Below are 56,291 nucleotides of genomic sequence, written 5' to 3' on the forward strand. Positions count from 1 at the left end.
AGGCAAAAGCTTAAGAAAATTGGAGGCCCGGGTGGGTCAGTTTTACTCCGGCCGAAAAGCCGGAAAGTGGGTCAGTTTTAAACCGGCGTTGACACTTACGCCAGCCTGTACCGCTCACTCTCATGCCCGGCCTTGCGCGCCTGAATGCAATCCGCGATGCGCTTGCAGCGGAATTCCCGTGGGCGCATGACGCGCTGAGGGTGATCATGAGCGGCCTCGTGGCTCGACAGCGGCACGGCGTCAGGCGTCTGGGCATGCAGCCCATATTGTTGGCCGGCAACCCGGGAAGCGGTAAAACACGATTTGCGCAGCGCCTGTCCGACTTGCTCGGCACGCCCAATGCGCTGATCAATTTAGCGGGAATGTCCGATGTCAAAGTGCTCAAAGGCGTCACTCGCGGCTGGGCGAGCAACCGGCCGTCACGTTTGATTGAGTTCATTGGACAAGTCAAAGTGGCCAATCCGCTTTTTGTCCTGGATGAGATCGATAAGGCCCAGACCTATGATCACGGCAATGGCGGGCGCCCGCACGATGCGTTGCTCGATCTCTTGGAGCCAGGCAATGCTCGGCGTTACAACGATATTTACCTGTTAACGGAATGCGATCTCTCCCACTGCTTGTACATCGCCACGGCCAATTCGTTATTGACGTTGCCAGAACCTCTGCTCTCGCGCTTGCAACCGGTGCTCTTTCCGATGCCAGGACCCGAGCATACTGAGGTTATTGCTAGAGGTATCGTCACGGATCTCGAGCGCGAGTGGAACGTACCAAACGGAGCGTTGACCGTGTCAGCGCGCGATATCGAACGGCTGCGCGGCCTGGGCCCACGTGAAATGCGCCGAGCGCTGTTGGGACTGTTCGGCGACGAAGTACATTCTGCGATCTACACATTGCATTAACTGAAACAGCCTGAACGCTATCAATTGGGACAGGCTACGCGTCAAGCTGAAGGAAATTATCATGACCACGTATCGCCAATGGCTTCCCGCTAATGACACCGGGCGTGACTTCATCGTCGGGGACTTGCACGGCTGTCTGGATCTATTACAGGCCGAGTTAACACGCGCCGATTTCGATCGCAATAGGGATCGACTGTTCTCGGTCGGAGATTTAATTGATCGCGGCCCCGATTCTATGGGATGCCTGAGGTTACTCCGCGAACCGTGGTTTTACGCCGTTGTAGGCAACCACGAAGATATGCTGCTCAGCTATTACAAGAAGCGGAATCCAAACTATCACAGCGCGCCGGATTTCATTCGCAATGGTGGAGGCTGGGTGCATCGGTTAGATGAGCATGAAAAATCGGAGCTAGAGGACGATCTTTTGCCTCGGGTGCTGGCGCTACCGTACGTGATCACCGTGGGCCAGGATCCCGATATGTTTCATGTGACGCACGCCGAGCTCATGACAGGCGCGCCTGATGAGAACTATTGGTCAGCTATCGCTGGGTTGCCCATCGACCAATCTCCTAAGCAAGTATTAACCGATGCGATGCTGACCGACAGGGTACTGTCTGAAATGACGGGTGCTCTCACCTGGGGTCGACGCCTGATTCTTAACGCCAGCGCCCAGGAAGCCACGGAAATCGAGACACGAGCGGGAAAAATATTGATGAGCCAGAAGCCTTGGCACGCGGGATTGTCATTAACGTATGTTGGCCATACGCCATTAACCCAGATGGTGCTATATGAATCGCACCTTTTCATTGATCGCGGAGCGTTCAAAAGAGGGGCCAACACATGTTTGTTGGTGCTTAACCAGGACAATGTTCGCGGATGGCTCGGGTGTAACAGTAATGACCCATCCCGATCAGGTGATAGTTAAGGACGCTCAGAGATAACTAACAGCGCTCGCAGCTCAGCAATGCTTATCCCACAGCGGGACTCACCTTTTTGCTGCTAATAGCTGAGGACCTGCGTCTTGCTTGAAGCATAAAGCCCGTACGCTGATCGCTGCCTATTAAAAGGCCATTCCCCGCGTGCAGACGCTTCGGAAATAAACTTCGTATATCCAAGCTGATGACCCTGACGGCGACATGTTGCTAAAATATAAAAACACTTGAAAAGTAACTACCGTTACTTTATAGTCGTACCATGAAAATTATGAGCTGGCTATTACTGACCTACAAGGTCCCTCCCGAACCACCAAAAAGACGCGTGGCGTTATGGCGCAAGCTAAAAGGAATGGGCGGGATTTACCTGCAGAACGGCGTATGTCTACTGCCCAAGACCGATGATCATGTTCGCCAACTCAAGATGTTGGAAAACGAGATCTTTGAAATGAAAGGCGATTCCGTGATCCTCGAAACCGTCGCCTTAGATCCTTCCCAAGAAGAGAAAGTCATCGCGCGCTTTAAAGCCGACCGGGATGAGGAGTACGAGGAATTTCTAGACAAGTGCAAGGATTTCGAAGGCGAAATTGCCAAGGAAGTCGCTGCAAACCATTTCACCTACGCCGAGTTGGAAGAAAACGATGTCGATCTTAAAAAGCTGCAAAACTGGCTGGAAAAAATCCGCAAGCTAGATTTTTATGGCGCCACGCTTGCCTCTGACGCGCAGAAGCGGTTGAGTGACTGCGAAACGCTGCTAGATGTCTATGCGCATCAGGTTTTCGATGCGCAATCCGAGAACCGCTAAGGCAACTGCCCTCATGAAATCATCAGAGCCTCAACAAACGAGTACCGCGCGGCCTTCAATGTCAATATATTCAGATATGGGCTTACGCCGTGTAGTGATCATCGTCGCGTTGGCAAATCTCGCATACTTTTTCGTTGAGTTCGCGATGGCACGGCGCATCGGATCGGTTTCGCTGTTCGCCGACAGCATCGATTTCCTGGAAGATGCCTCAGTCAATCTATTAATCGCGCTAGCGATTGGCTGGTCGCCACGCAATCGCGCCCGCGTTGGCATGTTGTTGGCCGCTATCCTTATGGCCCCTGTCCTAGCGTTACTGTGGACCGCATGGCAGAAGTTTAATGTTCCGACTCCGCCTGAGCCGTGGCTGCTGTCATTGACCGGTTTAGGGGCAATGGTTGTAAATTTTGGGTGTGCTCTCTTGTTGGCACGATTCCGACACCACGGCGGCACGCTTACCCGAGCCGCTTTCCTTTCGGCGCGCAACGATGTACTGGCCAACATCGGCATTATCTTAGCGGGTGTGATCACGCTTCAATGGTCTTCGGGGTGGCCGGATCTGATTGTCGGTCTTGCCATTGCGGCGGTCAATGTGGACGCGGCCAAATCAGTGTGGAGCGCTGCCCGGAAAGAACACTTGCTGCCCTCAGCATGAAAGAAGCCGCGAAGCGTGATGAGGTCGATTCGAGTATGCCATTGACCTCTTGAGATTCCCAAATCCATGATTGCAATTGATATCCTACGTGAAAGTCTTCATTTTTCCGAGACCGCTATTCCCGGAAATGTTTCTCTATTACTAGCCGTTGTCGATCATTTCCGAGGGCTTTCCGTCTACGTACTGAAAGCGACCTTTGCGCTTTTCGAGCCCAGGCTGTTCATCGTCCAGGCCTTGTTATGCGCAGGATGGAGGTGGCATCAACGGCATCAGCCAGGGACGACCATCACTTGGGTATCTTTTAGGCGCGAAGCCGCTTTTTGTCTAATTTGTTTTATCGCCTGCGTTGGCGCCGTGGGTCTTCTTAAGATTACGCTTCAGATTCCTCGACCCGAGTATGCCTTGCAGCACTTTATTCCAAGACTGTCGGCGGGCGATCCCTTCGGTTTCCCGAGTGGCCATGCGGCAATAGCCGCAGCGGTGGCCTTTGTATTGTGGCGGCGAGCATCCACTTTCGGTCGTGCAGTTCTGGCGGCCATGGTTGCTTGGGTGATGACGGCCCGCTGCATCGCAGGGCTGCATTTTCCATTCGATGTGCTATCGGGGGCTGTCATCGCTTTGGTAACCGCTGCATGCATATCTTTAATATATCGTCTCTGGCGATGCAATATGCGGAGCTCTGAGCATCATGTTGTCTGAGTCACTTGATTGGCATAGCCGTTGTAATAAACAGGAATACTCAGTCGATTGTCTTTATTTACTCGTAGGGGATTAGCATGATGCTCTGGACCCATGCCGGACCTTCGGTTCTGGCGGCATTTCTGGCTTCGCTGGTGGAGTTTGTCGAGGCACTGACTATCGTGCTTGCCGTGGGCACTGTCAGGGGCTGGCGATCCGCACTAACAGGGGTGGCCGGTGGCGTGGTTCTGCTCGCTGTCATGATTATTGCGTTTGGACCGCTGCTGGGACAAATACCCATCAAATTGCTGCAAATATTCGTCGGCATGCTTTTGCTGCTTTTTGGCATGCGCTGGCTGCGTAAAGCCATACTGCGGTCCGCAGGGGCCATCGGACTGCACGATGAACAAGCGGCCTTTGATGCCGAAACGGCCCAGTTGCGCGCGACCAGTGTAAAGGCGGCAACCACGCTCGATCCCTTGGCCGTGGCCACCGCCTTCAAGGCAGTATTGCTTGAGGGCATCGAAGTCGTGTTCATCGTTATTGCTGTAGGCGCCACTGCCAATATGCTTGTCCCCGCCAGCGTGGGCGCCGCTCTAGCAGGTGTGCTTGTTATTGCGCTGGGCATAGTGCTGCAAAAGCCTCTGGCTCGCATTCCAGAAAACACGCTCAAATTCGCGGTTGGCGTATTGATTTCGGCTTTCGGTATTTTCTGGGTCGGGGAAGGATTCGGCCTAGTCTGGCCAGGCGAAGATCTGGCAATTCTGGCGCTGGCGGTCGCGTTGCTTATTGTGGCGCTGGCTTCGGTCAAGCTTGCTCGCCATCGACTTCAATCTATGGAGGTTGCGTCATGACCGGGCTGATCGAATTTTTGCAAAAACTAGGGCGCTTGTTCGTGGATGATGGAAGTCTGGCGATTGCACTGATTGGATGGTGCGTAGCGGCCGGTCTGCTCTTGCCGACTTTTGCCCCGCAAAACGTGTGGAGCGCGCCCTTATTTTCCTTAGGATGCCTGCTTATTTTGATTGGCAATGTCGCCCGTAGCGCCGAGCGACACAAAAAGCGATAGCGATGATGTGTTGTTCATGGCGCATTTCATTTACTTATGGATACGGCGACTGACCCATATGAATAACGGTATGGCTGCAAGTTGCGCCACAACACAAAACACAATCGTCGCCCATACAGAACGGTCGTAAAGCATGCCTATTGCCGCACTACCGGCAAACCAGAATACGCCATAGCCGGCCGTAAACAAACCAAACGCTGAAGCTCGACGCTCGGAAGAGACCATCGGCGCAACAGCGGCCGGGATAATGGATTCATGCACGCCCATACCAAGACCCCAAATAGCGGCTCCGACTAGGGCCACCCAAAAATTCCCCAGGAAAACCAGCGGCGCAAAGAGCGCTGATAGCAATGTCAGGCCTATGAGCACACGAAACCCATAACGATCAAAGAGGCGTCCGAAGAGCAGCGAACCGCTGCCGCTGACCGCCATCGCAACAGCATAAAACGCGGCGATCCATTCGTTTGGAACGGTATGAGCGCGACTGAAGTGATAGGCAATCAAGGGGTAGTCGGCAAAACCCGCTGCAATCAAGCCCGCCCCAAGCAAATAGATCCAAAAGACACGCGGCAAGCCATTACTTGCTTCAGAGGGGGATTGCACAACCAAATCCTGCGGGCGTGGATAGCGCCAACGCGCAAGCCCGACAAAACAGAGATTGATCAGAGCGGGCAAAGCCAGCACGGCAAACGATTCCCGATAGCTGCCGTGTTGGGCAAGTATCAAGGCAACGACCAAGGGGCCGAATAGCGCGCCCAATTGATCGAGCGATTCGTGTATGCCAAAGACCCAGCCGTATCTGCCTACCTGTTGCGCAGCATAAGAGAGCATCACGTCGCGCGGGGGATTACGGATGGCTTTGCCAACCCGTTCCAGAATGATCAGAACGGCGGCTGCCTGCCAGCTATGTGTTAAAGCCAGGGCGGGCACTGCCGCCATTTGCAACACATAGCCACTGATGGTGATAGGCCAAAATTGTTGTGTAGTATCGGCCAAACGACCCGAAACCAGCCTTAGCCCATAGCCTGCCAGTTCGCCAAAGCCGGTAACTACGCCAACAATCGTCGCCGTCGCCTGCAAGCTGGCCAGGTACGGCCCAAGAATGCTGCGCGCCCCTTCGTAGGTAAAATCCGCAAAAAAACTTAGTACACCGATTAGCAATACAAACTGATAGGCGCGGCGGCTTGGATCCGCGGCGGGCTTTGAGTCGTGTGTCAACATGTCCGTTTCCTGTGCTTGGGCTCAATAGTGAGCACATGAGGCAAGCCTGGAAGCGGAAAACGGGAAACAAAAAATGCCTACAACTCCCGATCCAGGAAGGTGTAGGCATCATCAGTCGCTGATAGCGACGGTTAGCGGAGGAATGCCATCTCCGTCGGTGCAAAAACCAAGGTGGCGTTACACGCAACCCTCAATTAGTCGGTAGTTCTTCTAAATGTGCGGTGTCATTGATACAACGTATTGTGATCTTCCCATCATGGATGTCAATATGATTGATGCAGCAGGGACTTTGCGCCACGCGCCAATAGGCAGAAAGCGGCTGATCTAACAACTGGAGCAACAGGGCACGGTTTACGCTGTCATGCCCGATGAGCAAGACCACATCCGATTTGTTCGGGTGGCGTTCTAACACGGTACGTAAACCATCGGCCGTGCGCGCTACGAGATCTTGCAATGACTCCCCATCGGGAAAGCGCATCAGATGCGGGCTGTTGTACCAGGCCTGATAAAGCGTTGGCCAACGTTCGCTTACCGCTTCGTGCGTTAATCCCTGCCATTGGCCATAATCGAGGTCATGCAAGCCATTAAGCACTTTGGATGAAAGATTCAGTGCTTGTGCAATGGGCGCGCCGGTGGCGATGCTTCGGCCCATGGGGCTGGTATACAGCGCCACAGGCGAAAAACGTGCAGCCACCCGCTGCGCTAACACGTGCGCTTGGCGCTCCCCAAGCGGGCTTAACGGGAGTTCGGCACGACCTCGAAATCGTTCGGGATTAATGCCCTCGACATGGCCGTGGCGCATAAGAATCAGTGTAGTCATTGATTTTCCCTTATCCAAAATAAAATAATTGAAGCGGACCCAATTCGTAAGGACAACCCCCTGCATCGGCGGGCATCAATCGGGGTCGCCTATCAGTCCAAATTCCACGCGTGTCTTGGAGTAAAACAAATGAAGCGCCGGTTCGGCGGCTAAACGCGTCATGAGTTCTTCACTTTCTGCGTCGGTCACCACCACCGTAATTTCTATGGGTTGATCCGCCAGGTCAAAGAAACGCGCCGAATGAAGGCGGTGATGTCCGCCGAGTCCTTCTTGGGCGGCCGTCATCGTAGCGCCCCGAATCCCCATCGACTGAATAAGCGCCATCAACCATTGATGCAGAGGGTGATGGCCATGGCGGCGGTCTTGTTGTGTAAAGAACGTCAGTTGATAGCCTGTCATGATCGTGACTCCGTTAATTAACTACCGGATAAAGACTGCGCGATGGCAATGCCAAGTATTGTTAAAGCGATTGAGCCTATGACATGCAAGCCAATTTCTAGCGCGGCGCTGGCTAGTTCCCGGCTCTGGATCATGGTGCCAACTTCCAGCGAAAACGTGGAAAAAGTCGTCAAACCACCCATAAAACCGGTAATCACAGCCAGACGCCATTCTGGCGCCAGCCCACTGTGATTGGCGAAGAATACGCTGGCAACACCTATGAGCAGGCCACCGATCAAATTAGCGGCCAACGTGCCCAGCGGTAGTGTCGGCCAAAGCGAGTTCAAACCCATGCCCAGTACCCAACGCAACAAGGCACCGAGGGCAGCACCGATAGAAATTGCAAAAATTGCACTTAGCATGGCAGCCGCCATGTAATGGAGCGAGATGATTGTGGCCGGACTTGCGGCCGAACCCAACCCATGGCCGAGCATGGAGAATGAAAAACGAAGGAAGAAAGAGGCATCTTAATCATGGAACCGGATCTTTGCGTACGCGTTATCCTGGACCACAAATCGCTGATGCATACCGCCTACAGCCCTTGTGCCAGGGACCTGTAGGCATCATCAATCGGCTTGCGCCGATGGTTAAAGGAGGAATGCCATCTCCGTAAAGAGTGTAACAAGCCCAACGATGGCACGCAATACGTATAGGGCATAAGGCCAGGATTGCCGAAACGCACACACCGATGTAGACTGTGTTACAGGAGATGGCATTCCTCCTTATAACCGCCCAAACCGGCTGATGATGCCTACCAAACTACTCCTGTTACGCAGGAAAGGGATTGGTGGCGCCGGTGAAAAAAACCGTTATAACCCTACCCATAGCGCCTCACTGTAACGCTTGTTACTTTTGCGCGGCAGCGAATTTCCCTGTGCGCGCGGCTCTGCAATTTAGTCGCGAGCCCTGAGGAGCAAGCATGGTACGGGACATCCTGCTCCAGATTGCCCAAGTTGCCACGGTGCTTCTTTTGTCACCCTTATTGCAAGGCCTCATCCTGCAATGGGAAGAACGCGTTCAACGCGCGCAAGGGCCGGGTATCTTCCAGCCCTACCGTGATCTATGGAAGCTGTTTCACAAGCAGCAGGTCGTACCTGAGACCGCTAGTTTTATCTATTGGTTAGCACCCATCGTTGCCTTTACGTGCATGCTAACGGTGCCGATTCTTATTCCCGTGCTGACCAATTACCCGTTGCCGGCATCGGACATGGGCGATATTTTGGGCGGAGGCTTAATCCTCACGCTGGGCGCTTTCATGATCACGCTGGCCGGATTGGATTCGGGCAGTGCCTACGGGGGCATAGGCGCCTCACGATCCGCCATGTTGGTTATCTTGGCCGAACCTGCGCTTATTTTGGTATTTGTCGGCATTACGCTGCTGGCCAAATCCATGCTGCCTTTTGTCGTGAACCATTTGCTGGTGCGCCAGCCCGAGCTCTATTGGAGCCCCGCTCATCTGTTTCTGGTGGCGGCCTTCTTTATTCTTCTGCTGGTCGAGACCGACCGGTTGCCCATTCATTCCAGCACGCATATTGAAGTCTACATGATTGAAGAGGCTCGGGTTCTGGAGTATTCGGGTCCGTTACTCGCCTTGTTGAAGTGGGCTTCCATGATGAAGCAGGCCATCTTCTACATCCTGTTCTGTAACGTGTTGGTGCTGCCGTGGGGCCTTTCCTATCGGGGCGAAGCCCTGGGAGTCTTGGGTGCCCTCATTGCACTTTTATTGAAATTCATGCTCGTTGCCGCGGCGGTCGTTTTTGTCGAAACCGCACAAGCGCGCTTGCGCTATTACCGCTATCAGGAACCCTTGGCTGCGTCTTTTCTTTTAGCCATCCTGGCCATTGTCGCCAACCAATTGAGGTAAAAACCATGCTCGCTGCGCACTTACCACCCTTGGCCGCTTCACTTTTTAGCTTATTGGCCATAGGCAGCTTGCTATTGGCGTTTGTCATGCTGGGTTCGCGCTGGCTCAAAGACTATTTGCTGGCCTTTGCCGCGCAATCCTGGCTGATCGCGATTTTGTCGGCGGCCATTGGCTATTACGGGCACTTTACCGAGCTGTACTTGATTGCGGTCCTGACGGCGGTGTTTCGCGGCATGATCCTGCCGTGGATGATATTGCGGGTTGTCGACCGGCTGGATGTCGATCGCGAGTTGCAGGAGCGCTTGTCGGCGAGCACGAGCCTGGTACTAGGCGGGCTCCTGACGCTGTTCGCCTTTGTGGTCTCTACGCACCTGGCGCAGTCGCTAGACCTGGCCGGCACGGTCGCCGTACTGGCACTGACGGTCATGCTATCGATGAAATTAATTGGCTTTCTGATGTTGGCGGTGCGTGGCGAAGCCGTGAGCCAAGTGCTTGGGCTGTTGGTCCTGGAGAACGGTATTTTTCTGGGTAGCCAGATTCTGATACCCGGCATGCCCTTGCTGATCGAGCTGGTCATTCTTTTTGATTTGTTGGTCGTGGTGGCATGCTTTGGCGTTCTGGTGCGCTATTTGGCCGTGCATGCCGGTGCCACCAACGCGCGCGCCTTACGCAGATTGGTGGGCTGATGACCATACGACTAATCCTAATCATTTTGCTCGCGCCGTTGGCAGCTGTTCTAGGCTGCTTAGCAGTACGCCGGCCGCGACCCGCCGAATTCTTGAACTTAGCGGCGGCCGTTGCCGTATTTCTGGCCACGTTACGGCTATTGCCCGAAACCTTGAATGGTCCATTCTACTTTTGGAATGACTATTTGATCGTGGATGCGTTGGGTACCTGGGCGCTGCTGTGCGTATCGAGTGTGTATCTGCTGGGATCGATTTACGCCATAGGCTACATGCGTATTCTCAATGTAGAGGTGCGTTTGCACCGCTTCTATGCGCTCTATGCCGGGTTTGGCCTGACCACGCTAACGAGTCCGCTCATGAATAACGCCGGGGTGTACTGGATCGCCATTGAGCTGACCACCTTGGTTTCCACGTTTCTGGTGTGTTTTGAGCTGAGCCGTGAAAGCATCGAAGCCGCCTGGAAATACATTGTGATTGTGTCGGCCGGCATCAGTTTGGCGCTTCTGGGCACCATACTGTATTACTGGGGCGCAAGCCTCGTGCTAGGCCCAACCTACGATATGACGTGGAAAGCGCTCAGAACCGCTGCGCCGCACATGAATCCGGCTATCAGCACAATCGCTTTCTTTCTTGTTATTGTCGGGTTCGGCACCAAAGTCGGACTCGCGCCCATGCATACCTGGCTGCCCGATGCACATAGCGAAGGACCGACACCTGTGTCGGTCATGCTCTCCGGGGCGCTGCTGAATACGGCCATGGTCGGCATTGCACGCTATTTGCAAATTAGCGACGCGGCGCAGATCGGGCTGCTGCCACGCGCGTTGGTTGTTGTGCTGGGCACGGCGTCGTTGGCGGTGGCGGCCTTGTTCATCGTTCGCCAAACCAATATCAAGCGGCTGATGGCCTATTCCAGTATTGAACACATGGGTATTTTGGCACTCGGCTTTGGATTCGGTGGCCCCCTGGGCGTGGCCGGCGCGCTTTATCACATGCTGAATCATTCGTTATGTAAGTCGCTCATGTTCTTCGGCGCCGGCAACGTCATGCGGGTATGGGGCACCAAGAGAATCAAAGCGATACGCGACGTGCCCCGCCGGCTTCCCGTTTCGGGCTGGTTGTGGCTTGCCGGCGCCGTGGCAATCACCGGAGCCCCGCCTTTTGGCCTGTTCTTAAGCGAAATCGTCATCTTACGCGCCGGTCTGACCACGGCCTTTGTCTGGGCGGCGTTTCTGATGGCGCTGCTGCTGATCGTCGTCTTTATCGGGTTTCTGAATCATTTTCGTGCCCTGTACTTTAGCCCCATTCCAGATAGCCATCGTGATACATCGACCTCGAATAAGAAAACAAAGGCGCCAGCCGACTTTCCCTCGGTCTGGTGTACCTTGCCGATGTGGTTGGCCTTGATCCCGTTACTCGTTCTGGGTTTGTGGTGGCCCGATTTCTTTATGCGTTTCTTTGCCGCTGTAGCCGCCGGACTGGGCGCAGGAGGCACACCATGAACGATCCGCGTATTGAAGATCTGGATATTGATCAACTACCCATGCGCTGCCAGCAGTTAGTAACGCAGGGCGGTCGTCTGGACTTTGCCTACGCCTGGTTTCCCAACCAGGATACCGATCCCGAGCTTCGATATATTGTCCATCCCGCACCGAGTCAGCCATTACACATCTGGCGTTGCCGCCCTGGCCAAGCGTCCATTCCTAGCCTTGCCGACATCGCTCCCCTGGCGTCATGGTATGAACGCGAGATGAGTGATCTGTGCGGGCTGCACTTTCGGGGTCAAGCCCATACCCAGCCGCTTGTCTTCTTGCCGGGTGCGACTGTAACAGCACCTCCGCTGAGTTTGGCCAGCGCCGAACCGCTGCTTCGCTATAAGCCGGTGGCCTATGAGCTACCGCACATCGGGGGTCCGGATCGGGAAGATATTCAGGTGTTGCCCTTTGGACCAGTACGCGCCGATGTCGTGGAGTCCGCACAGTTTGTGTTTTTCTATATTGGCGAAGCAATCCTGCACTACCATGCGCAGCTTTTTTTCAAGCATCGCGGCATGGAAAAACGCTTCGAAGGCCGACCATCGGATTTAGGCGTGGTATTGGCCGAACGGGTCTCAGGCGTGGGTAGCGCCGCTCATGCTCTGGCGTACAGCCAGGCGATCGAAGCCGCGGCGGGCTGCGTGGTGCCACCAAGGGCGCAAGCACTACGCGTCATTCTGGCTGAGCTGGAGCGTCTATACAACCATTTGCATTATCTCGGTCATTTGTGCCATACGACGACCTTGAAAGTGGGTGAGGCGCAGGGCAAGTATCTGGAGGAGCTTGCCAAGCAAATCAATGCCCGAGTGGCCGGCGATCGCTTACTGCGTAACCTGCTCTGTCCTGGCGGACTGCGTCGCAATTTGCAGTTGGAAGGACTCACGTTTGATTTGCAAAAGTTACAGGATCGGTTCGCGCCTTATGCACGCATGCTCGAAACCAGTACGCCGCACCTGGACCGCCTGATAACCACCGGTCTGTTAACGCGGCAAGCCGCGATCGATCAAGGCGCCACGGGCCCCATTGAACGGGCTTCGGGAATCAATCGAGATCTGCGCCGCGATCATCCGTATGCCGGCTATGCGTCGCTATTAGTGGGTGCCACGGTGAAAGAAGCCGGTGATGCGCATGCACGCCAACAGGTCCGCATTACTGAAATCGAAAATAGCTTTGGCTTGATTGAGCAGGTCATGAATACGCTGCCATCCGGACCGACCCACGTTCCATGTACGCCCTTGCCGGGCAGTGAGGGGTTGGGCTGGGCGGAGTCGCCCCGGGGCTCGCTCTATTACGCGGTACATATCGGCGGCGACGGCCGTTTGGCGCGGGTCAAAATCAAGTCGCCCAGCTTTTCCAATTGGCGCGTTTTTCCGTTCACGGTGCATGACAGCAACATGATGGACTATGCGATCAACGAGGCCAGTTTTGGCCTGACCACGGCCGGTTGCGACCGCTAGGAGATAAGTGATGCCATTGTGGACGCTGTACGGTTTAACAAAAGGAAAGGCCAGCACGGCGTGGCCGGAATCAGGTGATGATGGGCAAACCGGGGTGCGAGGCATGCCGCGTTTTGACCCGGCCAAATGCCTGGACGGATGCCAGCGCTGCGCGGATTCTTGCCTGCCCGAGGCGATTACCGTGATCGATGCCGGCCAAGCCCGCATCGCGGTCGATTACGGACGTTGCGTTACCTGCCAGGCGTGCGTAGAAGCCTGTCCGACCGGAGCATTTACCTCGTCCTCAGACTGGGCCTTTGGTGTTCGCCGGCGCGAGGATCTGGTTTGGGCCCAAGCCATAAAAACGCCCCAGGCAGAACAGCTAAAAGGGAATATCCATCGGATTTTTGGGCGTAGTCTACATATCCGCCACGTCGATGCAGGTTCCTGCAACGGATGCGAATCCGAACTGCAGGCGCTGAATAATCCGTTCTATAACTTGCATCGATTAGGCATCTTTTTTACAGCCTCGCCGCGCTTTGCCGATTTACTACTGGTCACAGGACCGGTGACCTACGCCATGCGAGGCCCGCTTCTGGAAACCTATGAGGCAATGCCTGAACCTCGGTTTGTCATGGCTATGGGCACCTGCGCGGTATCGGGCGGCACGAACGGCGGTGGTTATGCCTGCGGACAGGGCTTAGATGGCGTATTGCCCGTTGATGTCTACCTGCCCGGTTGCGCGCCCAATCCGGCAGCCATCATCCATACGCTGTTGTTACTGCTTGAGCGCATGCCTCAGCGGGTGCATGGGGGGCAACAAGAGCACGAGGATAACCATGCCTGAAGGCCTAATCGTCGCGTTTTTGCTGATCATCGCCGGCTTGTTGATGGCGCTGCTGCGCTGGAGCATGCCCGCTCGGTGGCTAATTAGCGCAGGGGCTGCGGCCGGCGTTGTGACGGCAGCAACCACACTGCCACACGGTAGCGCGGCGCTGATCTTGCCTTTTACGCTGGCCGGCCAGACGGTGACGCTCAGTTACGCCACTGAGGCGCTTTGGTTGATGGGGTTTGGACTAATGCCTGCTGTGTTGGCGATAGGGCTGTGTAGCCCGATAGTGCTCGCGCGACCCGGTTGGTTGGTTGGGGCCGCCATGTCGCTACTGGGCGCGTTGGGCATCTATGGCGTGCAGGACGCCTATTCCTTTTTGATTTCCTGGGAACTCATGAGCTTAGGCGGGGCCATCATGCTGTTGGCCGAACGGCTCTCCAAAGACTATGGCAAGGCCGTCTTATTCATGTTGGCGCTATTGGAGTTCGGTACGGTAGCGATCCTAGTCGCCTTTTTGCTGCTGGGCCATGCGAGCGGGAACAGCATGGACTTTGCTGGATTTCCCGCAGGCGCGCATGCCTTGTCTAGTGATGGTCGCATTCTGGTCGGCGCCTTGTTGGTCGTCGGTTTTGGCGCGAAGCTGGGGCTCTTGCCGTTCTACGAGTGGTTTCCTGGCGCCTATGCCTGCGGTAGCGGGGCATCGGGCGCGATCTTGTCTGGCGTAGTGTTAAACGCCGCTTTCTTTGCGCTGTCGCGCGGCTTGGTGCAATGGTTGCCAAGCGAGGGCGAGTGGCTATTCGCCCTGGGCACAGGCATTACCGTTATCGGGGTTTTCTCGGCCATTCTTGCGGCGTTTCACGCCTTCCAGCAAGACGATTGGCGGCGCTTACTTTCGTTCTCGACCGCTGAAAACGCGTCCATTGCCGTCACCGTATTGGGTGCTTGTCTGATTTTTCGGGAGAATGCTCAATTCGATTTGGCTGCTCTGGCCTGGACCGTTGCACTTTTGCATTTGGCAGGCCATGCGCTGGCCAAGGGCGGCCTTTTTCTCTGCGCCGATGGTATTTATAGGGCCGCAGCGGGGTATGGCATCGTGCAGGGTGGATGGCTGCGCAAGGCGGGCGTCGCCTTCGGCGTGGGGGCCTTGTTTTGCACTATGAGTCTGGCGGCCGTTCCGCCACAAATGGGTTTTGTCAGCGAATGGTTCGTTTTTCAAACGCTGTTTCAGGGGTTTCATCTTGGCAACTTGGGTGGCAAGCTTCTGCTCGCCCTGGCTGGGGCGGGCTTGGCACTTACCGCCGCTGTCGCGTTGGCGACCTCTATTAAGTTATTCGGCGTTGGACTGCTGGGCGCTCCCAGGCAGATAGATCAAGCCGGTATTAGCCGCCGTTACTGTTGGTGTGTTCTGTTGCTCGGGGTGGCTGTTCTGGCGTCTGCCACCGGCCTGCCGATATGGCTAGGCGCCCTGGACGATGTGGAATTCACCCGGTTTGGTGCGCATGGCGCCCTGGCAATGATGAATGGATGGGTGTTGGTGCCGTTAACCGATACCTTTGCCTTTATCTCGCCTTCCATGCTGATGATCGCGATGCCACTGTTGGCCATTTTGCCATTGCTTTTGCTGCTCAACATTCGCCGTCACCGAATTCGCCGCGCACGGGTCTGGTATGGAGGCATGATCGAAGATCCTCAGTGCGCGGCCACTACCTCGCTGAGTTTTTCCAATGCCATGCGCACGGTATATCGCCTCATCTATCGGCCCACACAGGATACAACGCGCGAGCACCGGACCAATGCTTACTTCGTGCAAAAAGTCGATTTTCACCACGATGTGGCCAAGATGTTTGACCCTTGGTTGTTCAAGCCAATTCAACAGGTTGTCTGGAAACTGGCGGGGCGGCTGCGAGCTTTGCAGTCCGGCGATCTGAATTTTTACCTGGCGCTCATCGGAGCTTTGCTAATCGTAATTCTATTCTTGACCTTGTTGCAATGAGGAAGTGGCCATGACGTTTAGCAGCATACTTTTTCCTCGGATCGAAGACAGTATGACAAAGGAAAGCGCGGACGCTCCGGAATTCTTTGTCGATTTAAACCTCGACCAGATAGTCGCTGCTATCACCGCAGGCGCGGACGAGTACAACTTACCGCCATTTTTTCATGTTTCTTTGGGCGATATGGAAACCATCACGTATCGAAATGAGGTAATGCAGGATCTCGAAGACCCCACGGCGATGGCGTGTGTAAACGCCTTTGCGCAAAGCATGCGCACCATGCGCGAACATATTAAGCAATCCGGAAAGCTCTCTTATAAGTATCAGAAGGAATGGTGGTTTCTGGATGCGGTGCAAATCTACTGCGAGGCCGTGAGTACGCTTGCGCGGGATTTATCACATTGCAATTTGGCGTCTGCTGGCGGCTTGGGGTTATGTGACTATTTGGCAAGCTATACAGGGTCCGAACCATTTACGTCACTGCTGCAAGAGACCACGCAACTTAAAGCAGATTTGTCTGCCGTTCAATACTGCATGCGTATAAAGGGCGCCACCATCGAGGTTCAAAAATACGGATCCCAAGCGGACTATAGTGCGAGCGTCGAAAAAACGTTCGAAAAGTTCAAGCGGGGAGCGGTGAAGGACTACAAGGCCAAGTTTATCGAGTGGCCCGATATGAATCATGTTGAGGCTCAGGTGCTTGAGTTCGTCGCGCAGCTGAATCCGGAACTCTTTGAGCGCCTGGACGATTATTGTGTGACGCATGGCGACTATTTGGATCCGACGATTGCCGTTTTCGATCGCGAAGTACAGTTTTATGTCGCTTATCTTGGCTACGTCGCCGTGCTCAAGCAGGCCGGATTGACGTTTTGCTACGCAAAGGTTTCGGATCAAACGAAAGCAGTGCTTGCTGATGAGTGCTTTGACCTGGCCTTGGCCCACAAACTCATTCACGATAAGTCCGCCGTTGTATGCAACGACTTCTACTTGAGCGGCCCGGAGCGTATCTTCGTTGTGTCAGGACCCAACAATGGCGGCAAAACGACGTTCGCACGCACTTTCGGACAATTGCACTACATGGCAAGTCTGGGATGTCCCGTGGCCGGCAGACAGGCGCAGCTCTTTCACTTTGACCGATTGTTTGCACATTTCGAAAGAGAAGAGAATATCAAAAACTTGAGGGGTAAATTGCAGGATGACCTGGTCCGAATTCATAGCATTCTGGAAAAGGCGTCACCAAACAGCATCGTCATCATGAACGAAATATTTACCTCCACCACGTCGCAAGACGCCCTGTTTTTGAGCAAATATGTGTTGGAAGAAATCATAAAGCGGGATTTGCTCTGCGTGTGCGTGACGTTCCTGGATGAGTTGTCTTCCATGAGCGAAAAAACCGTGAGCGTAGTCAGCACCATCGTCCCTAAAAACCCAACGCTGCGGACTTACAAACTGGTAAGAAAGCCCTCCGATGGACTGGCTTATGCGCTATCCCTGGCTGAAAAATACCGGCTTACCTACGCCTTATTACAGGAGCGGCTGAAATCATGAAGGCTCTTCTCATGTATAAAGATCGCGATTTTGATTTACACCAGACTTTGCCCATGAATGAGCAGGCCCTCACACAGGATCTTGAACTGACCACCTTGTTTACTGCGATGGCGCTTGAGGACAAATTCTTGTTCGATGTGACACGGCAAGCGATCCTGTCGAGTGTGGGTAACGATGTGGACACTATCCTGTATCGCCAAAGCGTGCTTAAAGATTGCCTGAAACATCCTGAGCTTATAAAGCGTATCTATGCTATTACGCTACGCTCGATGGAACTGGAAAAGAAAGCGTATTACGGATTTTTTAGCAAGTATCCGGCCGCCATACTCAGTAGATCAATTGAAGTGCTTCAGGGTTTCGTTGGAACCTTGAAGGAGCTCAGGAGCATCGCCGAGCTCCAGGCGGATAAATTCGAGTCCGACGGTTTCGTTACTTTTTTTGCGATGCTGCGCACCGAGCTTAGCGATGACTATTTTGCCGAGATCCAGGAGCATTTGAAAACGTTGAAGTTTCGTGATGGCGTTTTGATCAGTGCGCAGCTAGACGATGGTAACAAGGGCGCCCATTACATACTTCGAGAGCTGCCACGCAGTACCGAGTGGTGGATAACAAGGCTTTTAAAGCAGATTTTTATCCGAAAAAAATCGGCCTACTCCTTTACCCTCGCGGATCGCGATGAAAACGGAGCCAGGGCATTATCAGAGCTCAGAGACCGAGGCATCAATCTCGTCGCCAATGCGCTGGCGCAGTCGACCGATCATATCCTGAGTTTCTTTTGTCTGCTGCAGACTGAACTGGCCTTCTATATTGCCTGCTCGAACTTACATGCGAACCTGACTCAACAGCAGGAGCCAATATGCTTTCCCGTGCCCAAGGACAAACAGGAACGGAAACACGCTTTCACGGAACTCTATGATGTCTGTCTTGCGTTGCAGATGGGACACAGGATCGTCGGTAACGACCTGAATGCAGAAAATAAAAATTTGGTGATCATTACTGGCGCTAACCAAGGGGGGAAATCGACTTTCCTACGTAGCCTAGGGTTGTCCCAGTTGATGATGCAATGCGGCATGTTCGTTGCAGCCGAATCGTTCAGCGCCAATGTTTGCGACGGCCTTTTTACACATTACAAGCGCGAAGAAGACGCAACAATGAAAAGCGGCAAGCTTGATGAAGAGCTCGCCAGAATGAGTGATATCGTCGATCAGGCAGCGCCGCACACCGCGGATAGCTTGATGTTGTTCAACGAATCGTTTGCCGCTACGAACGAACGAGAAGGTTCGCAGATTGCCACACAGATCATGAACGCCCTGTTGGAACGTGGCGTCACGATCGTTTTTGTGACCCATATGTACGAACTTTCCCATGCTTTCTATGAAAGAAAAATGCCAAACGCCGTGTTTCTGCGAGCTGAACGCCAGAGCGGTGGCACGCGAACCTTTAAGCTAATTGAAGGCGAGCCTTTAAAAACAGGCTATGGTGAAGATCTCTATAAAGAAATCTTCAAAGACAAAGAAGCGCTTGGCGGATAACCCCATCAGTAGGAACTCATTGGCGCTACCCAAGCAGCATGGGTTGCAACGCTCTGATGGCACCCATGCGTTATATGTCCATACCGCTTGGGCAGTCTGTTTTCAACTATGTGCCCAACGCCATTTCCGCACGCATGAAAATGACTCGCGCCTGAGCAAGGTGGTGCTCGTGACGACGCAAAAAATCGCGCAGCTTTTCCTCTATATCAATGAGCTCTATGCAATGCGGATGAGAGGGATGAATCGTCTCCACGTGTCGGGCCGACATGCGCTGACCTTTTAGATAGCCTGCATGTACTTGGTGAAAAATGACCTGCTCGATGCCTTCGCGCGCGGCATGGCGTAGCAGATGCGAAGCCAGCGACGGACGAAAGAAGCGGTGTAGCTTGCGCGACGGCAGCGCTTTCTCGGCAGACTGGAAGTAAAACCGTAGAGCAACGATATTGCTCATGAAGAGCTCCTTTCTTCATTGTTAGCCGTGGTGGGTACGACAGGGGTAGCGCTCTTGCGAAATTCGGCCAAATCGGATAAACGCAGCCCTTCAGGAAAGAGGGCATGTTTGCCCAAACCCAGGCGTTGAGATCGATAGATCCCGGTGTGGCCGGAAAACAAATAACTAACGACACACGCCAATGCAGCAAATACGCCGATCTGCGGCCCGAATAATTCAATGGCCATAATGGTGGATGCGATGGGTGTGTTGGCAGCGCCCGCGAATACCGCGACAAAACCAAGTCCCGCTAGTACGGGAAAAGGCAGGGGGAGCACATACGCCAGGGCATTACCCAGCGTGGCGCCTATATAAAACAAGGGTGTTACTTCACCCCCCTTGAACCCGGCCCCCAGCGTGAGCGCCGTAAAGCCCAATTTACCCAGAAAATCGTAGCCTGGCAGTGGCTGCTGGAAGGCTTGAACGATGGTGGGAATACCCAGACCCAAATACTTGTCAGCACCCAGGAAGATAGTTGCGAGTAATGCGACCACGGCACCGCCCAGCATCGGACGTAACGGCGGGAACTTGATATGCCGCTTGAACCAACGGCCCACGGCGTGCGTGATGTCGGCAAACAGCATTCCAACAAGACCAAATGCGACACCAGCCGCAAGAGTCGCGAGTAGTGTTATTGGCGAGACGGCCGGCACAAAAGGCACCGTGTAGAGCGTGTGATGAACACCCAGCAGTCCGGGTATCTGGTCACCAATGATCGCGGCGACTAGGCAGGGAAAGATAGCGTCGTAGCGTAAGCGGCCAATGGCCAGTACTTCCAGTCCGAAAATCGCGCCAGCAAGCGGCGTGCCAAATACCGACGAAAAACCGGCGCTGATGCCCGCCATCAATAAAATACGCCGGTCTTCCTTGTTTAGGCCAAACAAGTGGGTCAGCCGGTCCGCCAAGGCTCCGCCCATTTGCACAGCGGTTCCTTCGCGCCCCGCAGAACCCCCGAATAAATGCGTCGCGACTGTGCCGAGCAAGATAAGGGGGGTCATGCGCTTGGGGACAATGCGCTTAGGGTCATGAATTTCATCGATGAGAAGGTTGTTTCCTCCCTCGACCGATTGGCCAAGCCAGTGATAGACCCAACCGATCGCAAGCCCTGCAATGGGCAAAAGCCACAGGAGCCACGGATGCGCCAGGCGTGTGTCTGTCGCCCAATCAAGCGAAACAAGCAGGACAGCGGACGCCAAGCCTGCCAAGGCGCCGGCCAGTGAGGAAAGAGCCAGCCAACGTACAACAATTGAGAGCATCGCTAACTGCTCAGGAGGTTTTTTCTTCTTCATGAGAACCAGGAATGTGAAAATTGACACACAAAACCTGGACAGCGGACACGGCAATAAAAAATGCCTACAACTTCCCTGTCCAGGAACTTGTAGGCATCATCAGCCGCAGAGCGCGGCGGTTAGCGGAGGAATGCCATCTCCGTTGGGTGCGAATTATATAGTGTTTTTTCGTAACCTGCCAAAGGATCTTGAAGCCGATACTCGATAATCAGCACTAACATGTGAGTACTCAAGGAAATGAATAACGCAGCAGTTTCGCAAGGACATTGCTATGAAAACTACCACCTCAACTTGCCCATTCTGCAGTGCCAACGACGACGTATTACTAAAAAACAGTCATGCCTATGTCCGACGCGATATCAATCCGGTGACACCGGGCCATCTGCTCGTCATTCCGTTCCGTCATGTCGCTAGTTATTTCGATACCACCGACCAAGAGCGTATGGCATTGCTGCAATTGCTCACCGCCTCCAAAGCCTGGCTGGTGCAGAATCATGCGCCGGCAGGTTACAACATTGGTATCAATGTGGGTGAAGTCGCCGGCCAGACCATTCCCCATGTACATATTCATCTGATCCCGCGTTACGTCGGCGACGTGGACAATCCACGCGGCGGCGTGCGCGGCGTGATACCAGCGAAACAATCCTACTAAGGGTGCGAGAGCAGATCACGTTACCGTCGCCATTTTTCGTAATCGGTGCTAGGATTCAGATACGGAGATGGCATACCTCCTATCCCAACCGCTGGATTCCCAGCTGATGATGCCTACGAATTTCTTACTCAGGAGATCGTAGTGCGCTGTCCATTACTTCCCCACAACTTCGTTGCGCATCCCGCTCATTTTTCCGGGCGCTCTCTCTTGTATTCGACGCAATGCAATACGGTTACGCACCGTCCGCGCCTAATTAAGGCGGGACTGGTTGCACGCTGGCTACCCGTTAAATCGGTTTCATCGAGAGGCGATCATGACTAACGCCAGGCGAATCTCGGTTGTCACCGCGCAAGAGATACTCGACTCACGCGGCTATCCAACGCTTGAGGTGTCCATCGGACTTGGCGATGGGACGGTCGCCACAGTTGCTGTCCCCGCCGGTGCGTCCACCGGCAAGCACGAAGCGAGGGAAAGCCGCGATGGCGATCCTAACCGATATGAAGGTAAAGGTGTCCTTCATGCCATTGAGAATGTCACAGGCATCATTGCTCCTGCTTTGACCGGCATGCCGGCGGACGATCAGTCCGTCATTGACGCAACGCTGTTGGCGTTGGATGGCACTGAGTTCAAGGAGCGTTTGGGCGCTAATGCGATCCTGGGAGCCTCGCTGGCATGCGCGCGGGCTGCAGCCGCATCCCACGGCGTCGATCTATACCGATACCTGGGTGGGATTGAAGCCCACGTGCTTCCCGTACCCATGCTCAACGTACTTAACGGCGGCAAGCACGCGCCGGATGGATCGGATATCCAGGAGTTCAAGCTCATTCCGGTTGGTGCGCCGACCTTTCGCGAAGCTTTACGTTTCGGCGCCGAAACCTACCATGCATTGCGCGACGTGCTACACGACGCAGGCGCGCCGACCACCGTTGGGGACGAAGGCGGCTTCGCCCCGGCCCTGACATCGAATGCCGCCTACCTGGACGTTATCATGCAGGCGATCGAGCGCGCAGGCTATCGGCCCGGCGAACAAATCGCCATTGGCTTGGATCCTGCCGCCACGACTTTCTGTGAACAGCGCTTCTATCATTTACAGCGGGATGCGCGAACGTTATCTACAGGCGAAATGATCGACTACTGGGCCGACTGGACGCGCCGCTACCCAATCATTTCGCTCGAAGATCCTTTGGCCGAAGATGATTGGGATGGATTTCAGCGCATCACGTCTCGACTAGGCAAGCAAGTGCAGATTATTGGGGACGATCTTTTTGTCACGAACCGAAAATTCCTGCAGCGAGGAATCGACACGGGATGTTGCACGGGCATACTGATCAAGCCCAACCAGATCGGAACTATCAGTGAAACGCTGGAAACCGCACGCATGGCACAGCGCGCGGGATATGCCTGCCTCGTGTCACATCGATCTGGAGAAACCCAAGACACCAGCATTGCCGACTTGGCCGTGGCACTCAATTGCGGTCAGATCAAGGCAGGCGCTCCGGCACGAGGAGAAAGAGTGGCCAAGTACAACCGTTTATTACACATCGAACGCGCCTTGGGCGAAAACGCTGTATTTGCGGGAAAGACAGCGTTTCCACAGCTACGGCAGTCTCTCGCTGGAGGTATACATCATGAAAGGTTATCAAGTGACATTTTTCACGGTGCAAGATCGCCGTCACGGCCATAAGCAAATGGGTGATTGGCTACTTGAGCTTGCTAAATCCATGCAGTTGCACGGTGCGACATTAATTGGAGCACAAACAGGGATCGGGGCACGCCACCGATTCCATTCGGTCCACTTTCTTGAACTAACTGACCAACCCTTGGAAATCACGATGATCGTGTCCGAAGACGAATCAGCCCGGTTATTCGAACGACTCAACGCCGAGCCGAATTTGGAACTGTTTTATGCAAAAACGCCGGTTGAATTTGGAGCTATTGGACGCGTGGACCAGTAGTGCCACGGTACCGTGCTAAACATCGACTGGAGCCGTGGCAGACCAATTGAACTTGGTTACTCACCACGCCCCATAGCGCTTAGCCTTCCACGCAACAATCCTGTTTGATAAATGGACTGGTTATTGACTGCCTGTAGGCGCTAGATAGTCGCAATTATCCAAATTAGAGATAATTTAGTCAGATTGACTTTCTATCATATTAAATTATCCCTAATATTAGGCAATCAAAGGGATCGAAATCGGATATCCCCGCCCCTATTCCACCGTCACACTCTTGGCCAGATTCCGCGGCTTGTCCACGTCCGTTCCCCTGGCGCAAGCGGTGTGATACGCCAGCAACTGCAGCGGTATGGTGTGCAGAATGGGCGACAGCTTTCCGTAATGTTCGGGCATGCGAATCACATGGATGCCTTCGCTGCTGCCGATTTTGGTATCGGCGTCGGCGAACACGTATAGCTCGCCGCCGCGCGCATGGACTTCCTGCATATTGGACTTGAGCTTTTCCAGCAGTTCGTCGCGCGGCGCGATGGTCACCACGGGCATGGCTTCCGTCACCAGGGCCAGCGGGCCGTGCTTGAGTTCGCCGGCGGGATAGGCCTCGGCATGGATGTAGCTGATTTCCTTGAGCTTCAAAGCGCCTTCCAGGGCGATCGGATAATGCATGCCGCGCCCCAGGAAAAGGGCGTTTTCCTTGCTCGCAAAGCGGTCCGCCCACGCCATGATCTGCGGCTCCAGGGCCAGCACCGCGCCGATGGCGACCGGCAGGTGGCGCAAGGCTTTCAGCGATTCCGCTTCTTTTTCCTCGCTGAGCTGTTTTTTGGTCTGGGCCAGGGCCAGCGTCAGCAGGAACAAGGCGGTCAGCTGAGTGGTAAAGGCCTTGGTCGACGCCACGCCGATCTCCACCCCGGCGCGGGTGATGTAGGCCAGTTTGCATTCGCGCACCATGGCGCTGGTGGCCACGTTGCAGATGGTGAGGGTGTGCTCCATGCCCAGGCCGCGCGCATGCTTGAGGGCCGCCAGGGTGTCGGCGGTTTCGCCCGACTGCGAAATGGTCACGACCAGGCTGCGCGGATTCGGCACGCTGTCGCGGTAGCGGTATTCGCTGGCGATTTCCACGTTCACCGGTATCTTGGCGATGGATTCTATCCAGTAGCGGGCGGTCAAGCCGGCGTAATAGCTGGTGCCGCAAGCCAGGATCAATACATTGTCGATGTCCTTGAACACCTTGTATGCCTGGTCGCCGAACAGTTCGGGGGTGATGCTTTCGATGTCCTGCAGGGTGTCGGCCACGGCGCGCGGCTGTTCGAAGATTTCCTTCTGCATGTAATGGCGGTAGGGCCCCAGCTCGGCGGCGCCGGTATGCACTTGGACGGTGTGGACTTCGCGGTCCACGGCGCGGCCATCGTGGTCGGTGATCCACACGCGGGCCAATTGCAGGTCGACCACATCGCCGTCTTCAAGATAAATGATCTGATCGGTGGTGCCGGCCAGCGCCAGGGCGTCCGATGCGAGGAAGTTTTCATTGACGCCGCGGCCTACGACTAGCGGCGAACCCTGGCGCGCGCCCACGACGCGATGCGGCTCGTCGCGGCAGAACACCGCGATGGCGTAGGCGCCGGCCAGGCGCCGCGTGGCCTGCTGCACCGCCTCAAGCAAGTCGCCTGCGTACAAATGGTCGATCAGGTGCGCGATCACTTCGGTATCCGTCTGGCTTTCGAAAACGTAGCCCGCCGCCTGGAGTTCGCTGCGCAGTTCATCGTGGTTTTCGATAATGCCGTTATGCACCAGCGCGATGCGCGCCGCGCCTTTGCCCTGGCCGGAAAAATGCGGATGGGCATTGTGCGTCGCAGGCGCGCCATGGGTCGCCCAGCGGGTGTGGGCTATGCCCGTGAAACCGGCCACGCTTTCTTTGGCGACTTGCGCCACGAGCTCCGCCACCCGGTCGGTGCTGCGCGCGCGGCGCAGCTCGCCATCGGCGTACACCGCTACGCCGCAGGAATCATAACCGCGATATTCCAGGCGCTTGAGCCCTTCAAGAAGGATAGGGGTGATGTCGCGTTGCGCCACGGCGCCAACAATTCCGCACATAGATAAACTCCAGCCGATGTAAAAGATAGGTCATTGTGCGCAACTTACCGGGAAATTAGATTTCTTATTTGAAAGGAATATGATATTTTATTTCTTCGAACACGTTACATGCAATTTAATTTCATAAACTATCTATTAGAAATATAAATGGTCACCATCAAGCCTGTCGTCACCCTAGATGAACTGGATTTGCGCATACTGGAGCAAATCCAGGTGGACAGCTCGCTGACCAATCAGGACCTGGCCGGCCGGGTGCACGCATCGGCGCCCACCTGCCTGCGCCGGGTCCGACGGCTGGTCGACGAAGGCGTCATAGAAAAACAGGTCGCCATCCTGAACGCGGAGAAGGTCGGCGGCGGCCTGACCGCCGTGATCGAGATCACCCTGGACGTGCAAACGGCTGAATACCTGGATGCCTTCGAAGCAAGCGTGGCGCACGAACCGGCCATCCTGCAGTGCTACCGCGTATCGCCCGGCCCCGATTTCATCGTGATTGCCCAAGTGCCCGACATGCCTGCCTACCACGCCATGGCGCACCGGGTGTTTACCTCGCAGGCCAATGTGCGCAATGTGCGCAGTTTTTTTTCTATACACCGCAGCAAGTTCGAAACACGCATCGCGCTTCCTGGCGGCCGGCCCTGAACGCCTGGATTGCGCGCCTTGCGCTAACCTGGCCTGCCCTGCCGGCCGGCCCTTTCCAGCAAGCGCTGGTACTCCGCCAGATAGCGCCCCGCCATGGCTTTCGCGTCATGCTCCTGCAGCACATATTCCCTGGCGCGTTCCACCATGCCCGCCCGCAGGCCTCGATCGCTCAGCACTTTGTCCATGCCCAGCGCGAGCGCCTGGTGGTCGCCCACCTCGCACAATATGCCGCGCCCATCCGCCAGGCTTTCCCGCAAGCCGCCCGCATTGGTGGCCACCACCGGCACGGAATACAGGAAGGCGTCCAGCACGCTCGTGCCCAGGGCCTCCTGCCGGGAACTGAGCACGAAAACGTCCATGAGACGGTACAGGTCTTCGATGCCCGCCTGAAAACCCGTGAATAAATAATGGCTCTCCAGGCCCAGCTCGCGCACCAGCTCGCGGGCCTGCGCCTCGGCCGCGCCGCCCGCCCCCAGGTGCAGGAAGACAAAATCGCGCCGCAGATCGAGCAGATCGCGCACCGCGCGTATCAAGGTGCAGGGGTCTTTTTCCGCGGTAAGCGCAGCGGCCGTGGCCAGCACGCGCTTGCCCGCCAGGTCGAACTGGCGCGCAAAGGCGTCGAGGCGGCCCTGGTCCAGCGGCCTGGCTTCGATCGCGCTGGGAATCACGCTGACGTCCAGCCCAAGGCGGCGCGGCTCGGCCGCCGCCGCCTGGCTGATGGCGACCAGCGCGTCGGCCCTGCCCCACTTCCAGGCGGTTTGCCGCTCGCGCCGCCGCACCGGAAAAGCGGTGCGGCGCGTAAAGACCACGCGGCGCCCCAGCAGCGGCTTGAGCAGCGCCAGCCAGGTCATCATATTGGCGGTCTGCGCATGCAGAATATCGAACTCGCGGCCCCGGCGCATCAGGAAGCCGCACAATGAAGCAACGCTGGCGTGCTCATGCACGACAAATCCTTCGGCGCCCGCCCTGCGCGCCAGGTCGCCGCCGCGGCGGGCCAGCAAAGACACTTGCTGCCCCGCGTCGCGGAACTGGCGCATGCACAGCAGGGTTTGCCGTTCGCCGCCGCGCCAGCCCCGCTCGAAGTTCAATTGCAGGATGCGCATGGCGTGATCAGAGCTCCAGGTCGACGGCCGGGTTCAGATGGCGCACAACATTGATCGCCACCGCCACCAGCGCGCAGGCGATGGCCGCCGTCACCCCCAGCAAGGCGCCGCGCGTCTCGCTGATGTTGAACGCGATCGCCACCAGCGCCGTTCCGAAGCTCTGCCCGAAGACGCGGGTCGTGGCCTGCATGCCGCCGGCCGCGCCGCTGCGGTGCCTGGGCGCGCCGGCCAGCAAAGCCCGGTTGTTCGGCGTCTGGAAGAAGCCGAAGCCCACGCCGCCCATGAGCATGGCCGCCATCAGCCAGCCAAAGCCCGTGTCGACAGGCAGCATGATCAGCCAGAACATGCCTGATGCGATCGCCGCCGCGCCGATGCCGCACAGCACGGCAATCGAAAACCGGCTGGACAAATAGCCCGCGACCGGCGCCATGACCGCCACGCCCACCGACCAGGCGCCCAGCAGAAAGCCCACTTCGCCGTAGGAAAAATGCAGCACTTGCCTGAAATAGAAAGGCAGGGACACGAACGCCGCCATCTGCGCCGCGAAGGAGAACGCCGAGGCGCCCACCGCAAAAGCGATAGGCGTAATGCGCAGCAAATCGATAGGCACGATAGGCGCCACCTGGCCGCGCGAACGGCGCACCAGCACCCAGCCGGCCAGGCCGGCCAGGATCAGGCACAAGGCGGCGCGCGTCGGGTCCTTGACGATGGCGTCCAGCCCTATTATCGACAGTCCGAACACCGGGACGCTGAGCGCGCAGGCGACCCAGTCGAAACGGCCGTGGCTGCGCGGCACCTCCGGCAGGAAGCGCACGCAGAAGTAGGCGCCGATGCAGATCGGGATATTCACCAGGAATATCCATTGCCATGACGCCAGTTGCAGGATGAAGGCGCCTATCGTCGGGCCCAGCACCGCCATCAGCCCGACGGTCATGGCATTCAGGCTTATCCCCATGCCCAGCTTGTTGAGCGGATAAGTATTGCGCACCAGCCCGCCGAACAGGCACATCAGCATGGAGGAACCCAGCCCTTGCGCCATGCGGGACATGGTCAGCGTGGCCAGCGAAACGGACAATGCCGATGCCAGCGACGCGAGCATGAACAGCGTCACGCCCATGGCGAACATGCGGCGAAAGCCTATGCGCTCGGCCACCGCCGACAAGGGCAGCAACGACACCACTACCGTAAGGTTGTAGGCGATGACCACCCAGACCACGGCCGCGGGATCGATAGCCAGCTGCTTGGCAATGGCGGGCAAGGCCACATTGGCCATGCTGGAATCCAGCACCGTGGTGGTGATCGCCAGCAGGAGGCCAAATGCCGCCCAATAGCGCTGGGGCGTATCCAGGCCGTCCGGCAAGCCCGCCGGCTTGTGAGGGGCTGCGGTAGTTTCCACCACGACTAGGACTTCTTGATGGGCCGTACCCAACCCTCGATGGTTTTTTGCGGCGCCCGGGAAATGGTCAACTGGCCGGCGGGCGCGTCCCGGGTCAAGGTGGTGCCCGCCCCCAGCGTGGCGCCCCGGCCCACCGTTACGGGCGCGACCAGCTGGCTATCGGAACCGATGAAGGCATCGTCTTCGATGATGGTCTGGAACTTGTTCACGCCGTCGTAGTTGCAGGTAATGGTGCCGGCGCCGATATTGACGCGCTCGCCCACCTGGGCGTCGCCGATGTAGGAGAGATGATTGGCTTTGGAACCCCGGCCCAGCCGGCTTTTTTTGATTTCGACGAAATTGCCCACATGGGCTTGCGGGCCGATATCGGCGCCGGGCCGCAGACGCGCATAGGGGCCTATGCGCGCCTCGTCGGCGACCATCGCTTCCTGTATGTGGCTGAAGGCATCGATATGCGTGCCCGGTCCTATGGCCGCGTCCTTGATGACGCAATGCGGGCCGATGCGCACGCCGTCGGCCAGTTCGACCCGGCCTTCGAAGACGCAGCCCACGTCGATGAATACATCGCGCCCGCAAGCCAGCGAACCGCGCAAATCGAAGCGGGCCGGATCGGCGAGCGTCACGCCCTGCTCCAGCAGGCGGCGCGCCTGTTCGCCCTGCCAGCTGCGTTCCAGCTGGGCCTGCTGGATGCGGCTGTTCACGCCCAGCGTTTCCCAGGACGCCGAAGGCTGCGCGGCATGGACCGGCAAACCGTCCTGCACAGACAGGCCGACCACATCGGTAAGGTAGTACTCGCCCTGGGCGTTGGTGTTGTCGATGCGCGCAAGCCAGTCTATGAGCTTGCCGGTCGGCGCCACCAGAATGCCGGTATTGACTTCATTGATGGCGTGTTCGGCCGCGGATGCGTCCTTGTGTTCAACGATGCGAAGCACTTCGCCTTTGCCGTTGCGCACGATGCGGCCATAGCCGGCGGGGTCGGCCAGCGTTTCGGTAAGCACCGCCATGCCGCGCCCGCGGGCGTCCAGCAAGCGTTGCAGGGTTTCGGCCTGCACCAGGGGCACATCGCCGTACAGCACCAAGGTGGCGTCCTGCTCGGGCTCGCCCTGTAGCAGCAGGGGCGCCGCCTGCTGCACCGCATGGCCGGTGCCTTGCTGCGGAACCTGCGAGGCGAATTGCAGGTCGGGCTGGTCGGCAAAGGCCGTCCTGACGCGGTCGGCGCCATGCCCGACCACCACGACGATGCGGTCGGGGCTCAGCCGGCGGGCGTTATCGAGCACATGCGCCAGCATGGGTTTGCCCGCCAGAGGATGCAATACCTTGGGCAAATCGGACTGCATGCGTTTGCCAAGTCCGGCGGCCAGAATAACTATGTTCAGCATGGAATAACTTGATAAGGTGAATGAGGGGTCATGGCTTGCGGGGAGCCGCGGGCCGCTTGCGCGGCGCGGCTTTCTTGGCGGCCTTGGCCGGTCCGGCGGATTGCGGGGCGCTTGCGCGCGCCGCCTTGGCGGGGGCTTTGCCCAGCGTGGAATCCGCCGAGGCGCCGCTGGCGGCTTGTTGCGCGGCGGCCTTGGCGGCTTCGGCGCCCTGCAGGGTGGCCGCCGTCGCAACCGCCAGGCTGTCGAACTGCTTTTGCACCATGTCCCACCAGCCCTGCGCGGCGGCGGCCGCGTTGGCCGCGTAGGCCTCGTTGGCCGCCGCGGTATTGCCGGCAATGTCTTGCGCGCCCGAGGCGCCGTCCGGCGCTTCCTTGGCGCCGGCGGCGGGCGACGCGCCATGGCCAGGGCCACCCGGCGCCGCGGCCGGCTTCATGCCCAGCGCCACTTCAAGGGGCGAAGGACCGCCAGGCGCCGCGCCCGCCGGCGCGGCCGATGCCATGAAGGATTTGAGCGTGGCGATCGTCGAGCGCTGGACTTCCAGGCCTTGTATGGTGCTGGAGAGCATGGACAGATTCATGCGCAGCCAGTTTTCGACGGCGCGCAGGTCGCCGATGCGGCGCTCCAGGTCTTCGACCGACATCGGCGTCATCATGGATGTCTGGGTAGCCCCGCCCGATGTGGCCAGCCCTTGCCAGGCCTGGCGCATCATTTCCATGCTGGCCAGCAGGGGGTTCTGGGCCATATCGCCGCTTTGGCCGAAGCCCGGCAATACAAATGGATTGTTGTTTTGAGTAACCATGGCGGCTCCTTGAGCACAATCGGATGAGGCCCTGGCTTTGGATAGCAATGTATACCAGGCAGGGTTGGCGTTAGCTTAAACTGAAGCCGGGCCGCCGTCTAATACAGGCTGTAGCCCGCGTGTCCTTGTGCTACAGGATGAGCCCTTCGCTTATGCGTTTCCGCAGCCCGTCCAGGATGACCAGTTCGGCTTCGCGGGTGAAGTCGCCCGCTTCCACCATGGACCAGAGCTCGTCCAGGGACACCAGCCGGATCTCGCTGACTTCGCCGTCCAGGTTGCGCGGCTTTACCGATTCGGCCAATACGCAGTCGCTGACCAGCACATCCTCGACCTGGTAGCCTTCGGGCAAGCGCCTATGCATGCGCAGGATGATGCGCAAGGGCGAGCGGCCCTCTATGTCGCTGGCGACCAGGCCGGCTTCCTCGTTGCTTTCGCGCAACAAGGAAACGTCCAGGCTCTCGCCGGCCCCCGCCAGGCCTCCCACCAGGGTGTCCCACAGGCCCGGATCGGTGGACTTGCTGAGCGCCCGCCGCGCGATCCACAGCTTGCCGTCGGGCGACCAGGCGTTCAGATGCACAGCCTTGGTCAGCAGGCCCAAGGGACGCACGGCGGCGCGCTCGATGACGGCCAGGCGGCGGCCTTCGCCGATTACGTCCAGCAATTCGTCGCGCCAGCCGCGCAGGCAGCCGGTGTCTTTCAGGGATAGCGCCAACTGCGCCAGGACGGCGTTCAGGGGCATGCGCTGGCGGGGCGATGCCGTGATGTGCACCGCTTCGTCTTCCACGTGTATGCCGGGCAGGCCGTCGAGGTGGCCGGTGGCTTTGGCGGTGATCCAGCCCGCGACCTTGCCGGCCACCGTCAACGGGCGCGAACCGCTGGGAGGCAGTTGCTGGATTCGTTTGGCCAGTTGTTGGTAACGGGTGCCTAGGGCAGGCGTCATGGCTCGGGCGTGTGCATCTTTCATGCAATAATTGTAGTGGAAGCTTGGCCTGCCCCGCATGATTTCTGGCTATCGCGAGCCTATGGACCATACCGAATCAGCCCACTGCAAGCTCTAGTTCGCTATAATCCTGCGGTCTATAGGTGATTCGAGCAGGTATTGCCCCAGCATTTATCATTTTAAACCTGCCATTCAATAATTATGTGTGCGTCCAGTGTTTTCATGATCGTCTCGTTTGATCAAAGTCAACACTTGGCTGGAACACGTCGTATTTCGAGGTCAGCATGAAGAAGTTGAGAGGGTTACTGGGCACTGGCGCATTGCTAATGGCAGGCGCAGCCGGTGCACAGGTCGAGGACATGCCGGGAGGCCCGCGGGTCAATCAGCTCAACCTCCACGAGGGGGTGACACAGATCGCACACGAGATCATGTGGATACACTGGATGATGCTGATCATCTGTGCCGTGATTTTCGTCGGTGTGTTCGGAGTGATGTTCTACTCCATCATCATGCACCGCAAATCGCGCGGCGCCGTGGCCGCGAAATTCCATGAGCATGTGGGCATCGAAGTCGCCTGGACCATCATCCCCTTCATCATCGTCATCGCCATGGCTCTGCCGGCCACCCGCACCGTGGTGGCCATGAAAGACACCAGCAGCTCCGACCTTACTGTCAAGGTAACCGGCTATCAATGGAAATGGGGCTACGAATACATCGACGGCCCGGCCCAGGGGGTCAAGTTCCTGGCAAATCTGGCTACGCCCCGGGCCCAGATCGACGGCACGGAGCCCCGCGGCAATCTCTACCTGATGGAAGTCGACAAGGCCCTGGTCGTCCCCGTCAACAAGAAAGTGCGCATAGTCCTGACCTCCAACGACGTCATCCACTCATGGATGATTCCTGAATTCGGCGTCAAGCAGGACGCGATGCCGGGCTTCCTGCGCGATACATGGTTCCGCGCCGAGAAAATCGGCACCTACCGCGGCCAGTGCGCCGAGCTCTGTGGCAAGGACCATGCCTTCATGCCGATCGTGGTGGAAGTGGTCTCCCAGGCCGACTACGACAAGTGGGCCGCCGACCAGAAGAAGGCGCTGGCCGCCGCTGCCGACGACCCCAACAAGAAGTGGACCAAAGAAGAGCTCATCGCCCGCGGCCAACAGGTTTACACTACAACCTGTGTCGCCTGCCACCAGGCAACTGGCAAAGGCCTTCCCGGCACCTTCCCGGCGCTCGATGGCGACGAAAAATTCGTGCTTGCGCCCATGAAGGGCCAAATTCTTACCGTGCTCAATGGCCATCCAGGCACTGCCATGGCGGCCTTCCGCGATCAATTGAACGATGTTGAAATCGCCTCTGTCATTACCTACACCCGCAATTCCTGGGGCAACGCAGGAAAAGGTAAGGATCCGGTCGTTCAACCCGCCGACGTCAAAGCCCTGCGCTAAGCCAACGGTGCGTTTCAAACAAATTTGAATGTTTTTTTACCGGGCGGCCGTCTAGCGGCACCCGGTTGAGTAGGAAGGAGTTCCACCATGAGCAGCGTTACTGCCGATCACGTCCCAGCCAGTCACGGGCACGACGACCACGACCACAGGCCCCACGGCTGGCGGCGCTGGCTGTTTGCCACCAACCACAAAGACATCGGTACGATGTACCTGATCTTTTCGTTCAGCATGCTGCTCGAGGGCGGCGTGCTGGCTTTATTGATACGCACCGAACTGTTTTCGCCCGGCCTGCAGTTTTTCCAGCCTGAATTGTTCAACCAGTTCACCACCATGCACGGCCTGATCATGATTTTCGGCGCCATCATGCCGGCGTTCGTGGGTTTCGCCAACTGGATGATTCCGCTGCAAATCGGCGCATCCGACATGGCTTTTGCCCGCATGAACAACTTCAGCTTCTGGCTGCTGCCTATCGGCGCCATCCTGATGACGGCCTCGTTCTTCGTGCCCGGCGGCGCCAATGCCGCCGGCTGGACCATGTACGCGCCGCTGTCGCTGCAAATGGGCCCCGGCATGGATTTCACCATTTTCGCCGTGCACATCCTGGGCGCGTCGTCCATCATGGGCGCCATCAACATCGTCGTGACCGTGCTGAATATGCGCGCGCCGGGCATGACCTTGATGAAGATGCCGCTGTTCTGCTGGACCTGGCTCATCACCGCCTACCTGCTCATCGCCGTGATGCCGGTGCTGGCCGCCGCCGTGACCATGCTGCTGACCGACCGCCATTTCGGCACCAGCTTCTTCAACGCCGCCGCCGGCGGCGATCCGGTCCTGTATCAGCACGTGTTCTGGTTCTTCGGCCACCCCGAGGTCTACATCATGATCCTGCCGGCTTTCGGCATCGTGTCGGCCGTAGTCCCCGCGTTCGCCCGCAAGCAGCTGTTCGGCTACGCCTCCATGGTTTACGCCACCGCCGCCATCGCCATCCTGTCCTTCCTGGTATGGGCGCACCACATGTTCGCCACCGGCATGCCGGTTACGGGCCAGCTGTACTTCATGTATGCGACCATGCTTATCTCGATCCCCACGGGCGTCAAGGTATTCAACTGGGTTGCCACCATGTGGCGCGGCTCCATGACTTTCGAAACACCCATGCTGTTTGCGATCGGGTTTATCTTCGTGTTCACGATAGGCGGTTTCACCGGCCTGATCCTGGCCGTCGCGCCCATCGATATCGCGGTGCATGACACCTACTATGTGATCGCCCACTTCCATTATGTGATGGTGGCAGGCTCGCTGTTCGGCATGTTCGCCGGCGCCTACTACTGGATGCCGAAATGGACCGGCCGCATGTACAACGAAAAACTGGGCAAGCTGCATTTCTGGTCCAGCATGATTTCGTTCAACATCACGTTCTTCCCCATGCACTTCCTGGGGCTGGCCGGGATGCCGCGCCGCTATGCCGACTACGCCGCCCAGTTCACCGACTTCAACCAGATCGCCACCATAGGCGCCTTCTGGTTCGGCCTGTCGCAGCTGATATTCCTGTTCCTCACCCTGAGATGCTATGCCGGACACGGCGAACCCGCCCCGGCCAAACCTTGGGAAGGCGCCACTGGCCTGGAATGGACCGTGCCTTCGCCAGCACCCTTCCATACCTTTGTCGTCCCCCCAGTCGTCAAGTAAGGCAAGCCCATGACACCCGAACAACGCCGGAAGAACCGCCACACCGCCATCGCGCTGGTCATTATCATCATCGCGATCGTGGCATGGACCTTCTGGCGTGGCGGCACCCTCGGAGGCTAGGCGGCCATGACACAAGACATTCACGAACTCTCACGCCGGAAACTCAATTTCTTCCAGACGCTCAAGGCTGTCGCCTGGGGGTTTTTCGGCGTGCGCAAGGGCAAGGGCTATAGCGAGGACATCTCCAAGCTCAATCCCGTGCACCTGATACTTGCCGGAGTGCTGGCCGCCATCGTCTTCGTTGTGGTGCTGGTCATGGCTGCGCGCGGGCTCATTTCCTACTTGACCTAATATTTTTACTTTAATAATTCGCATCAGGAGAACACCATGAGTGCAAGTCACTTGGCTCAGGGCAACGAGGCACCTTACTATTACGTGCCCGCCGATTCAGTCCACCCGGTACGCGCAAGTTTCTGCTTGCTGCTGACCCTGCTGGGCGCAGCCCTCTGGATTAACAGCTACCACGTGGGTTTCTGGCTGTTCCTCGTGGGTATTCTGGGTCTTTTCGTGGTGCTGTTCGGCTGGTTCGGCGACGCCATCCGCGAGTCGGAAAGCGGCCTGAACAACCAGCGGGTGGATCATTCCTACCGCTGGAGCATGGCCTGGTTCATTTTCTCCGAGGTCATGTTCTTCGCCGCGTTCTTCGGATCGCTGTGGTACACCCGCGAGGTCACCACGCCATGGCTCAGCAACCTCGACCACCAGACGCTGCTGTGGCCCAACTTTTCGGGCACCTGGCCGAACCTGGGGCCAGCGGGCGTTGTGCCGGCATTCAAGACGGTCGGCCCCTTCTGGCTGCCCACCATCAACACGGCCTTGCTGCTGACTTCGGGCCTGACCCTTACCATCGCCCACCACGCCCTGCGCGCCAGCCATCGCGGCAAAGCGATTTTCTGGGTAGCCCTGACGGTCATCCTGGGCTTCAGTTTCGTGGCCTGTCAAGGATACGAATACTTCCACGCCTATCATGAACTGAACCTGCGTTTCGATTCCGGCGCCTACGGTTCGCTGTTCTATATGCTGACAGGCTTTCACGGCTTCCACGTCATCCTGGGCGCCACCTTCCTGACGGTCATCCTGTTCCGCCTGATCAAGGGGCACTTCACCGCCTCGCATCACTTCGGCTTCGAGGGCGCCGCCTGGTACTGGCACTTTGTAGACGTGGTCTGGCTGGGTCTGTACCTGTTCGTATACTGGTTCTAAGCGATAGCGCTGTCCAATGAAAAAGGCTGGCCTCGCCAGCCTTTTTTCTAGAAGACGCCAGGACGGCACCGGGGAAGCGGCGCGCTCAATGGGCGGCGATGCCGGTGCTTTGTATCCAGCCCATATGGTGGGCGAACAGCACGAACAGGAACAGGGCTATCGACAGTCCGATGCGCACTGTCAGCGCATTGACCGTACGGTTGGTTCCGCCTTTGTCGCGCATGAGATAAAACAGGGCAGAGGCTAGACTTCCTACAATACCCAGGAACGCTAGGATTACTACGACACGCATTTTTGGCCTCCGGTGAAACTGGAATTATTGCAGACATGGCACGCCCCCACACAACTTATCGCATTATTGCCGCCCTCGTCCTGCTGGGCGCCCTGGCAGTTGTGTTCGTATCGCTGGGCAACTGGCAGCTGGACCGGGCCGCGCAGCGCGTCGCCATCAAGACCGCCATACAAACCGGGCGCGGCGCCGCCCCCCTGCGTCTGAGTCCGGCGACGCCCGCGCGCGACCTGGTGCCCTGGCGCCCGGCGACCGCGCATGGCGTGTGGCTGCACAAGCTCACTGTACTCCTGGAGAACCGCAACTACCAAGGCCAGCCGGGATATTGGGTGGCCACGCCCCTGCTGATCGACCAGGCCGCCAATACCGCCGTCCTGGTGCTGCGCGGCTGGCTGCCGCGGCCCATGCGGCCCGATGAAGCGATGCCCGGCATCCCCGCCCCGTCGGGCGAGCAGACCGTGGACGGCGAGCTGCTTGAACGCGTGCCGCGCCTTTTTGAGTTATGGTCATGGTCGGGAGGCAGCGCCACACAGTTGCCGGGCAAGCTGCCCGACGCCGCCAGGCCCGTGCCGCAGGTGCAGAATCTGGACTTGGCCGCCTATGGCAAAGCCACCGGTCTGACCTTGTTGCCCGCCGTCCTGGCCCAGGCCCCCGGGGTTGCGGCAGCGTCCGCCGCAGGCGGCACGCCGCTGCGGCAGGAATGGCCCGAGCCTTCGCTGGATGCCGATAAGAATCGCGGCTACGCGCTGCAGTGGTTCGGCTTCGCCGCCATCGCCGCCGTGGCGTGGCTGGTTATTGCATGGCGCGCCTTGCGCCGAAAGATTAAGTCCTCGACCTTGTAAGGAAATATTGTGGTCAGTCCTGCTCCCGTTACGCCCCGACAACCTTCCCGATCGCGATCGAGGGCGCCATTATTCCTGATCCTCGCGATTTGCCTGGCCCCGCTGGTCTTCGCCCTGCTCGCCTACTACGTGCCGGCGCTCGGACTGCGCCCGCAGGAAGCCAGCAACTATGGCACGCTGATCAACCCGCAGCGGCCCATGCCCGACGCCGCCGCATTGCCGCTGGCCACGCTGGACGGCAAGCCATTCGACCTGAACAGCCTGCAGGGCAAGTGGCTGCTGGTCAGCGCGGACGAAGGCGCATGTCCCGAGGCCTGCGTGAAGAAGCTGTTTGTCCTGCGCAATTCGCACGCCAGCCAGGGCAAGAATGTGGAGCGCCTGGCGCGGGTGTGGTTCGTGACCGACGACGCGCCGGTTCCCGGGCAGATACTCGAGGCCTACGTTGGCACCAATATGCTGCGCGCCGACCCGGAAAAGCTGGCCGCCTACCTGGCGCCCAACGCCAGCCCCGCCCAGCGCGAGGCGGCCCTCAAGGCGCCCATGTGGATTATCGATCCTCTGGGCAACCTGATGCTGGAATTCCCCGCTGATGCCGACCCCATTTCCGTACGCAACGACATCAGCAAATTGATACGCAACTCGCGAATTGGCTAGGCAAGCATGCTGGAACGCATCACTTCACGTTATAGAAAACTGGTATTCGCCACCTGGTTCCTGACACTGGACCTGATCATGTTCGGCGCCTTTGTGCGCCTGACCGATTCGGGCCTGGGCTGCCCCGACTGGCCGGGCTGCTACGGGAAGATAAGCCCCATCGGCGCCAGCGGCCATATCGAACAGGCCGTGCAGGCCATGCCCTACGGCGCCGTCAGCTTTTCCAAGGCATGGATCGAAATGATCCACCGCTACGCCGGCTCGATACTGGGCATGATGATCATCGGCATAGCCTACATGGCCTGGCGCCATCGCCGCCAGTTGGGCAATACCCCGCGCCTGGCCGTCGCGACGCTGCTGGCGGTATGCATACAAGGCGCCTTCGGCGCATGGACCGTCACCCACCAGCTCATGCCCATCGTGGTGACCGGCCACTTGCTGGGCGGCATGATATTGCTGGCGCTGATGACCTGGCTGGCCGCGCGCGAAAAGACCCATGCGCCGCTAAGTCCGCAAGCGCGGCGCTGGCGCCCCTGGATGGCCGCCGGGCTGGCCCTGCTGTTCATCCAGATTGCCCTGGGCGGATGGGTCAGCACCAACTATGCCGCCCTGGCCTGCATGGACTTTCCCATGTGCCATGGCGAGTGGGTGCCGCCCATGGATTTCGAAGGGGGGTACTCCCTGGTGCGCGGGCTCGGGCTGCTGCCTTCGGGCGCCATGATCTCCCAATACGCGCTGACCGCCATACATTGGGTGCACCGCAATTTCGCTTTCGTGGTGTTCGCTTACCTGGGCGTGCTCGCCTGGAAAATGCTGCCCGAGCCGGGCCTGCGCGGGCCCGCCAGGCTGATGCTGGCCTTGCTGCTGGCCCAACTGGTCACCGGCCTGACCACCATCTTCTTCCAGTGGCCGCTATTGATTGCCGTGCTGCATAACGGCGGCGCCGCCGGCCTGGTGCTGGCCAATGTCACTCTTCTGGTGCGCTTGTCGCGCGACTATAGGGCTAAAATACCGGTATGACTACCATCTCCGCCCCGACACCCGCTATTTTCCGGCAGTATCTGGTTTTGACCAAACCGCGGGTCACGCAGCTTGCGGTGTTTTGCGCCGTCATTGGCATGTTTCTGGCCAGCCCCGGCCTGCCTGACCTGGGCAAGGTGGTGGCCGGCACGGTGGGCATCTGGCTGCTGGCGGCCGCAGCCTTCGCCGTGAACTGCCTGATCGAACAGGAAATCGACGCCCGCATGCTGCGCACCGCCAGGCGCGGCACGGCCCGCGGCACCATCAGCAACCTGCAGGTCATCACACTTTCCGGCGTCCTGGGCGGCCTGGGCATGCTGGTGCTGTACACCCTGGTCAACCCGCTGACCATGTGGCTGACCTTCGCCACCTTTGTCGGCTACGCCGTCATCTATACCATTATCCTCAAGCCGCTCACCCCGCAGAATATCGTCATAGGCGGGCTGTCGGGCGCCATGCCGCCCGCCCTGGGCTGGGCCGCGATCGCCAATTCCGTTCCCGCCGAAGCGTGGGTGCTGGTGCTGATCATCTTCATCTGGACGCCGCCGCATTTCTGGGCCCTGGCCCTGTACCGCAACAACGACTATGCCAAGTCGGGCCTGCCCATGCTGCCTGTCACCCACGGCAAGCAGTTCACTCGCCTGCATATTCTGCTGTACAGCTTCGTATTGTTCGCCGCCACCCTGCTGCCGTTCATCGTGCGCATGAGCGGCGTGGTCTACCTGGTGGCCGCCATCATCCTCAGCGGCATGTTCATATCGTATGCCTGGCGCCTGTACAAAGCCTATTCCGACGAGCTGTCGCGCAAGCTGTTCCGTTTTTCCATCCTGTACCTGGCTCTGCTTTTCGCAGCGCTGCTTGTTGACCACTGGGTCGCGCTAATCTGATACACAATCGTGGGTTCATCATGTCCGGTTTTTCTAGCAAGCGCCGTATCCTCCTGACCGCCTCGGCCGCGGTTGCGCTGTCCCCCTTCCTGGCGGGCTGCAACAAGAAAGAACTCGCCTTCCAGGGTTCCGACATCAGCGGCACGCAGCTGGGCCGCGACCTGGACATGCAGGACGGCGACGGCAAGCCGCGCAAGCTGGCCGATTACAAGGGCAAGGTGGCGGTGGTGTTTTTCGGCTATACGCAATGCCCCGACGTCTGCCCCACCGCCATGGCGGAACTGTCGCAAACCATGGAACTGCTGGGCGCCGACGCCGCCAAGGTGCAGGTCATCATGATCAGCGTCGACCCGGCCCGCGACACGCCGGAGATCCTGTCCGCCTATGTCAAGGCGTTCAATCCCGCTTTCGTCGGCCTCACCGGCACGCCGGAACAGCTCAGCAAGACCGCCAAGTCGTTCAAGGCCTATTATGCCAAGTCGTCGGGCGGCACCGCCGACCAGTACGGCATGGATCACGCCTCATCGTTCTACATCCTGGACCAGGAAGGCGAGGCGCGCGTGCTGGTCAGCGGCAACGCCACGGCCCAGGACATCGCCGCCGATATCAAGCAATTGCTGTAGCGGCGGCCGGCGCCAGGCCGCGCGGCCTGGGGCGCCCCATCTTCAGGAGGCTTTCGGCCGCAGGTCCGGCAAGGGTTCGTGCTGGCGCTCGCCGGACTGGAATTGCTGCCATACTTCCAGCGCGCGCAAGCGCTGCTTGACCACGGCGTCGATCTTTTCCCGCAAGGCCTGGTCGCCCGCCAGCAGGGCGTCGAAATCGCCTTCCGTCAGCATCAGCAAGCGGCTGTAGCCCATCGATGTCACCTTGGCTTCGAATTCCATCCCCGCGACCAGCGCCATTTCGCCGAACATTTCGCCCGTCCCCAGTTCGACAGTGGTGTTGTCGGGCAAGTGGATGGTGACCGCGCCCGATGCCACAAAATACATGACGCGGCTGCGCCCGACCTGCATCCTGATTTCCTGGTCCGGAACCGCCAGGCGCGGCTTCAACAGCTTGCTGATGGCCTTCAGGGCATCGGGCGACGCGCCTTCGAACATGGGCACGCGCTGGATGAGTTCCTTGGCGCTGATGGCGATATCCAGCGCGGGACGCTTGTCGATGTGGCTCCAGCGCAGGTCTATCTGCTTGAGCAGGTCCGAATACATTTCGCCGGTGATCAGGAAATGCGCCAGCATGTCGCGGTAGCGCAAGCGCTCCAGGGCCCGCGCCATGCGGCCCAGGTAGGATTCCTGCAGCCAGTGCGCGAACAAGGGATACTGCAGGTTGAGGGCCTGCAGGGAGGTCTCCAGCAGCACCAGGCGATGGCGGTGGGCCTGTATGATGGCGGCGGTCGCCTCCGGGCCCAGCAAGGGCTGGATTTCCTTTTCGGCGAAGCGGATCAGGTGCTGGGCGACGGATCGCTTGCTCATCAGGTTGGCGAAGCGCTTGGCCAGTTCGCGCGCCAGCCAGCCCTGGAAGCCGAACAGGTAGTGCATCCGCAAAGAAAGGCGGAATGCCGTCGAATAGCGCAAATCGGCCGCGATGGCCGCCTCGAAGCCGGCCACCCCGCCCGAGCGCACCGCGTCGCTCATGCGCTCGGCGCGCGCCAGCAATGACTCGGCCGTGCGCCAGTCCACCACCTGCGCCTTGAGCGTATCGAAAAACATTTCCTCCTCGCGCGACGCCACCATGGCCAGCCCCATGGACACTTTCTGGTCGTGCGACAACTGGTTGACCTCGCCGCCGTCCACGCTGGCCTGGGCGGCATCGAAGATCGCATGCACGCGCGCCTGGACGTCGGCGCCGATATGCTCGTTCTTGGCGATTTCATCCGTCTTGTCGCGCAAGTCCTCCAGCGCCACGACCAGGGCCTGGTTGCGCAGCGTCCGGTCGAAGGGCGACAACTGGTCCAGGCGCAGCCTGCGTATCAGCGGCCGCAGGCTGATGCCATTGATGAACAGCGTCATCAGCACAAAGCCGGTGGTCGCCACGGCGATGAACTGGCGCGCCTCGTAGGGGACGTTGTGCTGCTCGGTCACGGCCAGCGCCAGCGCCAGCGACACCGCGCCGCGCAAGCCGCCCCACCACATGACGATGCGGTAGGCGCGGCTGACCTTGGTGCCAAAGCGGGTCAGGCCCAGCACCGGCAGCACGCCGAACACCATCACCGCGCGGGCCAGCAGCGTTACCAGGAACACCATCAGGATCAGCAGCACCTGCATCCAGGAGATCTCGGCCATCATGCGCGGAATCAGCATGGCGGCGAACACGAAAATCAGCGAATTGGCCCAGAAGCCGAACTGCGACCACGATGCCGACAACTGCTCGAAAGTGGTCGGCGACATGCGGGTGCGGCCGGTCGAGCCCACCACCAGGCCGGCGATCACGGTGGCCACGACGCCGGACACGCCCAGGTAATGCTCAGAAATATAAAAGGCCAGGTAAGCCAGGGCCACGGTCAGCGTGATTTCAGCGGTGGGCCAGCCGCGCAGCCAGATGAACAGGCCGCTGGCTATGCGGCCCATGAGAAAGCCCACCAGGCCGCCTCCCACGAAACTGAACAGGAAGCTGTAGAACACCCGGCCGACCGACAACTGGCCGCCGCCGTACATCACGGTCAGCAGCACCGAATACAGGGCGATCGAAGCCGCGTCATTGAACAGGGACTCGCCTTCCACCAGGGTGGTCAGCCGCTTGGGCGCGCCGACTTCGCGGAACACCCCCACCACCGCGACGGGATCGGTGGTGGCCACGATAGCCCCCAGCATCAGGCACACCACTAGGCCATAGCCGGAGACGGCGCTTAGCGAAAAACCCACAGCGACCGTGCAGACCACCACCGCCACGATAGCCATCATCAGGATGGGCCCGATATCATCCAGCAGGCGGCGCACATTCAGCGCCAGCGAGGTTTCGAACAAGAGGATGGGAAGGAAAACGAACAGAAAGGTTTCCGATGAAACCTCGAAATGCTGCAGCGAGTCCAGGAAATCGGACATGACCATCGGCGCCCAGCTATGCACGTGGATGATCAGCCCGAGAACGAATCCCACGATGGCCAGCAGTATTGAATAGGGCAGGTGCAGGCGCCCGGCTATCGCCGGCATGAAAGAGACCAGGGCCAGCAAGCCGGCCAGGCCAAACACGATGTGTCCTATTTGCATGTCGCTTTCCTTGCTGCACAATTTTACGCAGTCCAAGGATATCTTTTTTTTCGCCGATTTTTAGCGGCGGCGGAATTTTTTTTGCCGCCGGGCCGTCCCAAGGCAAAAACGCCCCCTTGGGGATGAGCCCGGACACAGGACAGTCCCTGCGGACTGTCCTGTGCCTTGCGAATCCGAGCGGCATGCAGGCCGCGAGGCGGACAGCAAGCCGCGTAAGCGGTGAAGCGTGGGGGCATTATTTTCTGCCGCCCAAAAAAAACGGGACACCTGATGGTGTCCCATAAACATCCGCTTCAAAAGGGAGGGGAAGAGGAGAAGCCGAAGCGGACGATAGACCAATGGCTCGCGCATCGCACAGCAAAGTCATTGTCTATATGAGTTAGTGCGTAGTGATGAGAATAAGTTCGCCCCATAAGCCGGAAAGGTGTAAAAAACTATGTCGATACAAAGGCTTACGAGGCCAAGGATAAGCTTAGGCGACGATGGCCGCGCCTTCGGCTTGCGGCGCCTGGCTCGCGGCATGCCTGGCGTCGGCGGGGGCCGGCGGCGCGGCGCCTTCCAGGACGGCGGCCAATTGCGCCTTGTCCAGTTCACCTTCCCAGCGCGCCACCACGATAGTCGCCACCGCATTGCCCACCAGATTGGTCAGCGCCCGGCATTCCGACATGAAACGGTCCACCCCCAGGATCAGCGCCATGCCGGCCACCGGCACCGACGGCACCACCGACAGCGTCGCCGCCAGGGTGATGAAGCCCGCGCCGGTAATGCCGGCGGCGCCTTTGGAACTCAGCATGGCCACCAGCAGCAACAGTATCTGGTCGCCGAGCGACAAAGGGATATCGGTGGCCTGGGCGATGAACAGCGCCGCCAGAGTCATATAGATGTTGGTGCCGTCCAGGTTGAACGAATAGCCCGTCGGAATGACCAGGCCCACCACCGGCTTGGAACAGCCGCCTTTTTCCATTTTTTCCATCAGCGTGGGCAAGGCCGCCTCGGAAGAACTGGTGCCCAGCACCAGCAGCAATTCCTCGCGGATGTAGCGTATCAGCTTCAGTATGGAAAAGCCGTTGTAGCGCGCCACGGCTCCCAGCACCACCAGCACGAACAAGAGCGAGGTCAGGTAAAAGGTGCCGACCAGCATGGCCAGGTTGGCAATCGCGCCGATGCCGTATTTGCCTATGGTAAAGGCCATGGCGCCGAAGGCGCCTATGGGGGCCGCCTTCATCAATATGGCCACCATTTTGAAGAACGCCGCCGAGACCGATTGCAGGAAATCGAGCACCACGATGCCGCGGTCGCCCACTGCGCCCAGCGCAATGCCGAACAGCACCGAGAAGAACAGCACCTGCAGGATGTCGCCGCTGGAGAACGCGCCCACGACGGTGTTGGGGATGATATTCATCAGGAAGCCGGTCAGCGTCTGCTCATGCGCCTTGGCGGAATACTGGGCGACCGCGCTGGCGTCCAGGGACGCGGGCGAAATATGCAGGCCATTCCCGGGCTGCACCACATTGGCGACCACCAGGCCGATGACCAGCGCCAGGGTGGAGAAGGTCAGGAAATAGGCCATGGCCTTGCCGACCACGCGCCCCACCTTCTGCAGGTCGCGCATGGCGGCGATGCCGGTGGACACGGTCAGGAAGATCACCGGAGCGATGATCATTTTGACCAGCTTGATGAAGGCATCGCCCAGCGGCTTCATGTCAGTGCCCAGGCTGGGATAGAAATACCCCAGCAGGATGCCGATGGTGATGGCCGCCAGTACCTGCACGTACAGGATATGGTGGATTTTTTTCTTGGGCGCAGGCATCTGCGCAGTGCTGCCGGGAAGAACTATCATTGGGTTGTCCCCTATCTGCGGCGCCCCCGCTGCTCATGAGCCGATGGCATTGCGGACGCCTTGTTTTACATGGGAGATGCCGCAACGGCGCAATGACGGCGGCACATCGCGTACCCTTCGCAATTGGCATGCCAATTCGCTGGCCAACCGAGAAAACCCTAAGCCCTTGAAAATAAAACGAATTAGAATTCAGAAATATGCCGCCTGGAATTTCCATGCGGAAATCCGCCAAAATCAGCCGCAACTCGTGCGATAATCCGCACAAAATCCCTAGCCCCTGTCGCCCATGTCCGCCGTCATCCCCATTTCCAATGCCCGCAAGCGCTACGCGTGGCGCGCCTTTGCGCTGCTGGCGGCGGCCCTGCTGGCGCTGGCGTTCTGGGCCGGCGGGCGCGTAGGCCGCGATGCCGCCCGCGCCGATACGCTGGCGCGCGCGCGCAGTTCGGCCGAGCTCAAGGTCCTGTCGCTGCTCAGCGAACTGCAACGGCAACGCTTCCTGCCGCTGGTCCTGGCCGGCGACGAGCAACTGGCCAATGTCTTGCGCAGCCGCGACCCGGACCTCATCGCCAAGCTGAACCTCAAGCTGGAAGCCTTGAACCAGGCCACCGGCGCCTCGGTCATCTACCTGCTGGATACACGCGGCGTCGGCATTGCCGCCAGCAACTGGCGGGAACCCACCAGCTTCATTGGCTCCGATTACAGCTTCCGGCCCTACTTTCAGAAAGGCATGAGCGAAGGCGCCGCGGAACATTTCGCGCTGGGCAACGTGAGCCTGCAACCTGGCTTGTATCTGACCCGCCGCATAGGGCGGGCGGACCGGCCGCTGGGCGTGATCGCCGTCAAAGTGGGATTCGATGCACTGGAAGAGAACTGGCGCCGCTTTCCCGATACGGTATTCGTTGCCGACGAGCACGGCGTGGTCCTGCTGAGCTCCGAACCCGCCTGGCGCTTCATGACCCTGGCTCCGCTGTCGGCCGAGGAACGCGGGCGGCTGCGCGACAGCCTGCAGTTCGGCAAGGCGCCGCTCGAACCACTGCCGCTGCTGGCGGCGGCGGACGCCCCGCGCGTGGCCGACGCCCGCGAGATTTCGGCCTCGTTGCCGGGCGTGCAGTCCAGCCAGCCTTATCTGCATATCGCGCAGGCGGTGCCCAGCACCGCCTGGACTTTCCATATACTGGCCCCCGGCGAGGCCGCCCAGGCCCGCGCCGCGGCGCTGGGCCGGGCCACCGCAATGCTGCTGGCGCTGTGCCTGCTGTTTGCCGCCGGCCTGTTGCTGTACCGCAGCCAGCGCGCGCGCAACGCCGCCGCCGTGCGCGCAGCGGCCCGGATAGAACTGGAAGAAACCGTCCAGGCGCGCACGGCGCAACTGCGCGCCACCAACCGCCAGCTGCAATCGGAAATGGAAGACCGCTGGCGCGCGGAGACCAAGCTGCAGAAAGCCCAGGATGAATTGGTGCAGGCCAACAAGCTGGCTTTCCTGGGCCAGATCGCCGCGGGCGTAGCGCACGAAATCAACCAGCCGGTGGCGGCCATCCGCAGCTATGCCGACAATGCCGAGGTCTATCTGGACCGCGGCCAGGCCGGTCCCGCGCGCGCCAATCTGCGCGCCATCGCCGAACTGACCCAGCGCCTGGGCCGCATCACGGATGAATTGCGCACCTTCTCGCGCAAGGCGGCACGCTCGGTCGGCCCGACGGCGATCGAGCCCGCCATCGATGGCGCCTTGATCCTGGTCAGCGGCCAGTTGCGCCGCCAGGGCCTGCAATTGCGCCGCGGCCCCGTCCCCGCGGGGCTGGCCGCGATGGCCGAACAAGGGCGGCTGGAACAAATTCTGGTCAATCTGCTGCAGAACGCGATCGAGGCTCTGGCCGGGCGCGCCGACGGCGCCATCGACATTTCCGTGGCCGACGACGGCCAGCAGGTGAATCTGTGCGTGCGCGACAACGGCCCCGGCATAGCGCCTGACATCATGGCCGCGCTCTTTACCCCCTTCGTGACGAGCAAGTCCAGCGGGCTGGGCCTGGGCCTGCTTATTTCCCGCGATATCGCCGCCGACTTCGGCGGCGCGCTGCGGGTCGACAGCCGCCCCGGCGACACCCGCTTCACGCTTTCTTTGAACAAGGCGCCGCAATGACCGATGCTCCAACCTATGCCCCCGCCAGCGGCGGACTGGTGGTTTTCGTCGATGATGACGACGCGCTGCGCAGCGCCAATGCCCAGACCCTGGAGCTGGGCGGGCTGGATGTCAGGCCCCTGCCCTCCGCGCAGGCCGCGCTGGACTATGTGCGGCATGGCTTCGAGGGCGTCGTCGTCACCGACATCCGCATGCCCGTTATCGACGGCCTGCAATTGTTCCGGCAACTGCGGGAACGCGACCCTGAACTGCCCGTCATCCTGATCACCGGCCACGGCGATATCGCCATGGCCGTCGACGCCCTGCGCCAGGGCGCCTATGATTTCATCGCCAAGCCATATCCCGCCGAACGGCTGCTGGCCACCGTGCGCCATGCCCTGGAAGAACGCCGGCTGGTATTGGAGAACCGCAGGCTGCGCGCCGCCGCCGACAGCGCGGACGACGGCTTGCCGCTGATCGGCGAAACCCCCGTCATGCAAAGGCTGCGCGAAACGCTGCGCCATCTGGCCAATGCCGATGTCGACGTGCTCATCGAAGGCGAGACCGGAACGGGCAAGGAAGTGGTGGCCAGCGCGCTGCACCAGTGGAGCCGGCGACGCGGCCACCCATTGGTGGCGATCAACTGCGGCGCGCTGCCCGAGAGCGTGGTGGAAAGCGAACTGTTCGGCCATGAAGCGGGGGCTTTCACGGGCGCGCAGCGCAAGCGCGTAGGCCGCATCGAGCATGCCAACGGCGGCACGCTGTTCCTGGACGAAATCGAAAGCATGCCGCCCTCGCTGCAAGTGCGCCTGCTGCGGGTGCTGGAAGCGCGCGAGATTTCGCCGCTGGGCAGCAACGAGACGCGGCCCGTGGACGTGCGCGTGCTGGCGGCCGTCAAGGTCGACCTGAGCGATCCCGCCCAGCGCGGCGATTTCCGCGAAGATTTGTTCCACCGCCTCAACGTCGTAACGGTGCGCGTGCCGCCGCTGCGCGAGCGGCGCGAGGATATCCGCCTGCTGTTCGCCTATTTCCTGGCCAAGGCGGCCGCCCGCTTCAAGGTGCCCATGCCAGATGTCGGCGACCATGTCCACCGGCATCTGGCCAGCCATCACTGGCCCGGCAATGTGCGGGAATTGGGGCATTTCGCGGAACGGGTGGCGCTGGGTGTGGAAACGCCCGGGCTCGGCGCCGCGGCGAAGGCGGCCGGCCCCGGGCAGTTGAGCCTGCCGCAGCGCATCGAGCGCTACGAGGCGGAACTGATACGCGAGGCCCTGACGGCGCACCGCGGAGAAATCCGCGCCACCATAGAAGCGCTAGGCATCCCGCGCAAGACCTTCTACGACAAACTGCAGCGCCATGGCATCGAGCGCAATGCCTTCCTGCCGGATGAAGGCAAGTGAAGGCGCCCGGCGCGCCCCGGGCAGCCCAAACCTCAGGCGGCCAGGGCCAGGCGCAGTTTCTTGAAGGCGGCGGTTTCGATCTGGCGTATGCGTTCGGCCGATACGCCGAATTCGGCGGCCAGGTCGTGCAAAGTGGCGCCGCCGTCATCCTGCAGCCAGCGGGCCTGGACGATGCGGCGCGAGCGCGCATCCAGGCTTTCAATGGCGTCGGTCAGGCCGGAGCCCTGCAGGGAATCCAGGGCGCGGCGCTCCAGCACGCGGGAAGGCTCCTGGTGCCCCTCGTCAGACAAATATGAGATGGGCGCGTAGCTGTCGTCATCGTCGCCCGGCGCTTCGAGCGCCATTTCGCGGCCCGACATGCGCACTTCCATTTCGCTGACATCTTCCGGCCGCACATTCAATTCGCGCGCGATGCTGCTGACCTGTTCGGGGTCCAGCGTCTGGCCGTCGGGGCGCATGCGGCGCAAGTTGAAGAACAGCTTGCGCTGCGCCTTGGTGGTGGCGACCTTTACCAGGCGCCAGTTGCGCACAATATATTCATGGATTTCCGCCTTGATCCAGTGCACCGCGAACGACACCAGCCTTACCCCGCGTTCGGGGTCAAAGCGTTTGACGGCCTTCATCAGCCCCACATTGCCTTCCTGGATAAGGTCGGCATGGGCCAGGCCATACCCCAGGTACTGCCTGGCGATGGAAACCACCAGGCGCAAATGCGATGTGATGAGCTGCCGGGCGGCGTCGAGATCTGATTCATCGCGCAAACGCTTGCCCAAAGCCAGTTCCTGCTCGTGTGTGAGCATGGGCAAACGATTGACAGCGCTGATGTAGGCCTCGATCGTGCCTAGAGCACCAGGATTGGAAATAGCCATGGCCAATTGATGATTGGACAAAGCCAGGGATTGCGTACTGTGAGTCATCAGATAAACAGTCCTCGTGGAAAATGACGTTGTCTAATATTAGCACTCCGGATGCCGGAGTGCTAATGCTTAATGATGGCCCGGAGCGCTTATGCCGTTAAGATGCCGAATTCTTCAAAAAGTTCACCTTTTGGGTGCTTTTCATGCCTGTTTCATACAAAAAGAGGCAAATATCGTGCCACGCAAACCGCCGCGTCCGTTTAAAATAGCCCTCATTCACCCACGGAGAACCGACTATGTTGCTCAAAATGCTTGCCACTACTGCGATCCTGCTCGCCGCGCTCGGCGCCGGCCCCGCGGCGGCCCAGGTCAAGGTAGGCGTGGTCACGTCGGCGACCGGCCCGACCGCGATGGTAGGCATCCCGCAAAAGAATACCGTGGCGCTGCTGCCCGGGAAAATAGGCGATCTGGCGGTGGAGTACATCTCGCTCGACGACGCCAGCGATCCCACCCAGTCGGTCACCATTTTCAAGAAGCTGATCACTGAAGAGAAGGTCGACGCGATCATCGGGCCCACCGGCTCGCCCAACGCCATGGCCGTCATCCAGTTTGTCGCCGAGTCCGGCACGCCCATGCTCTCGCCCGTGGGCACCGCATCCGTCATCCTGCCCATGACCCCCGAAAAGAAATGGGTCTTCAAGACGACACAGAACGACGACCTCATCGCCAAGGCGCTGGTGGGCCATATGGCCGCTGCGGGCGTCAAGACCGCGGCCTTCATCGGCTTCAACGACGCCTACGGTGAAAACTGGCTGAAGGTCTTCACCGGCCTGGCCGGGCAGAACCACATCAAGATCGTGGCGGTCGAGCGCTACCAGCGTTCCGACAATTCCGTCACCGGCCAGGCCCTGAAAGTGCTGGCCGCCAAGCCCGACGCGGTACTGATCGCCGGCACCGGCACGGCCGCCGTGCTGCCGCAAGCCACCTTGGCCAAGCAGGGCTACAAAGGCCAGTTCTACCAGACCCATGGCGCCGCGCTGCCGGCTTTCCTGAAGCTGGGCGGCAAGGACGTGGAAGGCACCATACTGGCGGCCGGCCTGATGCTCGTGCTGCCTGAAATCGCCGACAGCAATCCGTCCAGAAAAATAGCGCAGGACTATATTGAACGCTATACCAAGAGGTACGGCAGCGCCCCGGCGACTTTCGGCGCCAATGTCTTCGACGCGGGCCTGCTGCTGGAACAGGCCATACCCCAAGCTGAAAAAGCGGCCAGGCCCGGCACCCCGGAATTCCGCAGCGCCCTGCGCGACGCCCTGGAAAAAACCCACGAGCTGGTGGCAACGCAAGGCGTCTACAACATGAGCCCGCAAGACCACAGCGGCTTCGATGACCGCGGCCGCGAACTGATCACCGTCAAAGACGGCCAATGGCGGCTATTGAAATAGGCCGGGCCAGCGCCCAAGCCCAGGGCGCGCCATCGTCCCGCCCGCCCGCTCAGACGCAGGCCAGGCTTTCGGCGTTTTTCCTTTGCACCGAGCCGGGTATCGGCACCACCGCCCTCAGCGCCGCGTAGCCCTGCTCGAACATGATCAACTGCCCCGGCTCGAATCGCGTCCAGACCTCATTGTCGGTCAGGGGCTTGGTGGCGATGATGGATACGCAATCACCCTGGCGATTGGTCAGGGAGAAATCCACCGTCATGTCCGCGTCGATCAGATGCGCCTTGTTGAACGGCCACTCGCGCACGATGTAATGCAAATGGGTGGAGCAATGCGCAAACAGCGAGCGTCCATTGGAAAGCAGGTAATTGAATACGCCATGCACGGTGATTTCATGCGTGAGTTCCTCGACCGCCTGGAAAAGGTCCGCGGTGGATGGCTCGGTATTGCCGAAGCGTTGGCGCAGGCCCTGCATGATGTGGCAGAAGGCGGCTTCGCTGTCGGTGGTGCCCACCGCCTGGTATTGCCCGCTAAGCGCCGGCTGGTAATCCAGCAAATCGCCGTTGTGGGCGAAAATCCAGTGGCGGCCCCATAGCTCGCGCATGAAGGGATGGCAATTTTCCAGCGCGGTGGTGCCTTGCGTGGCCTTGCGGATATGGGCGATCACATTCCTGGATTTGATGGGGTAGCGTTTGATCAGCTCGGCCACGGGCGACTTGCACGACGGCTGGTTGTCGATGAAGACCCGGCAAGCCTTGCTTTCGAAGAAGGCGACCCCAAAGCCATCGGCATGATGGTCGGTATGCCCGCCGCGCGCCGCGAACCCCGTAAAAGAAAAGGTGATATCGGTAGGCGTGGCGCAATTCATGCCCAACAGCTGACACATAGTGAAAAATCTTCTATTGAAAACCTGCGACATCCAAGCATGCACGCCCGTGCACGCGTTGCGCCTAGCCTTGATTCTATACGGGGATTGCAGAAAGCCGGCTTTTCTTTGGCGCGCGGCGGGATGCGCGCGCGCCGTCGATGCATTTTCACAACGAAAACCTCAATACTCGGACGACTTCCCGGTCAGGGCCACGCCGACGCGCAGCATGAAGTAGGCAAAGGCGTCTACCCAGCGGCCGATCAGGCCGCGGCGCTGCAGGTCCTCCGCGGTAACGCGCTGGGCGTTGCTCCGGATTTCGGTTTCGATGGCCGCTTTCAGCTCATCGGCGAAGGCCGCGTTCTGCACATAGATATTGGCCTCGCGCGCCAGCAGCAGGCTCAGCGGATCCAGGTTGGACGAGCCGACCATGGCGCAATCGTCGATCACGGCCACCTTGGCATGCAGATAGCTGGCCATGTATTCGTAGATTTCAATGCCGTCATCGAGCAGCTTGCAGTACATATACCGGCAGGCGCGGTATTGCATGGGGTATTCGGAGCGCCCCTGCAGCAGCAGTCTCACTCGCACGCCGCCGCGGGCGGCGCTTTCCAGCGCCTTGCGCAAGCGGCGCCCCGGGAAGAAATAGGCGTTGGCGATCAGGATGTCGCCCGAGGCATGCGCCATGGTGGCCAGATAGACGTCTTCTATGGTCTGGCGAAAGCGGATATTGTCGCGCAGCAGAAGGGCGGCGCGCTGGCCCCCGTTGAACGAAGGCGCGGCGAATTTCTGGCGGGCGCTGCGCCACCTGCCCCAATCCTTGAGGCGGCGATAAAAGGCGGCCCAGTCGTCGCGCCGCCGCCAGGCCATGCGCAGCCACAGGGTGCGCTGCGCGCGCGCCACATCGTCCACGATGGGGCCGGCAAGGCGCACGGCGAAGTCGAAGCGCGGACGCAGGCCCCGCCCGTCGTCGGGCACGTCCACATAGTCGTCGAGAATATTGATGCCGCCCACGAACGCGAGGGCTTCGTCGATGACAGTGACCTTGCGGTGCAGGCGGCGCAAGCGCCGCAGATCGAATTTCATGTGGCGCAGGCCGGTGGGCTCGGGACGATAGACGCGGTACTGCGCCCCCATGTCCGCCAGCCGGGAGGCGATCTCCCGGGCGTGCTCATTGCTGCCGAAGCCGTCGATCACGACGCGCACCTTGACGCCGCGCGCGCAAGCCTGGCGCAGGCAATCCAGCACCAGCAAGCCGGTCTTGTCCAGGTTGAATATATAGGTTTCCAGGTGAACCTGGCGGGTCGCCTCGGCGATGGCGGCGCAAAGCGCGGGAAAAAACTCTTCGCCGTTATGCAGCAGATCGATGCGGTTGCCGTCGCGCCATTTCAAGCGCAGGTGTTTACGCGCCATCCATGCCTTCCCTAGCCGAAGCGCGCGGCACGGCCGTCGCTGCGCACGGGGACTTTCACGGCAGCTCGAGCTCCGCGATCAGCGGCGCGTGGTCCGATAGCTGCTTCCATGGCGAACCATGCAATACGCGCGCGCTGCGCACGGCAAAGCCGCGCTGGTAGATGCGGTCCAGGCGCAGCCATGGGAAGGCCGCCGGAAAGGTGCGCGGCGGCGGGATCAGGCGGGCGTTGCCGTTCATGCCGAGCTCGTGCACCTTCTGGGCCAGGGGCAAGGGGCGCGGGAAGGGGCGCAGGCTGTCGCGCCAGCGCGTGACCGAGCCGCGCAAGCCGCGGGCATCGCCATTCTGCGGAGCGATGGCAAACACCTCGTACAAGCCCAGCTGCTGCACGAACAATGGCGCGAGGCGGTTGTTCCAGTCATTGAAGTCGCCCGCCACGAGCACCGGCTCGTCGTCGGGCACCAGGCGCTTGATGCGTTCGACCAGCGCGGCCACCTGGCGCGAACGGCCGCCGGCGAACAAGCCCAGATGCACCACCACGCAATGCACCGGCGTGTCGTTGATCTCGACCACGGCGTGCAGCAGCCCGCGCTGCTCCATCTTGTGGTCGGAGATATCCTGGTTTTCATGCTGGAGAATGGGAAAGCGCGACAACAGCGCGTTGCCGTGGTCCGTCTGGTCGCGCACCGCATTGCATCCATATGCCGTCTGCATGCACAGGACCGCGCCCAGCGATTCATGCTGGGCGTCAAGGCTGAAACGCTGCTGGTTGCGGCCCTGGACCTCCTGCAAGAACACCAGGTCCGGGCGCAGGTTATAGAGGCCGAGCCGCAATTCCGCCAACGATTCGCGGCTGCCCGTTGCCGAGCGGCCCTTGTGAATGTTGTAGCTTACGACCCGGATTACCGACACTGCGGCCCCCTGCTATTGCGCTGCTTTGACCTCGGGGCTGCGCAAACGAATGTGCAATTCGCGCAACTGCTTTTCGTCGACCGGCGAGGGCGCTTGCGTCAACAGGCATTGGGCGCGCTGCGTCTTGGGGAAGGCGATGACGTCGCGTATGGATTCGGCGCCGGCCATCATGGTGACCAGGCGGTCCAGGCCGAAAGCGACACCGCCGTGCGGCGGCGCGCCATACTGCAAGGCGTCCAGCAGGAAGCCGAACTTGTCGCGGGCCTCTTCGGCGCCGATATTCAAGGCGCGGAACACCTTGCTCTGCACCTCGGCGCGATGGATCCGCACCGAACCGCCGCCCACTTCCCAGCCGTTCAAGACCATATCATACGCCTTCGCCAATGCCTGGCTGGGGTCGGTTTCCAGGAAGTCTTCGTGGCCGTCCTTGGGGCTGGTAAAAGGATGGTGGGCCGCGAAATAGCGGCCTTCCTCGTCGTCGTATTCGAACATCGGAAAATCGACCACCCACAAAGGCTGCCAGCCCGCCTCGAACAAACCGTTATCCTTGCCGAAGTCGCTATGGCCGATTTTCACGCGCAGGGCGCCTATGGCGTCATTGACGACCTTGGCCTTGTCGGCGCCGAAGAAGATCAGGTCGCCGCTCTGCGCGCCGCTGCGTTCGATCAGTTGGGCCAGGACATCGACATGGATATTCTTGACGATGGGCGACTGCAGGCCCTCGGGTATCGCCGCGGCATCGTTGACCTTGATATAGGCCAGGCCCTTGGCGCCATAAATGCCGACGAACTTGGTGTAGGCGTCGATTTCGCTGCGGGGCATGCTCGCGCCGCCGGGTATGCGCAAGGCCACGACCCGGCTGGCCGGATCATTGGCCGGGGCGGAAAACACCTTGAAGTCCACGTCGCGCATCAGGTCGCCAACGTCGACGAATTCCAGCTTGACGCGCAAGTCGGGCTTGTCCGAGCCGTAACGCCGCATTGCTTCTTCCCATGTCATGGTCGGAAAGGAAGCCGGCAATGCCACATTCTGCACGCTGGCGAACACATGGCGTATCATACCTTCGAAAATTTCCCGGATCTCCACTTCGTTCAGGAACGAGGTTTCGCAATCGATCTGGGTGAATTCCGGCTGGCGGTCGGCGCGCAGGTCTTCGTCGCGAAAGCATTTCGTGATTTGATAATAGCGGTCGAAGCCCGACACCATCAGCATTTGCTTGAACAACTGCGGCGACTGCGGCAGGGCGAAGAACTGGCCGGCGTTGACGCGGGAAGGAACCAGATAGTCGCGCGCGCCTTCGGGCGTGCTTTTGGTGAGCATGGGCGTTTCAATGTCGATGAAGCCCAGGTTGTCCAGGTATTTGCGCACCTCGATGGAGACGCGATAGCGCAGCATGAGGTTGCGCTGCATTTGCGGGCGACGCAGGTCCAGCACACGGTGAGTGAGGCGGGTGGTTTCCGACAGATTGTCGTCGTCGAGCTGAAAGGGGGGCGTTACCGACGGATTCAGTATCTCGATTTCGCGGCACAGGACCTCGATGCCGCCGGAAGCCAGTTCCGGGTTGCTGGTGCCCTCGGGGCGCAGGCGCACCAGGCCGGTAATGCGTACGCAGAACTCATTGCGGATATGCTCGGCGGTATTGAAGGCTGCCACATTGTCCGGATCCACCACGATTTGCGCCAGGCCGGCGCGGTCGCGCAGATCGATGAAAATCACCCCACCGTGGTCGCGGCGGCGATGGACCCAGCCAAACAATGTCACTGTCTGGTCCAGGTGGTCTTTATTAACGTCGCCGGTATAGCAGGTACGCATCAAGGATTACTCCGTATATGAAATTCTTAAACTGGGAATCAGGGCTGTTCTTTGCCGGGCTGGCGCGCCGCATCGACCTGGTCGATGTCGCGAGCGGCGTCGATCACCGACACCGCGTCCTGGCCGGCCTCGAGAGCCTTGATGGAAACGGGCGCCACGACGCCCATGGAAACAATGTACTTGAGCGCCGCGTCCACGCTCATGTCGAGCACCTGCACATCCTCGCGCGGCATCATCAAAAAGAAGCCCGAAGTGGGATTGGGAGTGGTCGGCACATAGACGCTGATATAGTCGCCGTCCAGCTTCTCGGCGACCTCGCCGCTGGGCGCGCCGGTAAGGAAGGCGATGGTCCATGAGCCCAGCCGCGGATACTGCACCAGCACCGCTTCGCGAAATGCCTGGCCATTGGGCGCCAGCACCGTATCGCTGACCTGCTTGACCGAATTGTAGATCGAGCGCACCAGCGGAATACGCCCGAGCAGCTGCTCCCAGCGGTCCACCATGGCGCGGCCTATGAAATTGGCGCCCAGCAGGCCGGTCAAAAGCACCACGACCAGCACCAGCAGCACCTGAAACCCCGGAATGCGATAGCCGAACAAGGACTGTGACGACAAGAATGCCGGCACGACGCTTTCGAGGGTGCTGATGAGCAGTGCGATTACCCAGATGGTAATGACCAGGG

The 56,291-nt window shown here is 59.4% G+C and carries 52 protein-coding genes and 5 riboswitches (1 of these 57 running past the window's edge); of the genes, 31 read left to right on the plus strand and 21 right to left on the minus strand.

All coding sequences use genetic code 11. The annotated features are described in order from the left end of the window. Positions 1-122 precede the first annotated feature (122 nt). From BUB23_RS15055 to BUB23_RS26760, 7 genes are all read left to right on the plus strand, one after another. Positions 123-899, plus strand: coding sequence for an AAA family ATPase (locus BUB23_RS15055; protein WP_073104195.1), 777 nt, complete (start codon positions 123-125; stop codon positions 897-899). Between the two features lie 61 nt (positions 900-960). Further along, a complete protein-coding gene (locus BUB23_RS15060) occupies positions 961-1,824 on the plus strand; it encodes a metallophosphoesterase (RefSeq protein WP_073104197.1) in 864 nt (287 codons plus the stop codon). Positions 1,825-2,102: 278 nt separating this feature from the next. Further along, positions 2,103-2,636 (plus strand): Chromate resistance protein ChrB, encoded by a 534-nt coding sequence (locus tag BUB23_RS15065; RefSeq protein WP_245801288.1) that lies wholly within the window; start codon positions 2,103-2,105, stop codon positions 2,634-2,636. Positions 2,637-2,649: 13 nt separating this feature from the next. Then, positions 2,650-3,288: a cation efflux transmembrane domain-containing protein gene (locus tag BUB23_RS15070; RefSeq protein WP_245801289.1), complete on the plus strand. Its 639-nt coding sequence runs from the start codon at positions 2,650-2,652 to the stop codon at positions 3,286-3,288. Positions 3,289-3,354: 66 nt separating this feature from the next. Further along, the gene (locus BUB23_RS15075) at positions 3,355-3,987 is read left to right on the plus strand and encodes a phosphatase PAP2 family protein (RefSeq protein ID WP_073104201.1); all 633 of its coding nucleotides are present in this window, start codon (positions 3,355-3,357) and stop codon (positions 3,985-3,987) included. 77 nt (positions 3,988-4,064) lie between these two features. Next, positions 4,065-4,820 (plus strand): COG4280 domain-containing protein, encoded by a 756-nt coding sequence (locus tag BUB23_RS15080; protein ID WP_073104202.1) that lies wholly within the window; start codon positions 4,065-4,067, stop codon positions 4,818-4,820. Then, on the plus strand, positions 4,817-5,035 hold the full coding sequence (locus tag BUB23_RS26760) for a hypothetical protein (protein WP_143161000.1): 219 nt from the start codon (positions 4,817-4,819) through the stop codon (positions 5,033-5,035). The genes BUB23_RS15080 and BUB23_RS26760 overlap by 4 nt, the downstream gene beginning before the upstream one ends. Positions 5,036-5,065: 30 nt before the next feature. Here BUB23_RS26760 and BUB23_RS15085 read toward each other — a convergent pair whose 3' ends face one another. The 4 genes from BUB23_RS15085 to crcB all read right to left on the minus strand — a co-directional run bounded on the left by BUB23_RS15085 (position 5,066) and on the right by crcB (position 7,876). Next, positions 5,066-6,256 carry an MFS transporter gene (locus BUB23_RS15085; protein ID WP_073104204.1) on the minus strand — a complete coding sequence of 397 codons (1,191 nt, stop codon included), beginning with the start codon at positions 6,254-6,256 and terminating at the stop codon, positions 5,066-5,068. A gap of 95 nt (positions 6,257-6,351) precedes the next feature. Beyond that, positions 6,352-6,418, minus strand: a riboswitch (Fluoride riboswitch). 28 nt (positions 6,419-6,446) lie between these two features. Continuing rightward, the gene (locus tag BUB23_RS15090; RefSeq protein ID WP_073104522.1) at positions 6,447-7,076 is read right to left on the minus strand and encodes a histidine phosphatase family protein; all 630 of its coding nucleotides are present in this window, start codon (positions 7,074-7,076) and stop codon (positions 6,447-6,449) included. Between the two features lie 75 nt (positions 7,077-7,151). Then, a complete protein-coding gene (locus tag BUB23_RS15095) occupies positions 7,152-7,475 on the minus strand; it encodes a DUF190 domain-containing protein (protein ID WP_073104206.1) in 324 nt (107 codons plus the stop codon). Positions 7,476-7,492: 17 nt separating this feature from the next. Then, positions 7,493-7,876, minus strand: a complete 384-nt coding sequence (gene crcB, locus BUB23_RS15100; protein ID WP_073104524.1) for a fluoride efflux transporter CrcB — start codon at positions 7,874-7,876, stop codon at positions 7,493-7,495. A gap of 188 nt (positions 7,877-8,064) precedes the next feature. Further along, positions 8,065-8,132, minus strand: a riboswitch (Fluoride riboswitch). Between the two features lie 78 nt (positions 8,133-8,210). Then, a riboswitch (Fluoride riboswitch) is annotated at positions 8,211-8,275 on the plus strand. 158 nt (positions 8,276-8,433) lie between these two features. On the opposite strand from crcB, the gene BUB23_RS15105 reads away from it, so the two are divergent. From BUB23_RS15105 to BUB23_RS15140, 8 genes are all read left to right on the plus strand, one after another. Beyond that, positions 8,434-9,378 carry a respiratory chain complex I subunit 1 family protein gene (locus BUB23_RS15105; RefSeq protein ID WP_073104207.1) on the plus strand — a complete coding sequence of 315 codons (945 nt, stop codon included), beginning with the start codon at positions 8,434-8,436 and terminating at the stop codon, positions 9,376-9,378. Positions 9,379-9,464: 86 nt separating this feature from the next. After that, positions 9,465-10,064, plus strand: a complete 600-nt coding sequence (locus tag BUB23_RS15110; protein ID WP_245801290.1) for a hydrogenase — start codon at positions 9,465-9,467, stop codon at positions 10,062-10,064. Then, complete coding sequence (locus tag BUB23_RS15115; protein WP_084136049.1) at positions 10,064-11,563, plus strand: proton-conducting transporter transmembrane domain-containing protein; 1,500 nt, start codon at positions 10,064-10,066, stop codon at positions 11,561-11,563. Before BUB23_RS15110 ends, BUB23_RS15115 begins: the two co-directional genes overlap by 1 nt. Further along, a complete protein-coding gene (locus BUB23_RS15120) occupies positions 11,560-13,053 on the plus strand; it encodes a hydrogenase large subunit (protein ID WP_073104212.1) in 1,494 nt (497 codons plus the stop codon). The genes BUB23_RS15115 and BUB23_RS15120 overlap by 4 nt, the downstream gene beginning before the upstream one ends. 10 nt (positions 13,054-13,063) lie before the next feature. Beyond that, positions 13,064-13,879 (plus strand): NADH-quinone oxidoreductase subunit B family protein, encoded by an 816-nt coding sequence (locus BUB23_RS15125; protein WP_073104214.1) that lies wholly within the window; start codon positions 13,064-13,066, stop codon positions 13,877-13,879. Continuing rightward, the gene (locus tag BUB23_RS15130) at positions 13,872-15,857 is read left to right on the plus strand and encodes a proton-conducting transporter transmembrane domain-containing protein (RefSeq protein WP_073104216.1); all 1,986 of its coding nucleotides are present in this window, start codon (positions 13,872-13,874) and stop codon (positions 15,855-15,857) included. Before BUB23_RS15125 ends, BUB23_RS15130 begins: the two co-directional genes overlap by 8 nt. Before the next feature lie 10 nt (positions 15,858-15,867). Continuing rightward, positions 15,868-17,403 (plus strand): MutS-related protein, encoded by a 1,536-nt coding sequence (locus BUB23_RS15135; RefSeq protein ID WP_073104217.1) that lies wholly within the window; start codon positions 15,868-15,870, stop codon positions 17,401-17,403. Continuing rightward, positions 17,400-18,935 carry a MutS-related protein gene (locus BUB23_RS15140; protein ID WP_073104219.1) on the plus strand — a complete coding sequence of 512 codons (1,536 nt, stop codon included), beginning with the start codon at positions 17,400-17,402 and terminating at the stop codon, positions 18,933-18,935. The genes BUB23_RS15135 and BUB23_RS15140 overlap by 4 nt, the downstream gene beginning before the upstream one ends. A 106-nt stretch (positions 18,936-19,041) precedes the next feature. Here the strand turns inward: BUB23_RS15140 and BUB23_RS15145 are convergent, their stop codons facing one another. Further along, positions 19,042-19,386 (minus strand): DUF190 domain-containing protein, encoded by a 345-nt coding sequence (locus BUB23_RS15145; RefSeq protein ID WP_073104221.1) that lies wholly within the window; start codon positions 19,384-19,386, stop codon positions 19,042-19,044. Further along, positions 19,383-20,714, minus strand: coding sequence for a voltage-gated chloride channel family protein (locus tag BUB23_RS15150; protein WP_218599009.1), 1,332 nt, complete (start codon positions 20,712-20,714; stop codon positions 19,383-19,385). Before BUB23_RS15150 ends, BUB23_RS15145 begins: the two co-directional genes overlap by 4 nt. 83 nt (positions 20,715-20,797) lie before the next feature. Then, positions 20,798-20,864, minus strand: a riboswitch (Fluoride riboswitch). Between the two features lie 121 nt (positions 20,865-20,985). On the opposite strand from BUB23_RS15150, the gene BUB23_RS15155 reads away from it, so the two are divergent. From BUB23_RS15155 to BUB23_RS15165, 3 genes are all read left to right on the plus strand, one after another. Beyond that, the gene (locus BUB23_RS15155) at positions 20,986-21,366 is read left to right on the plus strand and encodes an HIT family protein (RefSeq protein WP_073104222.1); all 381 of its coding nucleotides are present in this window, start codon (positions 20,986-20,988) and stop codon (positions 21,364-21,366) included. A 54-nt stretch (positions 21,367-21,420) separates the two neighbouring features. Further along, a riboswitch (Fluoride riboswitch) is annotated at positions 21,421-21,489 on the plus strand. A gap of 190 nt (positions 21,490-21,679) precedes the next feature. Next, positions 21,680-23,050 carry a phosphopyruvate hydratase gene (gene eno, locus BUB23_RS15160; protein WP_073104224.1) on the plus strand — a complete coding sequence of 457 codons (1,371 nt, stop codon included), beginning with the start codon at positions 21,680-21,682 and terminating at the stop codon, positions 23,048-23,050. Next, complete coding sequence (locus tag BUB23_RS15165; RefSeq protein WP_073104226.1) at positions 22,995-23,321, plus strand: DUF190 domain-containing protein; 327 nt, start codon at positions 22,995-22,997, stop codon at positions 23,319-23,321. Before eno ends, BUB23_RS15165 begins: the two co-directional genes overlap by 56 nt. A gap of 255 nt (positions 23,322-23,576) precedes the next feature. Here BUB23_RS15165 and glmS read toward each other — a convergent pair whose 3' ends face one another. Then, positions 23,577-25,409, minus strand: a complete 1,833-nt coding sequence (glmS, locus tag BUB23_RS15170; protein ID WP_073104228.1) for a glutamine--fructose-6-phosphate transaminase (isomerizing) — start codon at positions 25,407-25,409, stop codon at positions 23,577-23,579. Between the two features lie 147 nt (positions 25,410-25,556). On the opposite strand from glmS, the gene BUB23_RS15175 reads away from it, so the two are divergent. Continuing rightward, positions 25,557-26,051, plus strand: a complete 495-nt coding sequence (locus tag BUB23_RS15175; RefSeq protein ID WP_073104229.1) for an Lrp/AsnC family transcriptional regulator — start codon at positions 25,557-25,559, stop codon at positions 26,049-26,051. A 23-nt stretch (positions 26,052-26,074) separates the two neighbouring features. Here the strand turns inward: BUB23_RS15175 and BUB23_RS15180 are convergent, their stop codons facing one another. The 5 genes from BUB23_RS15180 to BUB23_RS15200 form a co-directional block, all read right to left on the minus strand. Next, positions 26,075-27,154 carry a glycosyltransferase family 4 protein gene (locus BUB23_RS15180; protein WP_073104231.1) on the minus strand — a complete coding sequence of 360 codons (1,080 nt, stop codon included), beginning with the start codon at positions 27,152-27,154 and terminating at the stop codon, positions 26,075-26,077. 7 nt (positions 27,155-27,161) lie between these two features. Further along, positions 27,162-28,553, minus strand: coding sequence for an MFS transporter (locus tag BUB23_RS15185; RefSeq protein ID WP_084136050.1), 1,392 nt, complete (start codon positions 28,551-28,553; stop codon positions 27,162-27,164). A gap of 2 nt (positions 28,554-28,555) precedes the next feature. Further along, complete coding sequence (glmU, locus tag BUB23_RS15190) at positions 28,556-29,929, minus strand: bifunctional UDP-N-acetylglucosamine diphosphorylase/glucosamine-1-phosphate N-acetyltransferase GlmU (RefSeq protein WP_073104232.1); 1,374 nt, start codon at positions 29,927-29,929, stop codon at positions 28,556-28,558. A 28-nt stretch (positions 29,930-29,957) separates the two neighbouring features. Further along, on the minus strand, positions 29,958-30,728 hold the full coding sequence (locus tag BUB23_RS15195; RefSeq protein WP_073104234.1) for a PhaM family polyhydroxyalkanoate granule multifunctional regulatory protein: 771 nt from the start codon (positions 30,726-30,728) through the stop codon (positions 29,958-29,960). Between the two features lie 130 nt (positions 30,729-30,858). After that, positions 30,859-31,692 (minus strand): NUDIX hydrolase, encoded by an 834-nt coding sequence (locus BUB23_RS15200; RefSeq protein ID WP_073104236.1) that lies wholly within the window; start codon positions 31,690-31,692, stop codon positions 30,859-30,861. A 260-nt stretch (positions 31,693-31,952) separates the two neighbouring features. On the opposite strand from BUB23_RS15200, the gene coxB reads away from it, so the two are divergent. The 4 genes from coxB (at position 31,953) to BUB23_RS15220 (ending at position 36,062) form a co-directional block, all read left to right on the plus strand. Next, positions 31,953-33,113, plus strand: a complete 1,161-nt coding sequence (gene coxB, locus BUB23_RS15205; RefSeq protein WP_073104240.1) for a cytochrome c oxidase subunit II — start codon at positions 31,953-31,955, stop codon at positions 33,111-33,113. Between the two features lie 87 nt (positions 33,114-33,200). Then, positions 33,201-34,799, plus strand: coding sequence for a cytochrome c oxidase subunit I (ctaD, locus tag BUB23_RS15210; RefSeq protein ID WP_073104242.1), 1,599 nt, complete (start codon positions 33,201-33,203; stop codon positions 34,797-34,799). A gap of 126 nt (positions 34,800-34,925) precedes the next feature. Next, positions 34,926-35,150: a DUF2970 domain-containing protein gene (locus BUB23_RS15215; protein WP_073104246.1), complete on the plus strand. Its 225-nt coding sequence runs from the start codon at positions 34,926-34,928 to the stop codon at positions 35,148-35,150. Positions 35,151-35,186: 36 nt separating this feature from the next. Continuing rightward, positions 35,187-36,062, plus strand: a complete 876-nt coding sequence (locus BUB23_RS15220; protein ID WP_073104249.1) for a cytochrome c oxidase subunit 3 — start codon at positions 35,187-35,189, stop codon at positions 36,060-36,062. 85 nt (positions 36,063-36,147) lie between these two features. Here BUB23_RS15220 and BUB23_RS15225 read toward each other — a convergent pair whose 3' ends face one another. Next, a complete protein-coding gene (locus BUB23_RS15225) occupies positions 36,148-36,354 on the minus strand; it encodes a twin transmembrane helix small protein (protein WP_073104250.1) in 207 nt (68 codons plus the stop codon). Between the two features lie 35 nt (positions 36,355-36,389). Here BUB23_RS15225 and BUB23_RS15230 point away from each other — a divergent pair, with 35 nt between their 5' ends. The 5 genes from BUB23_RS15230 to BUB23_RS15250 are packed head-to-tail and all read left to right on the plus strand — an operon-like array spanning position 36,390 to position 40,377. Continuing rightward, positions 36,390-37,193: an SURF1 family protein gene (locus BUB23_RS15230; protein WP_073104252.1), complete on the plus strand. Its 804-nt coding sequence runs from the start codon at positions 36,390-36,392 to the stop codon at positions 37,191-37,193. A gap of 6 nt (positions 37,194-37,199) precedes the next feature. Beyond that, positions 37,200-37,847 carry an SCO family protein gene (locus BUB23_RS15235; protein ID WP_425439552.1) on the plus strand — a complete coding sequence of 216 codons (648 nt, stop codon included), beginning with the start codon at positions 37,200-37,202 and terminating at the stop codon, positions 37,845-37,847. Between the two features lie 9 nt (positions 37,848-37,856). After that, positions 37,857-38,867, plus strand: coding sequence for a COX15/CtaA family protein (locus BUB23_RS15240; protein WP_073104529.1), 1,011 nt, complete (start codon positions 37,857-37,859; stop codon positions 38,865-38,867). Further along, on the plus strand, positions 38,864-39,754 hold the full coding sequence (cyoE, locus tag BUB23_RS15245) for a heme o synthase (protein ID WP_073104255.1): 891 nt from the start codon (positions 38,864-38,866) through the stop codon (positions 39,752-39,754). Before BUB23_RS15240 ends, cyoE begins: the two co-directional genes overlap by 4 nt. A gap of 20 nt (positions 39,755-39,774) precedes the next feature. After that, positions 39,775-40,377, plus strand: coding sequence for an SCO family protein (locus BUB23_RS15250; RefSeq protein ID WP_073104259.1), 603 nt, complete (start codon positions 39,775-39,777; stop codon positions 40,375-40,377). Between the two features lie 42 nt (positions 40,378-40,419). On the opposite strand, the gene BUB23_RS15255 is transcribed toward BUB23_RS15250, so the two are convergent. Together BUB23_RS15255 and BUB23_RS15260 are read right to left on the minus strand one after the other, a co-directional pair. Next, positions 40,420-42,960, minus strand: coding sequence for a cation:proton antiporter (locus BUB23_RS15255; protein WP_073104261.1), 2,541 nt, complete (start codon positions 42,958-42,960; stop codon positions 40,420-40,422). 472 nt (positions 42,961-43,432) lie between these two features. Continuing rightward, positions 43,433-44,800 (minus strand): dicarboxylate/amino acid:cation symporter, encoded by a 1,368-nt coding sequence (locus BUB23_RS15260; protein WP_073104264.1) that lies wholly within the window; start codon positions 44,798-44,800, stop codon positions 43,433-43,435. A gap of 286 nt (positions 44,801-45,086) precedes the next feature. Between BUB23_RS15260 and BUB23_RS15270 the strand changes: the two genes are divergently transcribed. Together BUB23_RS15270 and BUB23_RS15275 are read left to right on the plus strand one after the other, a co-directional pair. Continuing rightward, the gene (locus tag BUB23_RS15270) at positions 45,087-46,934 is read left to right on the plus strand and encodes a sensor histidine kinase (protein WP_073104271.1); all 1,848 of its coding nucleotides are present in this window, start codon (positions 45,087-45,089) and stop codon (positions 46,932-46,934) included. Further along, the gene (locus BUB23_RS15275; protein ID WP_073104274.1) at positions 46,931-48,313 is read left to right on the plus strand and encodes a sigma-54-dependent transcriptional regulator; all 1,383 of its coding nucleotides are present in this window, start codon (positions 46,931-46,933) and stop codon (positions 48,311-48,313) included. The genes BUB23_RS15270 and BUB23_RS15275 overlap by 4 nt, the downstream gene beginning before the upstream one ends. A gap of 32 nt (positions 48,314-48,345) precedes the next feature. Here the strand turns inward: BUB23_RS15275 and rpoH are convergent, their stop codons facing one another. Beyond that, positions 48,346-49,230, minus strand: a complete 885-nt coding sequence (gene rpoH, locus BUB23_RS15280) for an RNA polymerase sigma factor RpoH (protein ID WP_073104276.1) — start codon at positions 49,228-49,230, stop codon at positions 48,346-48,348. Positions 49,231-49,466: 236 nt separating this feature from the next. Here rpoH and BUB23_RS15285 point away from each other — a divergent pair, with 236 nt between their 5' ends. Then, positions 49,467-50,615, plus strand: a complete 1,149-nt coding sequence (locus BUB23_RS15285; RefSeq protein WP_073104278.1) for an ABC transporter substrate-binding protein — start codon at positions 49,467-49,469, stop codon at positions 50,613-50,615. A gap of 49 nt (positions 50,616-50,664) precedes the next feature. Here BUB23_RS15285 and BUB23_RS15290 read toward each other — a convergent pair whose 3' ends face one another. The 5 genes from BUB23_RS15290 to BUB23_RS15310 form a co-directional block, all read right to left on the minus strand. Further along, on the minus strand, positions 50,665-51,495 hold the full coding sequence (locus BUB23_RS15290) for a class II glutamine amidotransferase (RefSeq protein ID WP_073104280.1): 831 nt from the start codon (positions 51,493-51,495) through the stop codon (positions 50,665-50,667). A gap of 162 nt (positions 51,496-51,657) precedes the next feature. After that, entirely contained in the window at positions 51,658-52,887 is a 1,230-nt protein-coding gene (gene clsB / locus BUB23_RS15295) for a cardiolipin synthase ClsB (protein WP_073104282.1), read from the minus strand. A 55-nt stretch (positions 52,888-52,942) separates the two neighbouring features. Beyond that, on the minus strand, positions 52,943-53,797 hold the full coding sequence (locus BUB23_RS15300) for an endonuclease/exonuclease/phosphatase family protein (protein WP_073104284.1): 855 nt from the start codon (positions 53,795-53,797) through the stop codon (positions 52,943-52,945). Positions 53,798-53,809: 12 nt separating this feature from the next. Next, positions 53,810-55,609: an aspartate--tRNA ligase gene (gene aspS / locus BUB23_RS15305; protein WP_073104286.1), complete on the minus strand. Its 1,800-nt coding sequence runs from the start codon at positions 55,607-55,609 to the stop codon at positions 53,810-53,812. Positions 55,610-55,647: 38 nt separating this feature from the next. Beyond that, on the minus strand, positions 55,648-56,291 hold the 3' portion of the coding sequence (locus BUB23_RS15310; RefSeq protein ID WP_073104288.1) for a DUF502 domain-containing protein. The gene runs 49 nt beyond the window's last position; 644 of the gene's 693 nt are visible here — the last part of the coding sequence; its start codon lies off the right edge, out of view — the gene reads right to left on this strand; its stop codon occupies positions 55,648-55,650.

This window comes from Pollutimonas bauzanensis (assembly GCF_900129885.1).
GTDB lineage: Bacteria > Pseudomonadota > Gammaproteobacteria > Burkholderiales > Burkholderiaceae_B > Pollutimonas > Pollutimonas bauzanensis.

What these genes read in the sequence shown, in the direction of transcription:
- BUB23_RS15095 (WP_073104206.1), bottom strand. Translation starts at nt 7,475, where the DNA reads ATGACAGGCTATCAACTGACGTTCTTTACACAACAAGACCGCCGCCAT.
- BUB23_RS15180 (WP_073104231.1), bottom strand. Translation starts at nt 27,154, where the DNA reads ATGCGCATCCTGCAATTGAACTTCGAGCGGGGCTGGCGCGGCGGCGAA.
- ctaD (WP_073104242.1), top strand. Translation starts at nt 33,201, where the DNA reads ATGAGCAGCGTTACTGCCGATCACGTCCCAGCCAGTCACGGGCACGAC.
- BUB23_RS15200 (WP_073104236.1), bottom strand. Translation starts at nt 31,692, where the DNA reads ATGAAAGATGCACACGCCCGAGCCATGACGCCTGCCCTAGGCACCCGT.
- clsB (WP_073104282.1), bottom strand. Translation starts at nt 52,887, where the DNA reads ATGGCGCGTAAACACCTGCGCTTGAAATGGCGCGACGGCAACCGCATC.
- BUB23_RS15255 (WP_073104261.1), bottom strand. Translation starts at nt 42,960, where the DNA reads ATGCAAATAGGACACATCGTGTTTGGCCTGGCCGGCTTGCTGGCCCTG.
- BUB23_RS15260 (WP_073104264.1), bottom strand. Translation starts at nt 44,800, where the DNA reads ATGATAGTTCTTCCCGGCAGCACTGCGCAGATGCCTGCGCCCAAGAAA.
- BUB23_RS15250 (WP_073104259.1), top strand. Translation starts at nt 39,775, where the DNA reads ATGTCCGGTTTTTCTAGCAAGCGCCGTATCCTCCTGACCGCCTCGGCC.
- BUB23_RS15105 (WP_073104207.1), top strand. Translation starts at nt 8,434, where the DNA reads ATGGTACGGGACATCCTGCTCCAGATTGCCCAAGTTGCCACGGTGCTT.
- glmU (WP_073104232.1), bottom strand. Translation starts at nt 29,929, where the DNA reads ATGCTGAACATAGTTATTCTGGCCGCCGGACTTGGCAAACGCATGCAG.
- BUB23_RS15135 (WP_073104217.1), top strand. Translation starts at nt 15,868, where the DNA reads ATGACGTTTAGCAGCATACTTTTTCCTCGGATCGAAGACAGTATGACA.
- coxB (WP_073104240.1), top strand. Translation starts at nt 31,953, where the DNA reads ATGAAGAAGTTGAGAGGGTTACTGGGCACTGGCGCATTGCTAATGGCA.
- BUB23_RS15220 (WP_073104249.1), top strand. Translation starts at nt 35,187, where the DNA reads ATGAGTGCAAGTCACTTGGCTCAGGGCAACGAGGCACCTTACTATTAC.
- BUB23_RS15290 (WP_073104280.1), bottom strand. Translation starts at nt 51,495, where the DNA reads ATGTGTCAGCTGTTGGGCATGAATTGCGCCACGCCTACCGATATCACC.
- BUB23_RS15075 (WP_073104201.1), top strand. Translation starts at nt 3,355, where the DNA reads ATGATTGCAATTGATATCCTACGTGAAAGTCTTCATTTTTCCGAGACC.
- BUB23_RS15165 (WP_073104226.1), top strand. Translation starts at nt 22,995, where the DNA reads ATGAAAGGTTATCAAGTGACATTTTTCACGGTGCAAGATCGCCGTCAC.
- BUB23_RS15275 (WP_073104274.1), top strand. Translation starts at nt 46,931, where the DNA reads ATGACCGATGCTCCAACCTATGCCCCCGCCAGCGGCGGACTGGTGGTT.
- cyoE (WP_073104255.1), top strand. Translation starts at nt 38,864, where the DNA reads ATGACTACCATCTCCGCCCCGACACCCGCTATTTTCCGGCAGTATCTG.
- BUB23_RS15130 (WP_073104216.1), top strand. Translation starts at nt 13,872, where the DNA reads ATGCCTGAAGGCCTAATCGTCGCGTTTTTGCTGATCATCGCCGGCTTG.
- BUB23_RS15195 (WP_073104234.1), bottom strand. Translation starts at nt 30,728, where the DNA reads ATGGTTACTCAAAACAACAATCCATTTGTATTGCCGGGCTTCGGCCAA.
- eno (WP_073104224.1), top strand. Translation starts at nt 21,680, where the DNA reads ATGACTAACGCCAGGCGAATCTCGGTTGTCACCGCGCAAGAGATACTC.
- BUB23_RS15115 (WP_084136049.1), top strand. Translation starts at nt 10,064, where the DNA reads ATGACCATACGACTAATCCTAATCATTTTGCTCGCGCCGTTGGCAGCT.
- BUB23_RS15085 (WP_073104204.1), bottom strand. Translation starts at nt 6,256, where the DNA reads ATGTTGACACACGACTCAAAGCCCGCCGCGGATCCAAGCCGCCGCGCC.
- crcB (WP_073104524.1), bottom strand. Translation starts at nt 7,876, where the DNA reads ATGCTAAGTGCAATTTTTGCAATTTCTATCGGTGCTGCCCTCGGTGCC.
- BUB23_RS15055 (WP_073104195.1), top strand. Translation starts at nt 123, where the DNA reads ATGCCCGGCCTTGCGCGCCTGAATGCAATCCGCGATGCGCTTGCAGCG.
- BUB23_RS15145 (WP_073104221.1), bottom strand. Translation starts at nt 19,386, where the DNA reads ATGAGCAATATCGTTGCTCTACGGTTTTACTTCCAGTCTGCCGAGAAA.
- BUB23_RS15110 (WP_245801290.1), top strand. Translation starts at nt 9,465, where the DNA reads ATGCTGGGTTCGCGCTGGCTCAAAGACTATTTGCTGGCCTTTGCCGCG.
- BUB23_RS15125 (WP_073104214.1), top strand. Translation starts at nt 13,064, where the DNA reads ATGCCATTGTGGACGCTGTACGGTTTAACAAAAGGAAAGGCCAGCACG.
- BUB23_RS15090 (WP_073104522.1), bottom strand. Translation starts at nt 7,076, where the DNA reads ATGACTACACTGATTCTTATGCGCCACGGCCATGTCGAGGGCATTAAT.
- BUB23_RS15270 (WP_073104271.1), top strand. Translation starts at nt 45,087, where the DNA reads ATGTCCGCCGTCATCCCCATTTCCAATGCCCGCAAGCGCTACGCGTGG.
- BUB23_RS15070 (WP_245801289.1), top strand. Translation starts at nt 2,650, where the DNA reads ATGAAATCATCAGAGCCTCAACAAACGAGTACCGCGCGGCCTTCAATG.
- BUB23_RS15150 (WP_218599009.1), bottom strand. Translation starts at nt 20,714, where the DNA reads ATGAAGAAGAAAAAACCTCCTGAGCAGTTAGCGATGCTCTCAATTGTT.
- BUB23_RS15155 (WP_073104222.1), top strand. Translation starts at nt 20,986, where the DNA reads ATGAAAACTACCACCTCAACTTGCCCATTCTGCAGTGCCAACGACGAC.
- BUB23_RS15225 (WP_073104250.1), bottom strand. Translation starts at nt 36,354, where the DNA reads ATGCGTGTCGTAGTAATCCTAGCGTTCCTGGGTATTGTAGGAAGTCTA.
- BUB23_RS15060 (WP_073104197.1), top strand. Translation starts at nt 961, where the DNA reads ATGACCACGTATCGCCAATGGCTTCCCGCTAATGACACCGGGCGTGAC.
- BUB23_RS15140 (WP_073104219.1), top strand. Translation starts at nt 17,400, where the DNA reads ATGAAGGCTCTTCTCATGTATAAAGATCGCGATTTTGATTTACACCAG.
- BUB23_RS15080 (WP_073104202.1), top strand. Translation starts at nt 4,065, where the DNA reads ATGATGCTCTGGACCCATGCCGGACCTTCGGTTCTGGCGGCATTTCTG.
- BUB23_RS15230 (WP_073104252.1), top strand. Translation starts at nt 36,390, where the DNA reads ATGGCACGCCCCCACACAACTTATCGCATTATTGCCGCCCTCGTCCTG.
- BUB23_RS15120 (WP_073104212.1), top strand. Translation starts at nt 11,560, where the DNA reads ATGAACGATCCGCGTATTGAAGATCTGGATATTGATCAACTACCCATG.
- BUB23_RS15215 (WP_073104246.1), top strand. Translation starts at nt 34,926, where the DNA reads ATGACACAAGACATTCACGAACTCTCACGCCGGAAACTCAATTTCTTC.
- aspS (WP_073104286.1), bottom strand. Translation starts at nt 55,609, where the DNA reads ATGCGTACCTGCTATACCGGCGACGTTAATAAAGACCACCTGGACCAG.
- BUB23_RS15065 (WP_245801288.1), top strand. Translation starts at nt 2,103, where the DNA reads ATGAGCTGGCTATTACTGACCTACAAGGTCCCTCCCGAACCACCAAAA.
- glmS (WP_073104228.1), bottom strand. Translation starts at nt 25,409, where the DNA reads ATGTGCGGAATTGTTGGCGCCGTGGCGCAACGCGACATCACCCCTATC.
- BUB23_RS15285 (WP_073104278.1), top strand. Translation starts at nt 49,467, where the DNA reads ATGTTGCTCAAAATGCTTGCCACTACTGCGATCCTGCTCGCCGCGCTC.
- BUB23_RS26760 (WP_143161000.1), top strand. Translation starts at nt 4,817, where the DNA reads ATGACCGGGCTGATCGAATTTTTGCAAAAACTAGGGCGCTTGTTCGTG.
- rpoH (WP_073104276.1), bottom strand. Translation starts at nt 49,230, where the DNA reads ATGACTCACAGTACGCAATCCCTGGCTTTGTCCAATCATCAATTGGCC.
- BUB23_RS15175 (WP_073104229.1), top strand. Translation starts at nt 25,557, where the DNA reads ATGGTCACCATCAAGCCTGTCGTCACCCTAGATGAACTGGATTTGCGC.